At 76.2% G+C, this 57,671-nt stretch carries 50 protein-coding genes (2 of these 50 only partly in view); 26 read left to right on the forward strand and 24 right to left on the reverse strand.

Annotated elements, in window-relative coordinates:
* Positions 1-443 carry the 5' portion of an alpha/beta hydrolase gene (locus ACRYMN_RS01575; protein ID WP_432491265.1) on the reverse strand. 274 nt of this gene lie to the left of the window's left edge, so the window shows 443 of its 717 coding nt (coding positions 1-443); it begins with the start codon at positions 441-443; its stop codon lies off the left edge, out of view.
* 122 nt (positions 444-565) lie between these two features.
* On the opposite strand from ACRYMN_RS01575, the gene ACRYMN_RS01580 reads away from it, so the two are divergent.
* Positions 566-1,204 carry a dihydrofolate reductase family protein gene (locus tag ACRYMN_RS01580; protein WP_432491267.1) on the forward strand — a complete coding sequence of 213 codons (639 nt, stop codon included), beginning with the start codon at positions 566-568 and terminating at the stop codon, positions 1,202-1,204.
* 51 nt (positions 1,205-1,255) lie between these two features.
* Here ACRYMN_RS01580 and ACRYMN_RS01585 read toward each other — a convergent pair whose 3' ends face one another.
* Complete coding sequence (locus ACRYMN_RS01585; RefSeq protein ID WP_432491269.1) at positions 1,256-2,080, reverse strand: aldo/keto reductase; 825 nt, start codon at positions 2,078-2,080, stop codon at positions 1,256-1,258.
* Positions 2,081-2,229: 149 nt separating this feature from the next.
* Between ACRYMN_RS01585 and ACRYMN_RS01590 the strand changes: the two genes are divergently transcribed.
* Positions 2,230-3,405, forward strand: a complete 1,176-nt coding sequence (locus ACRYMN_RS01590) for a hypothetical protein (RefSeq protein WP_432491271.1) — start codon at positions 2,230-2,232, stop codon at positions 3,403-3,405.
* Here ACRYMN_RS01590 and ACRYMN_RS01595 read toward each other — a convergent pair.
* From ACRYMN_RS01595 to ACRYMN_RS01605, 3 genes are all read right to left on the reverse strand, one after another.
* Positions 3,330-4,286, reverse strand: coding sequence for a hypothetical protein (locus ACRYMN_RS01595; RefSeq protein ID WP_432491273.1), 957 nt, complete (start codon positions 4,284-4,286; stop codon positions 3,330-3,332). The genes ACRYMN_RS01590 and ACRYMN_RS01595 overlap by 76 nt on opposite strands.
* Positions 4,283-5,533, reverse strand: coding sequence for an RNase A-like domain-containing protein (locus tag ACRYMN_RS01600; RefSeq protein ID WP_432491275.1), 1,251 nt, complete (start codon positions 5,531-5,533; stop codon positions 4,283-4,285). Before ACRYMN_RS01600 ends, ACRYMN_RS01595 begins: the two co-directional genes overlap by 4 nt.
* 112 nt (positions 5,534-5,645) lie before the next feature.
* The gene (locus ACRYMN_RS01605; RefSeq protein WP_432491277.1) at positions 5,646-6,968 is read right to left on the reverse strand and encodes an MFS transporter; all 1,323 of its coding nucleotides are present in this window, start codon (positions 6,966-6,968) and stop codon (positions 5,646-5,648) included.
* Positions 6,969-7,083: 115 nt separating this feature from the next.
* Between ACRYMN_RS01605 and ACRYMN_RS01610 the strand changes: the two genes are divergently transcribed.
* Complete coding sequence (locus tag ACRYMN_RS01610) at positions 7,084-7,983, forward strand: LysR family transcriptional regulator (protein ID WP_432491279.1); 900 nt, start codon at positions 7,084-7,086, stop codon at positions 7,981-7,983.
* An 85-nt stretch (positions 7,984-8,068) separates the two neighbouring features.
* Positions 8,069-9,157, forward strand: a complete 1,089-nt coding sequence (locus tag ACRYMN_RS01615; protein ID WP_432491281.1) for a hypothetical protein — start codon at positions 8,069-8,071, stop codon at positions 9,155-9,157.
* Here the strand turns inward: ACRYMN_RS01615 and ACRYMN_RS01620 are convergent.
* A complete protein-coding gene (locus tag ACRYMN_RS01620) occupies positions 9,121-10,650 on the reverse strand; it encodes a hypothetical protein (RefSeq protein WP_432491283.1) in 1,530 nt (509 codons plus the stop codon). The two genes, ACRYMN_RS01615 and ACRYMN_RS01620, sit on opposite strands and share 37 nt — an antisense overlap.
* Positions 10,651-10,789: 139 nt before the next feature.
* Between ACRYMN_RS01620 and ACRYMN_RS01625 the strand changes: the two genes are divergently transcribed.
* Positions 10,790-12,532 (forward strand): amidase, encoded by a 1,743-nt coding sequence (locus tag ACRYMN_RS01625; RefSeq protein ID WP_432491285.1) that lies wholly within the window; start codon positions 10,790-10,792, stop codon positions 12,530-12,532.
* Positions 12,533-12,634: 102 nt separating this feature from the next.
* Here the strand turns inward: ACRYMN_RS01625 and ACRYMN_RS01630 are convergent, their stop codons facing one another.
* Positions 12,635-14,032, reverse strand: coding sequence for a GH1 family beta-glucosidase (locus tag ACRYMN_RS01630; RefSeq protein WP_432491287.1), 1,398 nt, complete (start codon positions 14,030-14,032; stop codon positions 12,635-12,637).
* Between the two features lie 122 nt (positions 14,033-14,154).
* On the opposite strand from ACRYMN_RS01630, the gene ACRYMN_RS01635 reads away from it, so the two are divergent.
* Positions 14,155-15,675: an aldehyde dehydrogenase (NADP(+)) gene (locus ACRYMN_RS01635; RefSeq protein ID WP_432491289.1), complete on the forward strand. Its 1,521-nt coding sequence runs from the start codon at positions 14,155-14,157 to the stop codon at positions 15,673-15,675.
* Between the two features lie 12 nt (positions 15,676-15,687).
* Here the strand turns inward: ACRYMN_RS01635 and ACRYMN_RS01640 are convergent, their stop codons facing one another.
* Complete coding sequence (locus ACRYMN_RS01640; protein ID WP_432491291.1) at positions 15,688-16,587, reverse strand: hypothetical protein; 900 nt, start codon at positions 16,585-16,587, stop codon at positions 15,688-15,690.
* Positions 16,588-16,629: 42 nt separating this feature from the next.
* Between ACRYMN_RS01640 and bla the strand changes: the two genes are divergently transcribed.
* Both bla and ACRYMN_RS01650 read left to right on the forward strand, forming a co-directional pair.
* On the forward strand, positions 16,630-17,586 hold the full coding sequence (gene bla, locus ACRYMN_RS01645; protein WP_432491293.1) for a class A beta-lactamase: 957 nt from the start codon (positions 16,630-16,632) through the stop codon (positions 17,584-17,586).
* A 197-nt stretch (positions 17,587-17,783) separates the two neighbouring features.
* Entirely contained in the window at positions 17,784-19,751 is a 1,968-nt protein-coding gene (locus ACRYMN_RS01650) for a putative bifunctional diguanylate cyclase/phosphodiesterase (protein ID WP_432491295.1), read from the forward strand.
* Here the strand turns inward: ACRYMN_RS01650 and ACRYMN_RS01655 are convergent.
* Both ACRYMN_RS01655 and ACRYMN_RS01660 read right to left on the reverse strand, forming a co-directional pair.
* Positions 19,715-20,896, reverse strand: a complete 1,182-nt coding sequence (locus tag ACRYMN_RS01655) for a glycosyltransferase (RefSeq protein ID WP_432491297.1) — start codon at positions 20,894-20,896, stop codon at positions 19,715-19,717. The genes ACRYMN_RS01650 and ACRYMN_RS01655 overlap by 37 nt on opposite strands.
* Complete coding sequence (locus ACRYMN_RS01660; RefSeq protein WP_432491299.1) at positions 20,896-21,990, reverse strand: glycosyltransferase family 4 protein; 1,095 nt, start codon at positions 21,988-21,990, stop codon at positions 20,896-20,898. The genes ACRYMN_RS01655 and ACRYMN_RS01660 overlap by 1 nt, the downstream gene beginning before the upstream one ends.
* A 199-nt stretch (positions 21,991-22,189) precedes the next feature.
* On the opposite strand from ACRYMN_RS01660, the gene ACRYMN_RS01665 reads away from it, so the two are divergent.
* A complete protein-coding gene (locus tag ACRYMN_RS01665; protein ID WP_432491301.1) occupies positions 22,190-22,690 on the forward strand; it encodes a hypothetical protein in 501 nt (166 codons plus the stop codon).
* Between the two features lie 99 nt (positions 22,691-22,789).
* On the opposite strand, the gene ACRYMN_RS01670 is transcribed toward ACRYMN_RS01665, so the two are convergent.
* Complete coding sequence (locus ACRYMN_RS01670) at positions 22,790-23,056, reverse strand: DUF8836 family protein (protein WP_432491303.1); 267 nt, start codon at positions 23,054-23,056, stop codon at positions 22,790-22,792.
* Between the two features lie 304 nt (positions 23,057-23,360).
* Between ACRYMN_RS01670 and ACRYMN_RS01675 the strand changes: the two genes are divergently transcribed.
* The 3 genes from ACRYMN_RS01675 to ACRYMN_RS01685 are packed head-to-tail and all read left to right on the forward strand — an operon-like array spanning position 23,361 to position 26,783.
* Positions 23,361-24,200 (forward strand): alpha/beta fold hydrolase, encoded by an 840-nt coding sequence (locus tag ACRYMN_RS01675; RefSeq protein ID WP_432491305.1) that lies wholly within the window; start codon positions 23,361-23,363, stop codon positions 24,198-24,200.
* Positions 24,197-25,930, forward strand: a complete 1,734-nt coding sequence (locus ACRYMN_RS01680; protein WP_432491307.1) for a putative bifunctional diguanylate cyclase/phosphodiesterase — start codon at positions 24,197-24,199, stop codon at positions 25,928-25,930. The genes ACRYMN_RS01675 and ACRYMN_RS01680 overlap by 4 nt, the downstream gene beginning before the upstream one ends.
* A gap of 40 nt (positions 25,931-25,970) precedes the next feature.
* The gene (locus ACRYMN_RS01685) at positions 25,971-26,783 is read left to right on the forward strand and encodes a YdcF family protein (protein WP_432491309.1); all 813 of its coding nucleotides are present in this window, start codon (positions 25,971-25,973) and stop codon (positions 26,781-26,783) included.
* 40 nt (positions 26,784-26,823) lie between these two features.
* On the opposite strand, the gene ACRYMN_RS01690 is transcribed toward ACRYMN_RS01685, so the two are convergent.
* The gene (locus ACRYMN_RS01690) at positions 26,824-28,014 is read right to left on the reverse strand and encodes a glycerophosphodiester phosphodiesterase family protein (RefSeq protein WP_432491311.1); all 1,191 of its coding nucleotides are present in this window, start codon (positions 28,012-28,014) and stop codon (positions 26,824-26,826) included.
* Between the two features lie 85 nt (positions 28,015-28,099).
* Positions 28,100-29,584, reverse strand: a complete 1,485-nt coding sequence (gene pdxR, locus ACRYMN_RS01695; RefSeq protein ID WP_432491313.1) for a MocR-like pyridoxine biosynthesis transcription factor PdxR — start codon at positions 29,582-29,584, stop codon at positions 28,100-28,102.
* Positions 29,585-29,770: 186 nt separating this feature from the next.
* Between pdxR and ACRYMN_RS01700 the strand changes: the two genes are divergently transcribed.
* Entirely contained in the window at positions 29,771-30,646 is an 876-nt protein-coding gene (locus tag ACRYMN_RS01700; RefSeq protein ID WP_432491403.1) for an EamA family transporter, read from the forward strand.
* Here the strand turns inward: ACRYMN_RS01700 and ACRYMN_RS01705 are convergent.
* A complete protein-coding gene (locus ACRYMN_RS01705) occupies positions 30,621-32,000 on the reverse strand; it encodes an ATP-binding protein (RefSeq protein WP_432491315.1) in 1,380 nt (459 codons plus the stop codon). The genes ACRYMN_RS01700 and ACRYMN_RS01705 overlap by 26 nt on opposite strands.
* Positions 32,001-32,130: 130 nt before the next feature.
* Between ACRYMN_RS01705 and ACRYMN_RS01710 the strand changes: the two genes are divergently transcribed.
* The 5 genes from ACRYMN_RS01710 to ACRYMN_RS01730 all read left to right on the forward strand — a co-directional run bounded on the left by ACRYMN_RS01710 (position 32,131) and on the right by ACRYMN_RS01730 (position 37,702).
* Positions 32,131-34,041 carry an ABC transporter ATP-binding protein gene (locus tag ACRYMN_RS01710; RefSeq protein ID WP_432491317.1) on the forward strand — a complete coding sequence of 637 codons (1,911 nt, stop codon included), beginning with the start codon at positions 32,131-32,133 and terminating at the stop codon, positions 34,039-34,041.
* Positions 34,038-35,876, forward strand: a complete 1,839-nt coding sequence (locus tag ACRYMN_RS01715; protein WP_432491319.1) for an ABC transporter ATP-binding protein — start codon at positions 34,038-34,040, stop codon at positions 35,874-35,876. Before ACRYMN_RS01710 ends, ACRYMN_RS01715 begins: the two co-directional genes overlap by 4 nt.
* Before the next feature lie 64 nt (positions 35,877-35,940).
* Positions 35,941-36,477: a DUF1440 domain-containing protein gene (locus tag ACRYMN_RS01720; RefSeq protein ID WP_432491321.1), complete on the forward strand. Its 537-nt coding sequence runs from the start codon at positions 35,941-35,943 to the stop codon at positions 36,475-36,477.
* A gap of 134 nt (positions 36,478-36,611) precedes the next feature.
* Positions 36,612-37,157: a helix-turn-helix domain-containing protein gene (locus tag ACRYMN_RS01725; protein ID WP_432491323.1), complete on the forward strand. Its 546-nt coding sequence runs from the start codon at positions 36,612-36,614 to the stop codon at positions 37,155-37,157.
* On the forward strand, positions 37,154-37,702 hold the full coding sequence (locus ACRYMN_RS01730) for a DUF6036 family nucleotidyltransferase (RefSeq protein ID WP_432491325.1): 549 nt from the start codon (positions 37,154-37,156) through the stop codon (positions 37,700-37,702). Before ACRYMN_RS01725 ends, ACRYMN_RS01730 begins: the two co-directional genes overlap by 4 nt.
* A 52-nt stretch (positions 37,703-37,754) precedes the next feature.
* On the opposite strand, the gene ACRYMN_RS01735 is transcribed toward ACRYMN_RS01730, so the two are convergent.
* Positions 37,755-39,635, reverse strand: coding sequence for a DNA/RNA helicase domain-containing protein (locus ACRYMN_RS01735; RefSeq protein WP_432491327.1), 1,881 nt, complete (start codon positions 39,633-39,635; stop codon positions 37,755-37,757).
* A gap of 280 nt (positions 39,636-39,915) precedes the next feature.
* On the opposite strand from ACRYMN_RS01735, the gene ACRYMN_RS01740 reads away from it, so the two are divergent.
* Positions 39,916-42,948 (forward strand): DEAD/DEAH box helicase, encoded by a 3,033-nt coding sequence (locus ACRYMN_RS01740; protein ID WP_432491405.1) that lies wholly within the window; start codon positions 39,916-39,918, stop codon positions 42,946-42,948.
* 87 nt (positions 42,949-43,035) lie between these two features.
* On the opposite strand, the gene ACRYMN_RS01745 is transcribed toward ACRYMN_RS01740, so the two are convergent.
* Both ACRYMN_RS01745 and ACRYMN_RS01750 read right to left on the reverse strand, forming a co-directional pair.
* The gene (locus tag ACRYMN_RS01745) at positions 43,036-45,213 is read right to left on the reverse strand and encodes a nuclease-related domain-containing DEAD/DEAH box helicase (RefSeq protein WP_432491329.1); all 2,178 of its coding nucleotides are present in this window, start codon (positions 45,211-45,213) and stop codon (positions 43,036-43,038) included.
* 132 nt (positions 45,214-45,345) lie between these two features.
* Positions 45,346-45,852 carry a Uma2 family endonuclease gene (locus ACRYMN_RS01750; RefSeq protein WP_432491331.1) on the reverse strand — a complete coding sequence of 169 codons (507 nt, stop codon included), beginning with the start codon at positions 45,850-45,852 and terminating at the stop codon, positions 45,346-45,348.
* 230 nt (positions 45,853-46,082) lie between these two features.
* Here ACRYMN_RS01750 and ACRYMN_RS01755 point away from each other — a divergent pair, with 230 nt between their 5' ends.
* Complete coding sequence (locus tag ACRYMN_RS01755) at positions 46,083-47,798, forward strand: amidase (RefSeq protein WP_432491333.1); 1,716 nt, start codon at positions 46,083-46,085, stop codon at positions 47,796-47,798.
* Between the two features lie 52 nt (positions 47,799-47,850).
* On the opposite strand, the gene ACRYMN_RS01760 is transcribed toward ACRYMN_RS01755, so the two are convergent.
* Together ACRYMN_RS01760 and ACRYMN_RS01765 are read right to left on the reverse strand one after the other, a co-directional pair.
* Positions 47,851-49,098, reverse strand: coding sequence for an ATP-binding protein (locus tag ACRYMN_RS01760; RefSeq protein ID WP_432491335.1), 1,248 nt, complete (start codon positions 49,096-49,098; stop codon positions 47,851-47,853).
* 125 nt (positions 49,099-49,223) lie between these two features.
* Positions 49,224-50,210, reverse strand: a complete 987-nt coding sequence (locus ACRYMN_RS01765) for an exonuclease domain-containing protein (RefSeq protein ID WP_432491337.1) — start codon at positions 50,208-50,210, stop codon at positions 49,224-49,226.
* Between the two features lie 143 nt (positions 50,211-50,353).
* Between ACRYMN_RS01765 and ACRYMN_RS01770 the strand changes: the two genes are divergently transcribed.
* Positions 50,354-50,986 (forward strand): nucleotidyltransferase family protein, encoded by a 633-nt coding sequence (locus ACRYMN_RS01770; RefSeq protein ID WP_432491339.1) that lies wholly within the window; start codon positions 50,354-50,356, stop codon positions 50,984-50,986.
* Between the two features lie 20 nt (positions 50,987-51,006).
* The gene (locus tag ACRYMN_RS01775; RefSeq protein ID WP_432491341.1) at positions 51,007-51,399 is read left to right on the forward strand and encodes a hypothetical protein; all 393 of its coding nucleotides are present in this window, start codon (positions 51,007-51,009) and stop codon (positions 51,397-51,399) included.
* Between the two features lie 34 nt (positions 51,400-51,433).
* Here ACRYMN_RS01775 and ACRYMN_RS01780 read toward each other — a convergent pair whose 3' ends face one another.
* Positions 51,434-51,967 carry a DinB family protein gene (locus ACRYMN_RS01780; RefSeq protein WP_432491343.1) on the reverse strand — a complete coding sequence of 178 codons (534 nt, stop codon included), beginning with the start codon at positions 51,965-51,967 and terminating at the stop codon, positions 51,434-51,436.
* A gap of 84 nt (positions 51,968-52,051) precedes the next feature.
* Here ACRYMN_RS01780 and ACRYMN_RS01785 point away from each other — a divergent pair, with 84 nt between their 5' ends.
* From ACRYMN_RS01785 to ACRYMN_RS01800, 4 genes are all read left to right on the forward strand, one after another.
* A complete protein-coding gene (locus ACRYMN_RS01785; protein WP_432491345.1) occupies positions 52,052-52,903 on the forward strand; it encodes a hypothetical protein in 852 nt (283 codons plus the stop codon).
* A gap of 188 nt (positions 52,904-53,091) precedes the next feature.
* Positions 53,092-53,904 carry a transglutaminase domain-containing protein gene (locus tag ACRYMN_RS01790; protein ID WP_432491347.1) on the forward strand — a complete coding sequence of 271 codons (813 nt, stop codon included), beginning with the start codon at positions 53,092-53,094 and terminating at the stop codon, positions 53,902-53,904.
* Positions 53,904-54,797 carry a transglutaminase family protein gene (locus ACRYMN_RS01795; protein WP_432491407.1) on the forward strand — a complete coding sequence of 298 codons (894 nt, stop codon included), beginning with the start codon at positions 53,904-53,906 and terminating at the stop codon, positions 54,795-54,797. The genes ACRYMN_RS01790 and ACRYMN_RS01795 overlap by 1 nt, the downstream gene beginning before the upstream one ends.
* 26 nt (positions 54,798-54,823) lie before the next feature.
* The gene (locus ACRYMN_RS01800) at positions 54,824-55,276 is read left to right on the forward strand and encodes a macro domain-containing protein (RefSeq protein ID WP_432491349.1); all 453 of its coding nucleotides are present in this window, start codon (positions 54,824-54,826) and stop codon (positions 55,274-55,276) included.
* Here ACRYMN_RS01800 and ACRYMN_RS01805 read toward each other — a convergent pair.
* The 4 genes from ACRYMN_RS01805 to ACRYMN_RS01820 form a co-directional block, all read right to left on the reverse strand.
* Positions 55,254-55,655, reverse strand: a complete 402-nt coding sequence (locus ACRYMN_RS01805) for a very short patch repair endonuclease (RefSeq protein WP_432491409.1) — start codon at positions 55,653-55,655, stop codon at positions 55,254-55,256. The genes ACRYMN_RS01800 and ACRYMN_RS01805 overlap by 23 nt on opposite strands.
* A 163-nt stretch (positions 55,656-55,818) precedes the next feature.
* Positions 55,819-57,429, reverse strand: coding sequence for an amidase family protein (locus tag ACRYMN_RS01810; RefSeq protein WP_432491351.1), 1,611 nt, complete (start codon positions 57,427-57,429; stop codon positions 55,819-55,821).
* A gap of 20 nt (positions 57,430-57,449) precedes the next feature.
* Positions 57,450-57,641 (reverse strand): hypothetical protein, encoded by a 192-nt coding sequence (locus ACRYMN_RS01815; RefSeq protein WP_432491353.1) that lies wholly within the window; start codon positions 57,639-57,641, stop codon positions 57,450-57,452.
* Positions 57,638-57,671 carry the 3' end of an amidase gene (locus tag ACRYMN_RS01820; protein ID WP_432491355.1) on the reverse strand. It continues 1,421 nt past the right edge of the window, so only the last 34 of its 1,455 coding nucleotides appear in the window; the start codon falls outside the window, past its right edge; it ends in the stop codon at positions 57,638-57,640. The genes ACRYMN_RS01815 and ACRYMN_RS01820 overlap by 4 nt, the downstream gene beginning before the upstream one ends.

Raw genomic sequence — 57,671 nt, forward strand, 5'->3', positions numbered from 1 at the left:
GCCTCGCGCGCCAGGTCCGCCGGGACGTCGTGGTGGAAGGTGACCAGGGGGTCCGGGTGGCCGGTGAGGCCGCCGTCGGCGCGGGCGGCCCCGGCCACCGCCGCGCGCCAGCCGACGGCGCCGAACCACTGCTCCGCGCTCTCCCCCGGCCGCGGCACCATCCCCGCCACGAACACCTGCAGCGCCGCGCCCAGCCGCTGCGCCACCAGCGGCACGAGGAAACCGCCGCTGGAGTGGCCGACCACCACCACCGCGCTCCCGCCGCCGGCGCCGTGGACCGCCTGCACGACCGCGTCGACGCACTCGTCCCACGTCGCGTCGTCGCGGTCGTTCGGCAGGTCCGGGGCGACGGCGTCGTGACCGCGCTCGCGCAGGGCTCGCTGCACGAGGTGCCACGCCCAGCCGCCGTCACCGGAGCCGTGCACCAGCGCGAAGGTCGTCACACCGGTCCGGACCCGCGCCGCGACGCGAACTCATCGCCGGGAACTCATCGCACCTCCGGTGAGTCCGCCGGCGCCGGCGGGTCCACCCCGCGACGGGCAGGACCGGCGCGCGGGAGGACGACGTGGGACTCATCGAGATCGAGCTGTTCGCGACCCTGGACCTCGTCGGGCAGGCGCCCGGCGGGCCCGGGGAGGACCCCGAGGGGTTCGCGTTCGGCGGGTGGCAGGCGCCCCTGCTCGACGAGGTCGCCGGGGCGCAGGTCGCCGCCGCGTACGAGGGCACCGACGCCCTGCTGCTCGGCCGGCGCACGTACGAGATCTTCGCCGCCCACTGGCCGCACCAGGAGGGCGGCGGGGACGGCGGGATCGCCGCGCTCTTCAACCGCGTTCCGAAGTACGTGGCCTCGCGCGGGCGCCCGCAGCTGCCGTGGGCCGGGTCCGTGCAGCTGAGCGCGGACCTGGCCACGGCGGTGCGCGGGGTGCGCGAGCGGCACGAGCACGTCAAGGTCGTCGGCAGCCTGGACCTGGTGCAGACCCTGCTGCGCGAGGGGCTCTTCGACCGGCTGGACCTGTGGGTGCACCCCGTGGTGCTCGGCGTGGGCAAGCGCGTGTTCGCCTCCGGGGCGGTGCCCACGGTGCTCACGCTGCTCGAACCGCCGGCGGCCGGTCCCAGCGGCACCGTGCTGCTGCGCTACGCCCGTGCCGGGGGGACGCCCGCCACCGGGGACATGGGCGCCCCCGACCGCGGCGTCCGCCGCTGACGCCGCGCGGCCGGGTCGTGGCCCGGCTGCGCGGGCGGCGCTCCCCGGGGCTCAGCCGAACGTGTCGGGGTCCGGGCCGGTGCGCTCGTCGCGGTTCAGCGCGCTGATCGCGGCGACCTGCTCGTCGGTGAGGGTGAAGCCGAGCACGTCGATGTTGCTGCGCACGCGCGCGGGCGTGACGGACTTGGGGATGACGACGTTGCCCAGCTGCAGGTGCCAGCGCAGCACGACCTGCGCGGGCTCCTTGCCGGTCTCGGCGGCGACGCGCGTGATCACCGGGTCGGAGAGCAGCTCGCCGCCCCTGGCCAGCGGGCTCCACGCCTCGGTGGCGATGCCGTGCTCGGCGTTGAAGGCGCGCAGGTCCTCCTGCACCAGGTACGGGTGCAGCTCCACCTGGTTCACGGTGGGGACGATGCCGGTCTCGTCGATGAGCTTGCGCAGGTGGGTCTTCTGGAAGTTCGAGACGCCGATGCTGCGGATGCGCCCCTCGCGCTGCAGCTCCGCGAACGCCTGCCACGTCTCGACGTAGTCGTCGCGCTGGGTGGGCCAGTGGATGAGGTACAGGTCCAGGTACTCCAGCTGGAGCTTGGCCGTGCTCTCGTCGAAGGTGCGCAGGGTGCGGTCGCGGCCGTGCTGCTCGTTGGGCAGCTTGGTGGTGACGAACACCTCCTGGCGGGGCACGTCGCTGGTGCGCAGGGCGTCGCCGACACCGGCCTCGTTGCCGTAGCCCGCGGCGGTGTCGACGTGCCGGTACCCGGCCTCGAGGGCGTCGAGGACCACCTCGGCGGTGCGCTCCTGGGGCACCTGCCACACGCCCAGGCCGATCTGCGGCATCTCGACGCCGTCGTGCAGGGTCACGCTCGGGACTGCGCTCACGCGGGTTCCTCCTCCTGGCCGCGGTCGTTCCACGGCTCGCGGCGAGGCTACGGCGGCGCCGGTCGCCCCGCGCGGGCTGCGGGTGCCGCGCGCGCCGGGGTGCTCGCCGGCTGCGGGGACGTGTCGGGGGCGGCGGTCACGATGCCGGGGTGCGCCCGCCCACCTCCGCCGGCAGCCGGTCCGGCAGCGGGCCGGTGGCGGTCGTGCACGCCCTGTGGGTGCGCCCGGGGCGGCTGCTGTGGTGGGTCGAGCGCGGCGGGCCGGCGGTGCCGCAGGCGGTGCACGTGCCCGCCGGGGCGGACGACCCCGCCCACCCCGGCGCCCTGCGCAGCGGCCAGCGCGCCGCACTGCTGCGCTCCGGCCTGGCCGGGGAGACCCTGCACGGGGTGCTGGCCGGGCCCACGCGCTGGGTGCCCGCCCTGCTGCCGGTGCGCGACGGGGTGCCGGTGCCCAGCCCGGACGCCTTCGCGCGGGTGCCGGGCCCGCGCCGCCACCCGGCGCCGGTGGAGCTGGGCGTGGTGCAGCTGCCGTGCACCGCTCCCCCGCTGGGCGTCAGCGTCGAGGCCGTGCGCGCGGCCGGCCCGCGCGGCTGGCCGGGCGGCGGGCTGCTCGTGCCGGGCCGGGAGGTGCTGCACCTGGCCGCGCTGGTGCGCGACCTCGCCGCGGCCGCGGCCGCCTCCCCCGGCGCGGCCGGCGTGCCCGGCGCGGCCTGGCGGCGCCGGCGGGCGCAGACGCTGCCGGTGGTGCTGCGCGCGGCCGTGCCCGGGGACGGCGGCCCCACGCCCAGCGCCCGCCAGGTCGTCGACGAGGTCGTGCGCGCCGCGCTGCCGCACCTGCGCCGCGCGCCGCTGCCCGCGCCGGCGGCGGCCACCGCGCGGGTGGTGCTGCTCGTGGGCGGCCCCGCCGCCGAGCCCGGCGCCGAGCGCGCCGGCGCGGCGCAGGAGCCGCGCTGGTCGGTGGACGTGACGCTGTCGGTGGGCGGGGCCGCCCCGCTGCGCCTGGGCGAGGTGACCGGCGACCCGCTCGCCCTGGAGGCGCTGCGCGCCGGCCTGGCCCGCGCCGTCGGGGTGTGCCCGGCGCTGCGCACGGCGCAGCGCGACCCCGGCGACGCCGGGCGCCTGTGGCTGCCGGCACCGGTGGCCGCCGAGCTCGTCGAGCGCGGGCTGGACCTGCTGCACGGCGCCGGGGTGGCGGTGCTCGTGCCGCGCGAGGTGGTCGCCGACCTCGCCGCGGCGGTGCGCCGCGCCCGTCAGGCCCAGTCGAAGCGCCGGATCCGCCAGGACGTCCACCCCAGCCAGCGGCGCAGGTGGGGCGGCTCGGCGTAGCAGCCCAGCGCGGCGACCGCGGCGCGCAGGTCGGCGTCGTCCAGGAGCAGCAGCCCGTCGAGCTCGTCCGCGACGCGGTCGAGGAAGGCGGGCGCCTCGGCGATCAGGGCCTCGTCCTCCTCGTAGCAGGGCGTGTCCGCCAGGTCGGCGGCGTTGAACCAGCCGCCGAGGAAGGAGACCAGCGCCGGCCAGCGCACGCGCCAGCCCGCCGCGCGCGGGTCCTCCGACGGGTCGGTGGCGTGCACGGCGTGCACCTCGGCGGCGGGGCCGGCGTCCCCGGCGTCCAGGCGGTGCAGCACCACGGCGGCGCGGGTGCTGTCCACCCCGTCCAGCACCGCCCTCCCGTCCCCCTCGGGGTCCAGCAGCACCAACTGCCCCACGACGGCGCCGACGTCGCCGGCCAGGTGCAGTCGGCTTCCCCCGGCGGGGTCGGCCAGCCACGCCCGCTCCCGCTCGCGGTGCCGCTCGCGCAGCACGCGCGCGGCGCGGTGCAGCGACTCGGCGGTGCCGGCGGCCGAGTCGTGCACCCGCCACGGGTACGGCCACGTCGGCAGCGCACCGCGCGGCAGGACCGTGGCGGGCTCCTCGAGGGCCTCGCGCAGCCGCTCGACGTACCAGGCCGTCCACACCAGCCACGAGCTGCCGTCCGGCGGGTCCCAGCTGTCGGCACCGAGGTTCAGCGCGACGGTGCACATCGCCTCCTCGGTGACCACCCCGGCGGTGGCGCGGCGCCACAGGTCCAGCGTGGCGACGATCGTCTCCGGGGCCGTGCGGGAGAGCTGCCGCTCGATGGCCTCGCGCGGCGAGGTGGTGGCGAGGACGTCCATGTCGTGGCCCACTGCCCACGAGAGGACGGGGTCGCGGTCGAGGCGGTCGGTCAAGGGTGCTTCTCCCGGTCGAGGAACGAGGTGACGATGAAGGGTGTGCCGCGCTCGTCGCGGCGCAGGCGGACCACGGCCTGCTCGGCGGGTACGCGCCGGAAACCGGTGCTGTCGCGGACGAGCACCGTGCCCGCCGACGCGTCGACCGGCACCCGCAGCTCGACGTCCTCCCCCGCGGCGAGGGCCCGCCGCACCCGTGCCTCGTTCTCGCGCAGCGCCGCGGTGATGGTGCGCTCGGCCGTCTCCAGGTCCACCCAGCGCGAGGCGGCCGGCGGCGGGGCGCCGCGCCCACCGCGCTTCCCGCCGAACCGGGTGCCGTTCACCAGCCGGTCCTGCAGGTAGGCGTCGTCCACGTCCACGTGCCGCTCCAGGGTGTGCCCGCGGCCGCGCCCCTCGCTGCGCGCGAGGTCGACGCCGGCGAGCATCTCGTCCAGCGTCTGCGGCAGCGGGTCCTCGTCGCGCCCGCGCGGGCGGTCGCCGCCGGGGCGGCCGGGCGCGCCCTCGACGGCCCGACCGAGGCCGCGCCCGGCCAGGCCGGCGCCGAGGCCGCCGGCGAGCGCGCCCCAGCGACCGGCGCGGGCGTCGTCCAGGTGCAGCGCCTCGGCGGCCGCCTCGCCGGGGTGCCGCAGGTCGTCGAGGACCTGCCCGGGCGCGGCGAGCAGGTCCTCGGCCCAGCCGTCGGCGTCCCAGGCCCAGCCCGCCACCGCGTACGCGGCCGCGGCGCCCTCGGCGACGAGGGCGCGGGCGGCGTCGGCGACGTGCTCACCGGCGGTGCGGGGGCGGTCGGCGACGTCGGCGACGAGGGCGAGCAGGCGCCGGGCCAGGCGCTCGGAGGAGTCGTCGTGGGCGGCGAGGACCTGCGCGCGGGTGGTGTGCCAGCGCTCCAGCTCCGCCCACGCGGTGTGGAAGCCCGCGGCGGTGGCCCCGGGGTCGCGGGTGCGCCGCTCGGCGTCGGCGATCGCGGCGTCGACGGTGCGCAGGCGCCCGGCGAGCATCCCCAGCTCGGCGGAGTGCTCCTCGATCGCGGTGGCACCGGCCGCGGCGGCGCGGGTGAGCAGGTCGACGTCGGCGAGGAGGTCGCGCACGCGGCCGTCGAAGCCGTCGCGCGCCGCCCCCCACCAGCCGCCCAGGCCGCCCAGGGCGGCGTCGACGTCGGCGCGGGCACCGGCCGCGGCGCCGGCGGCCTCCCGCGCCGCGCGCGCCGCGGCGTCGGCCGCCCACGGCGACAGCGTCGCCAGCTCGTCCACCCCCACCTCCCCGGTCGCGGGGACCGTAGGGAGGCGGGCGTCGGCTCAGCGGGCTCGATCCACAGCGCGAGCGCGGTGCCGGGCGGGGGTGGGCCTGTGGCTCCCGCGGCGCTCAGGCGGGCAGGGGCGCGCGGCGGCGCTGCACCGCCGGGCGCGCGGCGATCGCCGCTGCCACCGCGGCGGTGGCCACCAGCGGCACCAGCCCGCACAGCGCCAGCCCGGTGCGCGGCCCGGCGTGCTCGGTGACCCAGCCGACCAGCGGCCCGCCCAGGGGGGTGCCGCCCATGAACACCAGCACGTACAGGCCCATGACGCGCCCGCGGTAGGCCGGTTCGACCCACAGCTGCACCGAGGAGTTCGCGATGGCCTGGAACGCGAGGTTGCTCGCGCCCATGACGACGAGGACGACGAGGAAGGCGCCCAGCCCCGGCGCCAGCGCGGCGGCCGCCTGCGCCGCGCCGAACGCGGCGGCCAGCAGCAGGATCGTGCGCAGCCGCGTGCCGGTGCGCCCGCCGGCCAGCAGCGCCCCGGTCACGGAACCCACGGCGAGCACCACGTTGAACAACCCGTACAGGCTCGCGCCGCCGGAGAACGTCTCGTCGGCGGTGGCGGTGAGCACGACGGGGAAGTTCAGCCCGAACGTGCCGAACACCCCCACGAGCGCGATCGTCCACGCCACGTGCGGGCGCTCGGCCACGTGGCGCAGCGCCGAGCGCAGCTGGCCCTTGCGCTGCTGAGGCGGCGGGGTGCGCACCAGCTCGGAGGTGCGCAGGAAGAACCCCAGCGCGACCGTGGGGCCCACGCAGCACAGGGCGTTCGCGGCGAACGCCCACCCGGTGCCCACGGTGGCGATGAGCGCGCTGGCGACGGCGGGACCGACCAGGCGGGTCGTCTGGAACGTGGCGGCGTTCAGCGCGATGGCGTTGCGCACGCACCGCGCGGGCACCACCTCCCCGACGAACGCCTGCCGGGTGGGGTTGTCCAGCGCGACGACGAGGCCGCCGAGCACGGCGAGGACGTAGACGGCGGGCACGGTGATGCGCCCGCTGACGGTGAGCACCGCCAGGGCGCTCGCCACGACCGCGCTGCACAGCTGGGTGACGAGCAGGATGGTCCGCTTGGGGTAGCGGTCGGCGAGCATCCCGCCGTGCATCCCCAGCAGCAGGATCGGCAGGAACTGCAGCGCCATCGCGATCCCGACGGCGGCGGGCGAACCGGTCAGCTCCAGCACGAGCCAGTCCAGCGCGATGTTCTGCATCCACACGCCGGTGTTCGCGAACGCCTGCCCGGCCACGTAGACCCGGAAGTTGGGCACGCGCAGCGCGGCGAACGTGGCGCCGGTGCGGGGGCGGGAGCCGTCGAGGTGGCCGGGGGTCGAGGGGTTCGTCGTCGGGTTCGTCGCGCAGAGCGCTTCGGCGGAGGCCGGGGGTGTCACGATCAGCCCTTCGGGTGCTCGGTGTCCCCCCATCATCGGCGCGGCGCCGACGTGATCGCACGGTGATGGGCGGAGTATCAGTCATCACGTGTCGTGATGAGCGGGAGGAGGGGCCGTGGTGCTCCCGGGTCCGGGCGCGGGGTCGGCCTTCGACCCCGCGCAGCTGCGCTCGTTCCTGGCGGTGGCGCAGACGCTGTCGTTCACGCAGGCCGCCGCGCGCCTGGGGGTGCGCCAGTCCACCGTGAGCCAGCACGTGCGCAAGCTGGAGGAGGCCGCCGGCCGCGCGCTGGTGCACCGCGACACGCACACGGTGGCGCTGACCGCCGACGGTGAGGCGATGACCGGTTTCGCCCGCTCGATCCTGGCCGCGCACGAGCACGCCGCGGCGTACTTCCGCTCCGAGCGCCCGCGCGGGCGGCTGCGCATCGGCATGTCCGACGACCTGGCGCTGACGCGGCTGCCGCGCATCCTGCGCGAGTTCCGCACCGAGAACCCGCGCGTGGACCTGGAGCTGACCGTCGACCAGTCCGGCACCCTGCACCGGCGCCTGGAGAACGACCGGCTGGACATCTTCATCGGCAAGCGCCCGCGCGGCTCGGGCGAGGGCCAGCTCGTCAAGCGCGAGCGGCTGGTGTGGGTGGGCACCCCCTCCACCCGCCTGGACCTCTCCCAGCCGGTGCCGCTGGCGGTGTACCCCTCACCCTCCCTCAGCGGGGCGGCCATGCACGAGGCGCTCGAGCGCGCCGGGCTGGGCTACCGCAGCGCGTGCGTGTGCCGCGGCGTCAACGGCCTGATCGCCGCGGTCTCCGCCGGCATCGGCGTCTCGTGCCTGGCCGGCTCGCTGGTGCCGGTGCAGCTGAGCGCGCTGGGCCCGCAGCACCGCCTGCCGGAGCTGGGCTGGATCGACCTGGTGCTGCTGACCAACCCGCGCACGCGCGAGCGCCCGGCCTCGCGGGCGCTGGCGGCGGCGGTGCTCTCCAGCGGCCCCGGCGGGCTGAGCGCCTCGGCGGGCTGAGCGGGCACCGCACCCGCGCGCGCCCGGCCGCGCCGCTCGGTACGGTCGGGAGGGTGCCCGATGGACCCGCGACCCCCCGACCGCCGTGCCCCGCCTGAGCCGCGCGCTGCGCGTGGACCTCGTGCGCAGCGACGAGGGCGCCCGGCACCTGACGACGTTCGTGGTGGCGGCGGTGTGCACCGTGCTGCTGACGCGGCTGCTGCTGGCGCTGACCGGCTACCCGCGCATCGGCGGCGACAGCGGCCTGCACGTCGCGCACGTGCTGCCCGGCGGGCTGCTCATGGCGGTGGCCGCGGTGCTGCAGTTCGCGTACGTCGGCCGCGGCCCGCGCCCGGTGGCGGCCCTGCTCAGCGGGGTCGGCTTCGGGCTGTTCATCGACGAGGTCGGCAAGTTCGTCACCTCCAACAACGACTACTTCTACGAACCCGCCGCGGCGATCATGTACGTGGTGCTCGCCGGGCTGGTGGTGGGCGCCCGGCGCTGGCGCCGGCACCGCCCCCTGGACGCCGACGAGCGCGTCGCCAACGCCGCGCACGCCCTCGTCGACGGCATCGCCGGGCACCTGACGCCGCGCCAGCGCGAGGAGGCGCTGCGCGGCCTGGAGGGCCTGGACGGGCAGTTCGCCGCGCCCGAGCTGGGTGCGCTGCTGCGGCGGGTGGGACCGGCGCCGGTGCCGGTGCCGGCGCGCCTGGAGCAGGCGTGGGTCGGGGTCGGGCGCCTGTTCGACCGGCTGGCCACCTCCTGGTGGGCGCTGCCGCTGATGGGCGCCTGCCTGCTGGCGCAGGCGGCCGGTGCGGCGCTGGTGGCCGCGGGCGCGTGGGTCACCGGCCGCGGTCCCGGCACCGCCGGGCTGGGGGTGCTGGTGGGGGCCGGTGCGGCGCTGGTGTTCGCGCTGGCCGGGCTGGTGCAGGCCCGCCGGCGCGGGCGGCGCGCGGCGGTGGAGTCGTTCCAGCGCTCGGCGCTGACCTCGCTGCTGGTCACGCAGGTGTTCCTCTTCGCCGCCTCGCAGTTCGCCGCCACCGCCGGGCTGGTGGTGGACCTGGTGCTGCTCGGCCTGGTCAACGCCGACCTGGACCGGATGCGCACCCGCCGCGCCGCAGCCGCCGGTGCACCCGCGGGGGCGGGTGCCGGCGCGCCTCAGCGCGTCCACAGCTCCACGCGCACCGCGCCGTAGTCGCCCCCGAACTCCCGCTGCCGGCCCGCGCGCGCCGGCTGCACCCACCCGGCGAACACCTCCTCCCACGGGTCGTTGAGCACCAGCCCCACCAGCCACACGCGCCGGTGCCCGGCCAGCGCCGCGGCCCGCTCGCGCTCGGGCACGTCGTCACCGCCCACGGAGACGCTGACGTCGGTGTCGCGCAGCAGCAGCGCGTCGTCCAGGGGGGTGCCGGCGGGCAGGTAGTAGCGCACGTGCGGGCGGGTGGTGTTGCCCAGGAAGGCGACGGCGTCGCCCGGGCGGGCGCCGGCGGCCAGCACCGCCACGGCCGAGGTGATGTCGTCGGTGACGTAGGGGCGGGCGCGCTCGTGCAGCAGGTGCCCGCCCTGCCCGGCCACCAGCGCGCCGGCGGCCAGCACGGCGACGGCCGCGCGCGAGCGCGCCGTGCGCACCCGGGCGGCCAGGGCGCCGGCGCCCGTCCCGGCCAGCACGGCCAGCGCCGGGGCGCTCGCGGCGGCGTAGCGGGCGGAGAACAGCTGCCCTCCGGCGGCGGAGGCGGCCAGCGCGGCCACGGGGGCGACCGCCCAGGCCAGCAGGAGCAGCAGCACCGCCCGCTCGCCGCGCAGGTGTACCGCACCGGCCCCGACGAGCGCGAGCAGCACCAGGAGCACCGGCACCCCGGCCGCGTGCGCCGTCCACAGCCCGGCCGTGCGCGCCAGGACGGGGAAGTCCTCACCGATGCGGTTCGGCGCCTGGGAGAGGCCCGCGGCCACCAGCGCGGCGCTGACCGCCGCGGCCGGCAGCGCACCGAGCAGCACCCGCCGCCGGCCCGCGCGGCCGGGCAGGGCCAGGGCGACCGCCAGCAGCGCGGCCACCGCGGGCGCGCCGGTGAGCACGTGCAGCGCCGCGGCGAGCGTGGAGGAGACCACCCGCAGCACCAGCCAGCGCCGGCGCGGGCGTTCGCGCTCGTGCAGCAGCGCCAGCGCGGTGGCGCTCACGCACGCCAGCACCAGCGGGTACGGCCGCGCCTCCTGGCTGTGCTCGACGACCACGGGCGCCAGCGCGAACGCGGTGCCGGCCACGACGCCGGCGACCGCGCGCGCCCCGGGGGGGCTGCCCGGGCGCAGCAGCCGGCGGGCGATCAGGGCGACGAGCACCGCGGTGAGCACGGTGGCCAGCGCGCCGGGCAGGCGCAGCCACGCCTCCTCGCGCGAGAGCAGCACCCACGGGCGCACGAGCGCGTACCAGGGGCCCATGCCGGCGTCGGTGACCCGCAGCCCGCGCAGCATGACCGCGTAGGGGCGCTCGGCGGTGGCCAGCGTGTACACCTCGTCGCGCCACAGCGGCTTGGCGTCGTAGCGCCAGGCGGTGGCCGCCAGCGCCACCGCGGCCGGCACCAGCCAGGCCCACGGCCCGCCCAGCGCGCCGGGCCGCCACCACCTCCCGCGCGCACCGCGCTGCTCGCGCTCCGCGCGCTCGCCGGTCCCGCGCGCTCCCGTGCTGCCCGCCACCCGTCCTCCGCTCCCCCGCTCGCGCACCGGCCCACGTGTCACAGCGGAAACACAGGGGTAACCCCGGCGACTCACCGGCACCCTAGGTTCCAGCCGCCGGCGCCTCCGCCCGGTCCCCCTCGCACCGCTGGAGCCCCCCGTGCCCCGTACCCCCCGCACCACCCGCCGCGCCACCGCCGCCGCGGCCGCCGCCCTCGTCGGGCTGGCCGGCCTGGCCGCCGCGCCCGCCTCCGCCTCGAGCGGCGAGCGCGGGCGGGCGTGGCAGGAGCAGTCCTGGCAGGAGCAGTCCTGGCAGGAGGAGCTCGCGCCCGAGCTGCTGCACGCGCCGGTGGCCGAGCGCGCCGCCGCGACGGCCGGCGTGCGCGGGATCGACCTGGACGCGGCGACCATCCCGCAGCTGCAGGAGCGCATGGCCGCCGGCCGGCTGAGCGCCGTGCAGCTGACCCGCGCGTACCTGCGGCGCATCAGGGCGGTGGACCCGGAGCTGGGCGCGGTGCTGGCGGTGAACCCCGCCGCGCTGGCCGAGGCGCGCGCCAGCGACCGCCAGCGCCGCCGCGGCGGGCCGCGCGGGCCGCTGGAGGGCGTGCCGGTGCTGCTGAAGGACAACGTCGACGCGCAGGGCATGGCCACCACCGCCGGTTCGCGCGCGATGCTGGGCACGCGCCCCGACGACGCGACGCTGACCGCGAAGCTGCGCGCGGCCGGCGCGGTCGTGCTGGGCAAGGCGAACCTGTCGGAGTGGGCGAACTTCCGCGGCGACGGCTCCACCAGCGGCTGGAGCGGGGTGGGCGGGCAGACCGGCAACCCGTACGTGCTCGACCGCAACCCCTGCGGCTCCTCCTCCGGCTCCGGCGCGGCGGTGGCCGCCTCGCTGGCGCAGGTGGCCATCGGCACCGAGACCGACGGCTCGATCGTGTGCCCGGCCGGCGCCAACGGCGTCGTGGGCGTCAAGCCCACCCTGGGCCTGGTCAGCCGCGACGGCGTGGTGCCCATCTCCGCCGAGCAGGACACCGCCGGGCCGATGGCCCGCCACGCGGTCGACGCCGCCATCGTGCTGGACGTCATCGCCGGCGAGGACCCCGCCGACGCCGCCACGCTGGCCAACCCCGACACCGACGTGGACTACACCGACCTGGACGCCGACGCCCTGGAGGGCGCGCGCGTGGGCGTGTGGACGCTCACCGACGCCGAGCGCGAGGCCGTCGGCCCGGACACCGCCGAGGTCTTCGACCGCGCCGCCAAGGAGATCGAGGCCGCCGGCGCCACCACGGTGCCGGTGCAGCTGGACTACCTCGACCTCGTCGGGCAGAACGAGGGCCCCGCGCTGGTCTCGGAGTTCAAGCGCGACCTGAACGCCTACCTGGCCGCCACGCCCGGCGCACCCGCCGACCTCGCCGCGGTCATCGCCTTCAACGAGCAGGACCCGGTGGAGCTGGAGTACTTCGGGCAGGAGACGATGATCGCGGCCCAGGAGGGCGAGGTGCCCGCGGACGACGCGGCCGCGCGCGCCGCGCGCATCGTGGCCCGCTCCCTGGCGCGCGCCTCGATCGACGAGGCGCTGGCGCAGGGCCCCGGCGCCGAGGACGACCTCGACGCCGTCGTCGGCCTGACCGGCACCCCGGCGTGGAAGACGCGCTACCTGTCCGTGGACGGCGAGGCGGACCGCTTCGCGTTCGCCACCTCCACGCCCGCCGCGGTCGCCGGCTACCCGAACGTGGCGGTGCCCGCCGGGTTCGCCGGCCCGAGCGGGGCGCTGCCGGTGGGCGTGTCCTTCATCGGCGCGCAGTGGGACGACGCCGGCGTGCTGGAGCTGGCGTACTCCTTCGAGCAGGCCGTGCAGGCCCGGCGCGCGCCGGGCTACCTGCCCACGCTGGGCGAGTGAACCCGGGCTGAATCCCGGCGGGTGAGCAGCGCCCCGCACGGCGGCCGGTCCAGGTCGCCGTGCGGGGTCGCCGTGCGGGGGCCGCCCGCGGGGTTCCCGGGCTCAGCCCTGCGCGGTGCGCGAGGCGCGCTGGGCGGCGGTCAGCTGCTGGAACCAGCGGTAGCTGTCCTTGGGGGTGCGCTTCTGGTCCTCGTAGTCGACGTGGACGATGCCGAAGCGCTGGTCGTACCCGAAGGCCCACTCGAAGTTGTCCATGAGGGACCACACGTAGTACCCGCGCACGTCGGCGCCCTTCGCCACCTCCTCGGCCAGGCTGGCGAGGTTCTCGGCGAGGAAGTCCACGCGGTCGCCGTCGTGCACCTGCCCGTCGGCGTCGACCACGTCGGCCTCGGCGGAGCCGTTCTCGGTGATGTAGATGGGCGGGCAGTCCGGGTAGCGGGCGAAGGTGTCGGCCACGACGCGGCCCAGGCCCGGCGGGTCCACCGGCCAGCCCATCGTGGTGTGCCGCAGCTCGGGGCGCTCCACCTGGCGGGTGCCCACGTCCATCGCGGTGCGCTCGGCGGGGTCCGCCTCGGCGTGCGGGGCGTCGGCGATGACGACGGGGAAGTAGAAGTTGATGCCCAGGAAGTCGATCGGGGCGCCGATGACCTCCAGGTCGCCGTCGCGGCGGTAGGAGCCGTCGGCCAGCGGACCCCACGTCTCCTGCTCGGAGTCGGGGTAGCGCCCGGCCAGCAGCGGGTCCGTCCACACGAGGTTGTGCTGCGTCAGCGCGCGCAGCGCGGCGCGCTGGTCGGCCTCGGAGTCGCTGGCGGGGGTGACCTGGTCCAGGTTCAGGGTGATGCCGACCTCGCGGGCCCCGGCCTCGCGCAGCTGCGCCACGGCCAGGCCGTGCCCGAGCAGCAGGTGGTGCGCGGCGGCCAGCGCCGGGGTGCCCTCCTGCGCGCCGGGGGCGTGGTGGCCGTTGGCGTAGCCCAGGAACGCCGAGCACCACGGCTCGTTGAGGGTGATCCAACGCGCGACGCGGTCGCCCAGGGCGTCGACGACCATCCGAGAGTACTCCGCGAAGCGGTGCGCGGTGTCGCGGTTGCGCCACCCGCCGGCGTCCTCCAGCTCCTGCGGCAGGTCCCAGTGGTACAGCGTGATGGAGGGGTCGATGCCCTTGGAGAGCAGCTCGTCGACGAGGCGGTCGTAGAAGGCGATGCCCGCGGGGTTCACCGGCCCGCGCCCGCCCGGCTGCACCCGCGGCCACGCGGTGGAGAAGCGGTAGGAGTCCACGCCCAGGTCCGCCAGCAGCGCGACGTCCTCGCGGTAGCGGTGGTAGTGGTCGCACGCGACGTCGCCGGTGGCGCCGCCGGCGACCTTGCCGGGGGTGCGGCTGAAGGTGTCCCAGATGGACGGGGTGCGCCCGTCCTCGGCGACGGCGCCCTCGATCTGGTAGCTCGCCGTGGCGGCACCGAGCACGAAGCCGGGCGGGAAGGTGGGCAGCGCGGGGGTGGTCACGGGGCCATGCTGCCACCGACCGCGGCGGGGGCGGCTCGCGGCGCGGCGGCGGGCGCGAGCACCATGGGGCGCGACCGCGCGGGGCGACCGCGCGGCCGGGACCGCCTCGAGGAGGAGACAGCGTGACCGACGTCGTCAGCACCGATCCGCGCACCGGACGGGCCGTGGAGGTGGTCGCCGCCGAGACGTCCCCGCGAGAGGTCGCGGCGCTGTGCGAGGCCGCCCTGGCCGCCGCGCCCGCGCTGGAGGACATGGGCCGCGAGCGCCGCGCGGCGCTGCTGGAGACCCTCGCCGACGCCCTGGAGGCCCGCCGCGAGGACGTCGTGGCGATCGCCGACCGCGAGACGGCGCTGGGCGCGGGGCGCTTGAACGGGGAGCTGACGCGCACCGGCTACCAGCTGCGCCTGTTCGCGCAGGTGCTGCGCGAGGGCTCCTACCTGGAGGCCACGATCGACCACGCCGGGGAGACCCCGATGGGCCCGCGCCCGGACCTGCGCCGGCTGCTGGTGCCGATCGGCCCGGTGGCGGTGTTCGGGGCGAGCAACTTCCCGCTGGCGTTCTCCGTGCCCGGCGGGGACACCGCCTCCGCGCTGGCCGCCGGCTGCCCCGTCGTGGTCAAGGCGCACGGCGCGCACCCGGCGACCTCGCAGCTCGTCTTCGACGTCATGGTGGAGGCGGCGCGCGGGTCCGGCGCCCCCGAGGGCGCGCTGGGCCTCGTGCACGGGTTGCAGGCGGGCGCCGACCTCGTCTCGCACCCGGCGGTGCGCGCGGTGGGCTTCACCGGTTCCGTGGGCGGCGGCAAGGCGCTGCTGCGCCTGATCGAGCAGCGCCCGGACCCGGTGCCGTTCTTCGGGGAGCTGTCCAGCCTGAACCCGGTGGTGGTCACCCCCGCGGCCGCCGCCGAGCGCGGCGAGGAGATCGGCCGCGGCACGGTGGCCTCCTTCACCCTGGGCGCGGGGCAGTTCTGCACCAAGCCGGGCCTGGTGCTCGTGCCCTCCGGCGCGGCCGGCGACGTCGTGGTCGAGGCGATGGCGGCGGCCACCCGCGAGGCGCCGGCGCAGGTCCTGCTGACCGCCGGCATCGCGGAGAGCTTCGGGCGCACCAGTTCCGAGCTGGCGCAGCTGCCGGGCGTCAGCGAACTCGCGCGCGGCGCCGAGCCGGAGCAGCGGGGGGGTTTCACCGCCGTGCCGGTGCTGCTGTCCGCGCGGGCGTCCTCGATGCCGGTGGAGCTGACCGAGGAGTGCTTCGGCCCGGTCAGCGCGGTGGTGCGCTACGACGGCGAGGAGGAGCTGCTCGCCGCGCTGGCGCAGGCGCCGTCCTCGCTGACGGCCACCGTGCAGCGCGGCGCCGGGGAGACGGACCTGCCGGGCGCGGTGGTGCGGGCGCTGCGCCCGCTGGCCGGGCGGGTCCTCTTCGACGCCTACCCCACCGGTGTCGCGGTCTCCTGGGCGCAGCACCACGGCGGCCCGTGGCCCTCGACGAACTCCCAGCACACCTCGGTCGGCACCAGCGCGATCCGCCGGTTCCTGCGCCCGGTCGTCTTCCAGGGCGCGCCGCAGGAACTGCTGCCCGCGGAGCTGACCGACGGCTTCACCGGCATCCCGCGCCGCGTCGACGGGGTGCTGCGCACGCCCGGCGCCTGAGGGGCCCGCTCCTCAGCACGGCAGCACGGGCAGCGCCCGGGGCCCGGCGGGTTCGCTGAACAGGGTGCACACGACGGTGACGCGGTCCGGTCCGCGCTCGGCGAGCCACAGGTGGTCGCCGTTGCGCACGAACGCGGAGTCCCGCACGGTCCACGGCGCGCACCCGCCGGTGGTGATCGCCGCGCCGTTGCCGCCGAACGCGCTGCGCTGCACGTGCACGCGCGCGCCGCGGCACAGCAGCGCGGTGCCGTTGCGCACCAGCACGCTGCCGCGCAGCACGACGTCGCCCGCGGCGGCGCCGGGCCCGCCCGGCCCGCCGGGGCGGGCGGGTTCGGCGGAGACGCCGGTGAGGTTCTCCTGGACCGTGGAGCGGTCCAGGACCAGCGGCCCGCGGGCGCTGGCGCCGGTGGTGTTGCCGCGCAGCAGCGAGCCGCTGACGCGCAGGGCGCCCTCGACGACGGCGCCGGTGCCGTGCCGCTCCAGGCGCACCTCCCGCAGGTCCGCGCCGGCGCCCGCCTCCACGCGCACCCCCTCGTCCCAGCCGCTGACCCGGCCGTCGAGCACGCGCACGCCCCGGGCCCGCACGGTGATGCCGCGCGCACCCCCGGGGGTGCGGCCCGCCCCCGGCCCGGCGACCTCGTGGCCGTCGAGGTCCACCTCGACGCCGTCGGCGGCCACGACGAGCCCGGTGGGGCCGGCGCAGCGCAGGTCGGCGGCCAGGCGCACGTCGGCGGTGACGACCTCCCCGCAGGCCACCGGCCGCGCCGCCGGTCGCGGCAGCGCGTGGGCGCCGCCGCCCACCGCGAGCGCGAGCGCCGCCACGGGCAGGACCCACCGGCGGGCGCCGCCGTCCATCGCCACCTCCGGGTGCGCGTGCAGCGAGCGTACGCAGCCGGGCGCGGGCCGGGGCACCCGCACGACGGCGGCTCGGCGCCGCGCGGCAGGCTGGGTCCCGTGAGACGTCCCGCGACCCCGGCCGCGCTGGTCCTGCTGCTGGTGGCCTGCACCAGCCCCGGCGCGGGCACGGCGGGCAGCGGCGCGGGCAGCGGCCCGAGCAGGGGCCCGGGCGGTGCGAGCGCCCCCGCCGCGAGCGCGCCGGCGCCGGGCGGCCCGTCCGCCGAGGACGCGGCGGCGGCGGAGTTCGAGGAGCTGGAGCGGCGGTTCGACGCGCGCCTGGGGCTCTTCGCGGTCGACACCGGTTCCGGGCGCGCCCTGGCCCACCGCGCCGACGAGCGCTTCGGCTTCGCCTCCACGCTCAAGGCGCTGGCGGCCGGGGCGCTGCTGCAGCGCACCTCCGACGCCGAGCTCGACGAGGTCGTCACGTGGAGCGCGGGCGAGCTGGTCCCGCACTCCCCCGTCACCGAGCGGCACGCCGGCTCCGGCCTGCCGCTGCGGGAGGTGGCGCGCGCGGCGGTGACCGTCAGCGACAACACCGCCGCCAACGTCGTGCTGGAGCGCCTGGGCGGCCCGGCCCGGCTGGAGGCGGACCTGCGCGCCCTGGGCGACGCCACCACGGAGGTGGTCGACGCCGAGCCGGAGCTCAACGACGTGGCCCCCGGCGAGGTGGAGAACACCACCAGCCCGCGCGCGGTGGCCGCGAGCCTGCGCGCCTACGCGCTCGACGGCGCCCTGGCGGCCGGCGACCGCGAGCAGCTCGTGAAGTGGCTGCGGGGGAACACCACCGGCGACGAGCTGGTCCGCGCCGGGGTGCCGGCGGGCTGGGTGGTCGGGGACAAGACCGGGCGCGCCGGTGTGCACGGCAGCCTGAACGACGTCGCCGTCCTCTGGCCGCCCGGCGGTCGCGCGCCCTGGGTGCTGGCGGTGCTCAGCGACCGCGCCGACGTCGACGCCGAACCCGACCCCGCGCTGGTGGCGGCCGCGACGCGGGTGGTGGTGGGGCGACTGCGGTGAGCGCGGCGCGGACCCCGCGGGACGCCGAGCGTTCTGCTCCCCTCGCGCGGTGTTCACCCGGCGGTCACGCCGTCGCGGGTTCGTCGCGGGTTCTGGCGGGTCCGTCGCCGTTCACCGCCGCGGGACGCGTCGCGCACCGCCACCGGCCGCCACGGGCCGTGAGGCTCGCGCGGTCGGGTTCGTGTGAACATCGTCCCGTGAGGGTCGAGAACGCGGGTGGAGCCTCCGATGCACCCGGCGTGAGCCTGTGGATGAGCGAGCTGTCGACCGGGCACCCCTCCGCGCACGGCGTGGAGTCCCTGGCCCGGCCCGTGCACGTGGTCGACGCCGCCACGACGTGCGAGGAGGTCGACGCGCTGTTCCGCGCGTCCGAGGACGTCGAGTGCCTCGCGGTGCTCGGCACCGCGCCCGGGCAGGAGCTGGGGTTGCTGACGCGCACCGGTTTCCAGCAGCGGATGAGCGGGCGGCTGGGTTACGGGCGGGTGCTCAACGCCGGCAGGGCGGTGGCGGCGCTGACCGATTGGGAACCCCTGGTGGTGCCCGCCACCACCACGGTCGCCGACCTCGCCCAGCAGGTGCTGGGACGTGCGGACGCCCAGCGCACCACCGAGGTGCTGCTCGCCGACCCGGGGCGCCCGCCGCGGCGCGTCCAGGTGGCCGACGTCTTCCGCGCCCTGTCGGCGCAGCTGGCCCTGAAGGCCCTGACCGATCCGCTGACGGGGCTGGCCAACCGCGAGCACTTCATGCAGCACCTGGTGCACCGCTGCGCCGACCCGGACCCGCGGTGGCGCCCGGTGGTGCTCTACGTGGACCTCGACGGGTTCAAGGCCTTCAACGACGGCCACGGTCACGGGGTGGGCGACCGGGTGCTGCAGGCGGTCGCCGACCGCCTGCGCGGCTGCAGCGGCCTGCACGACCTGCACGACCTGCACAACCAGCACGACCAGCACGACCAGCACGACCAGCCCGGCGAGCGCGCCGGCAACGGCTGCGCCGGCGCCCCGCAGGACCTGGTGGCGCGCCTGGGTGGCGACGAGTTCGCGCTGATCACCCACCTGCCCGCCGGGCAGGCGCTCGGCACCGCGCTGCGGGAGCTGGGCGAGCGGGTGCGGGCGTGCCTGAGCGGCACCCTCTGCGTGGCGGGTCTGGTGCTGCCCGCCCGGGCCAGCATCGGCATCGCCGTCGCCGCCGGCACCGGCACCGACCCGGAGACGCTGCTGCGCGAAGCGGACCTGGCGATGTACCGCGCCAAGGCCGCCGGCGGGGCCCGGGTGGAGTCCGTCACCGGCGTCGGCGCCGCGCTGGCCGTCGAGACCTTCGCGCCCGACCGGCGCGAGCTGCAGCGGGCCGTCGACGAGCAGCAGTTCCGCGTCCACTACCAGCCCATCGTGGAGGTCACCTCCGGCCGGCTGGCCAGCGTGGAGGCGCTGGTGCGCTGGCAGCACCCCACCCGGGGGCTGCTGGCTCCCGGCGCCTTCCTGGAGGCCGCCGCCGCAGCCGGTTTCGCGCCCGACCTGGACCTGCACGTGCTGCGCACCGCGCTGGCCGACGTCCGCCGCTGGCGCCGGCGCCTGGGGCGGGCCGCGCCGGCGGCGGTCAACGTCAACGTCTCCGTGCACGGCCTGCTGCACCCGGACCTGGTGCCCGCCGTGCTGAGCGCCCTGGACGACGCGCGCCTGGAACCCGCGGTGCTGCGCGTGGAGCTGCCGGAGGCGGCGACGCTGACGCACCTGGAGGTGGCCCGGGGGGCGCTGGAGGCGCTGCGCGCGGCCGGGGTCCGCCTGACGCTGGACGACATGGGCGCCGGCGCCTCCACCTTGCACCACCTGACCGGCCTGGCCCTGGACGGCGTCAAGATCGACCGCCGCTTCGTCGCCGGCATGCTGCAGGACGAGCGCGACGGCGCGGTGGTGCGCATGCTGCTGGAACTGGCGCACGGCACCGGCCTGAGCGTGACCGCCGAGGGCGTCGAGACGCGCGAGCAGCTGCGCGCGCTGCAGGTCCAGGCCCGCGGCAGGCCCACGCACGCGCAGGGCTACCTGATCAGCCCCCCCGTCCCCGCGCAGGAGCTGGCCCTGCCCTGGCCGGAGGACCTGCACGGGCTGCTGCGCGACGGGCAGCGCGGTGCTCAGCGCCCGCCCGCACCGGCGCCGCTGCGCCCCTGAGGGACCGCGGGACCGCGCGCCGCCCCGTGGACTTCCGCCCCGCGCACCTCCGCCCCGCGCACCTCCGCCCCGTGCACCGCCAGGAAACCCTCCACCGTGCGCTCCCAGGAGAACCGCTCGGCGCGCGCGCGGGCGCGCACCCCGTCGGCGGCGCCGCCCAGGACGGCCTCGACGGCGTGCGCGAACCCCGCCCCGGTGCCCGGGGCGGTCGTGCCCGCGCCCGCGCCCAGCACCTCGCCCACCGCGGAGTCGGCGTGCGCCACGACGGGGGTCCCGCAGGCCAGGGCCTCCAGCGCGGCCAGGCCGAAGGTCTCCACCGGGCCGGGGGCGATCGCCACGTCGGCGGCGGCCAGCTGCGCGGCCAGCGCGGCGCGGTCGGGCAGGAACCCGGCGAAGCGCACCGGCAGGCCGCGAGCGCGTCGCTGCAGGCGGTGGCGGGCCGGCCCGTCGCCGGCGACGAGCAGGCGCACGGGGCGCCCGCTCGCGCGCAGGTGGGCCACCGCGTCGACGGCGAGCTCGACGTGCTTCTCGCGCGAGAGGCGGCTGGCCACCACCAGGCGGGCCACCGGGCCGCCCCCCGTGCCGGCGGCCGGGGTGAAGGTGCGCAGGTCCACGCCCAGCGGCACCCGCCGCACCTGCACGCCGAGGCGCTCGAACTCCGCCGCCGCCCACCGGGTGGTGCACACCACGGCGTCGAAGCCGGCCGCCAGCGCGGCGTTGGAGGCGTCGGCCAGCGCCGCACCGGCCGGGCGCCCGGCCGGTCCGGGCAGCCACTGCCCCGCGAGGCGGTCCAGCCGCTCGTGGCTGACGACCAGGCTGGGGACGCCGGCGCGGCGCGCCCAGGGGCCCAGCGCCCGCAGGGTGGAGCGGTCGTGCACCTCCAGGCGGTCCGGCCGCAGCTCCTCCAGCACCCGCGCCACCCGCCGCGGCCGGACCAGGACCCGGTAGCCGGTGCCGGGCACGCGCGGTGCGGCGAGCGTGACCAGCAGCCCCCACGGCTGGCGCCGGCGGCCGTCGCGGGCGCCCGGCACGACGAGCACCACCTCGTGCCCGTGGCGGGCGTAGCCGTCGGCCAGGGCCCGCAGCACGGTGCGGATGCCCCCCGAGGCCGGCGCGACGAAGTTGGCGACCAGCGCGATGCGCATCAGCCCAGCACCCCGCGGTAGGTCGCCAGCAGCTCGTCGCCGACGCTGCTCCAGTCGCGCCCGGCGGTGCCGGCGCGCGCGGCCCGGCCCATGCGCTCGCGGCGCTCGGGGTCCCGGGCCAGGGCGGCGACCAGGTGGCGCAGCTCACCGGCCGAGCCGGGGGTGAACAGCTCGCCGTTGACGCCGGGCTCGACCAGGTCCAGCAGCCCGCCCGCCGCGGGGGCGACCACCGGCACGCCGCTGGCCAGCGCCTCCTGCGCGGCCTGGCAGAACGTCTCGTGCCGGCCGGTGTGCACGAACAGGTCCAGCGAGGCGAACGTCGCCGACAGCTCGCTGCCGCTCAGCACGCCGGTGAAGCGCGCGGCGGGCAGCTGCCGGCGCAGCAGCGCGCGCTGCGGGCCGTCGCCGACGACCACCAGCCGCACCCCGGGCAGGTGCTGCACCGCGCGCAGCAGGCCCAGCTCCTTCTCCACGGCCAGGCGGCCGACGTAGCCGACCAGGACCTCCCCGCGCGGGGCCAGCCGGTGGTGCAGGCCCTCGTCGCGGTGGTCCGGGTGGAAGCGCCGCGCGTCCACCCCGCGCGGCCAGCGGCTGACCCGCTGCACGCCGTGCTCGAGCAGCTGCTGGCAGGTGTGCCGGCTGGGAGCCAGGGTGCGCGTGGCGGTGGCGTGCACGCGGCGCACCCAGCGCCACACCGCTCGCGTCAGCGCGGGCAGGCCGTAGCGGGCGGCGTACCCGGGCAGGTCGGTCTGGTAGACGGCCACCACGGGCAGGCCCAGGGCGCGGGCCAGCGGGGCGGCCCGCGCACCGAGCACCGCCGGTGCGGCCAGGTGGACCACGTCGGGGCGGAAGGCGCGCAGCGCGGCGGCCAGCTCCGGCGCGGGCCAGGCCAGGCGCTGCTCGGCGTACCCGGGCATCGGGCTGGAGGGCACCCGCACCACCGGCACCCCCTCGTGCCGGCGCGGGCCGGGACCGGGGGCGACCACCAGCGCCTGGTGGCCGGTGCGGTTCAGGTGCTCCAGGACCCGGAGCACCGAACCGGTGACGCCGTTGACCTGGGGGACGAAGGACTCGGTGACGATGGCCACGCGCACGCCACCAGCGTCGCGATCCGCGGGTGACGGGGCGGGGGGTCGCACCACCGCGTCGGCTGAACCGCTGCCGAACACTTCACCGCGCGGGGGTCCCGCCGGGCACCGGCGGCGGTACCGTTGGGCCCATCACCCCGCACGACGCGGTTCGGGGTGCGGCAGCCGGTCGAGGAGGACCGCGGTGGCGCGACGGTGCTTGATCGTGGCCAACCAGAGCCTGGACGCGCAGGAGCTGCAGCAGGCGGTGCTCGAGCGCCTCGGACGGCCGACGGACGCGGCGCGCGCGGGCGGCACCGCGCCCGGGGAGCCGGCGGGGCCCGGGGAACCCGCGGAGCCCACGGGACCCGGTGAGCTCCTGGTCCACGTGGTGGTCCCCGCCACGCCGCTGCGCGAGCAGGTCGTGGGTCCCGGGCTGGAGGAGGAGACCCCCCTCGCCCTGGCCGAGCGCAGCTACGCCCTGGCCCGGCAGCGCCTGGACCGGGCCGTGGAGCGCATCGGGGCGCTGGGGGTGCGGGTCAGCGGCGAGGTCGGCGACCCCGACGTGCTCGAGGCCACCAGGGCGGCCCTGACCCGCTTCGAGGCGGAGGAGATCGTCGTCTCCACCCTGCCGCGGGGGCTGTCGCGGTGGCTGCGCGCCGACGTGCCCTCCCGGCTCGCCCGCACGTTCCACCTGCCCGTCAGCCACGTCGCCGCCGGGCGGTGAGGCGGGGGGTGCGCCGCGGTGCGCACCCCCGGGCCGCGCGCCGCCCCGGGCCCGGGCCCGGGCCGGTGCCGGGTCGGGCGGTGGGGCGCGGGCGGCGGGTCAGGCGCTGACGCGCAGCGGCGTGACCGTCTCGTCGTCGTCCTCGGCGGCGTGCCGGGGCGCGGGGTGCTCGACGAGCGCGACGACGCGCGCGGCCATGAACCGCGCCGTGCGCACCGGGGTGCCGCCGCGGGTCACCTCGCTGACCTCGACGAGGCCGCGCCCGTGCGCGACCTCCACGCGCCGCCCGGCGCGCGTCGCCTCGACCTCGTAGGTGCGGGTGTCGCCGCTCGTGTCGACGACGACCTCCACGCGATCGCCCTTCACGGTGTGCCTCCTGGCTTCGGGTGGGTCCGGCCCGCGAGGGCCGGGGAGAGGGGTGCGGCGGTGCGCCGGGTGCGCCTGTCGGCGCGGTGGTCGCTCGCAGCGACGAGGGTGGAGCCCGGGGCACGTGCGGCGCCCGCCACCTCGTAGAACACCGCGCGGCGCCCGGTGCTTCCCCGCGACGGCCTCTCCCGGGCGTGCCGCGGGCGTTCCCCGGGAGCCGGCGCTCAAGGGCGCGCGCCGCCGTGCCGAGACCCCCGGGACGGCCGAACAGCGCGCCCGCACCCCTGCAGCGAAGGAGCTCCCCGTGAGCACCCCGACCACCGCGGCCGCTCGCGGCTCCGCGGTCGCGCGCCACCGCGCCACCGTGCTGGGCGACCCGCACGGCCGGACGGTGCTGTTCGTGCACGGCTTCGGCTCGGACCGGCAGGCGTGGAACGGGCTGCTGCCGTGGTTCCTGCGGGAGCACCGCGTGGTGCTGCTGGACCAGGCCGGCGCGGGCGCCTTCGACGCGGCGGCCTACGACCGCGAGCGCTACTCCACCCTCGACGGCTACGCCGCGGACCTGGTGGAGGTGTGCGAGGAGCTGGACCTGCGCGACGTCGTCGTCGTGGCGCACAGCGTCAGCTCGATGATCGCCGCGCGCGCCGCGCTGCTGGCCCCGGAGCGCTTCGCGCAGGTCGTCATGCTGGCGCCCTCGGCGCGCTACGTCGACGACCCCGCCGCCGGTTACGACGGGGGTTTCTCCGCCGGCGACGTCGAGGAGCTGCTGGAGTCCCTGGACCGCAACTACCTGTCGTGGACCGCGTCCGTCGCCCCGATGATCATGGGGAACCCGGAGCGGCCCGAGCTGGGCGAGGAGTTCACAGGCTCCTTCCGCCAGCTCGACCCCGCCACGGCGCGCTGCTTCGCGCGCGCGACGTTCCACACCGACTCGCGCGAGCTGCTGCAGCGGGTGCAGGTGCCCGTCGTGGTGCTGCAGTGCCGCGAGGACGCCCTGGCGCCGGAGTCGGCGGTGCGCGAGGTGGTCGCGCGGCTGCCGCGCGCCACCCTGGTGCCGCTGCGCGCCACCGGGCACTGCCCGCACGTCAGCGAGCCCGCCGAGACGGCCGCGGCGGTCCTGGCGCACCTGCCCGGGCGGCCGTGACGGCGCCGGGGGGTTTCGAGGAGCTGTTCGAGGACGCCCCCTGCGCCTACCTGACCACCGACGACGACGGGCGCATCACCCGCGTCAACCGCACGTTCCTCACCTGGTCCGGGCACCGGCGCGAGGACCTGATCGGCTCGGCGTTCGCGCGCCTGCTGCCGGTGGGCGACCGGATCCTGTGGTCCGCGCACGCCGCCCCGCAGCTGGGCACGTGCGGCGGGGTCAGCGAGGTGGTCGTCGAGGTCGTCGGCGCCGACCGGGTGCGCCGCCCGGCGCTGGTGACCGCCACCCGCGTGCCCGCCCGCGACGGCGCCGGCGCCGAGGTGCGCCTGGTGGTCTTCAGCGCCCCGGCGCGCCGCGCCCACGAGGACCAGCTCGTCGCGGCGCTGCGGCGCGCGGAGGAGTCCGAGGGCCGCCGCGCCGCCGTGGAGGCCGAGGCGCGCCGGCGCGCCGTGGAGGACCCGCTGACCTCGCTGCCCAACCGCGCCGGGCTGAGCGCGCTCCTGGAGGCGGAGCTGGCGCGCACCGACGCGCCCGCCGGGGTGCCGGCGGTGCTCTCGGTGGACCTGGACCACTTCACCGCCGTCAACGACAGCCTGGGCACCGCCGCCGGCGACGAGCTGCTGCGCACGGTGGCCGGCAGGCTGCGCGCCTCGGTGCGCGAGGGCGCCGTGGTGGCGCGGCTGTCGGCGGACGAGTTCGTCGTCGTCGAGCGCTGCGCGGACGCCGCGCGGGCGCGCGCGCTGGCCGAGCGGCTGCTGGAGGAGCTGGCCGAGCCGGTGGTCCTGGAGGGCCTGGAGGTCGTCGTCTCCGCCAGCATCGGCGTGGCGGTGGCCGCCCCCGGCGAGGGCGCCGTCGAGCGCGTGCTGCACGACGCGGGCGTGGCGGTGCAGCGCGCCAAGGCCCGCGGCCGGCACCGCGTGGAGGTGCACGACCCGGACCGCACCGGCGCGGCCGTGGACCACCTGCGCCTGCTCGGCGAGCTGCGCCGCGGCATCGCCGCCGGCGAGCTGCGCGTGCACTTCCAGCCGCGCGTGGACCTGCGCGACGGGCGCCTGGCGGGCGTGGAGGCGCTGGTGCGCTGGCAGCACCCGGTGCGCGGGCTGATGCCGCCGTCGGAGTTCATCGACCTGGCCGAGCGCTCGGGCCTGGTGCGCGAGCTGGGTGCGCGCGTGCTCGACGCGGCCGTGGAGCAGGGTGCCCGCTGGGCGCGCGACCCGCGGCACCCGACGGTGGAGGTGGCGGTGAACCTGTCCACCCGCCAGCTCACCGACCCCGGCGTGGTGGACGTGGTCACCGCCGCGCTGCAGCGCCACGGCCTGGAACCGCACCTGCTCGTGCTGGAGGTCACCGAGACGGCGCTGGTCACCGACCCCGAGGCGGCCGCCACCGCGCTGGCGGCGCTGAAGGCGCTGGGCATCGGCATCGCGGTGGACGACTTCGGCACCGGGTACGCGAGCCTGACGTACCTGCAGCGCTTCCCCGTCGACGAGCTGAAGATCGACCGCTCGTTCGTCACGGGCCTGGGCATCAGCGACGGTGACACCGCGATCGTGCGCACCTGCGTGGACCTCGCGCACGCCATGGGCATCCGCGCGGTCGCCGAGGGCGTGGAGACCGAGGAGCAGCGCCGCGCGCTGGCGGGGATGGGCTGCGACTTCGGGCAGGGGTACTTCTTCTCCCGGCCGCTGGAGCCGCAGGTGCTGGAGGAATGGGCCCGCACCCGCTGAGGGCCTCCCGCCCCGCGCCGCCGGCGCCTAGGCTCCCGGCGTGGCGAGCGGGGTGGACGACGTGGACGGGGCGGGCGCGCGGACCGCCGGGAGCGTCAACGCGCTGGTGCGGTTCTGCGCGCGCCGCGACGTCCCCGTGCTCACGCGCGAGGCGGTGGTGGGCGCGCTGGGCGGCGTGGCGGACGTGGCGGTCCTCTTCGGCGGCAGCGTCCTCGGCGGCGCCGACGTGTTCGCCGCCGGCGTGCGCGACGGCATCGCCCGGCACAGCCTGGTCGTGGGCGGTCAGGGCCACACCACCGACGTGCTGCGGCGCGAGGTGGCGGACCGGCTCGGGTGGCGCGACGTCGCGGAGGCGACGGAGGCGGACCTGTTCGAGCGCTACCTGCGCGAGCGGCACGGGATCGCGGTGGACCTGCTGGAGCGCACGTCCACGAACTGCGGCAGCAACGTCACCGCCGCGCTGGCGCTGCTGCGCGAGCGCGGCGTGCCGCACGAGCGGCTGGTGCTCGTGCAGGACGCCACGATGCAGCAGCGCATGGACGCCGGTCTCCGCCGGCACGCGCCGTCCACCCGGATCGTGAACCACGCCTCGCACCGCACGCTGGTCGAGCACGCCGACGGGGTGCTGCGGTACGTGGACCCGCCGGTGGGGATGTGGCCGCTGCAGCGGTACGTCTCGCTGCTGCTGGGCGAGGTGGACCGCCTGACGGACGACGCCCACGGGTACGGGCCCGCGGGTCGCGGTTTCGTCGCGCACGTCGACGTGCCGGCCGAGGTGCACCGGGCCGCCGCGCACCTGCGCGCGCACGGGGGTTTCACCGCCCGCGCCGCGGACCCCCGCTGGGCCGGCTGAGCGCCACGGCGCGCAGCCGGACCGGCGAGGTTCCCGGGCCTCAGCCGCGCACGGCCGGCGCCGGGTACGCCCGCGGCAGGCGGTAGCCGCGCTCGGCGAGGACCTCGCGCAGCACGTCGGGGCGGTCGGTGATGAGCCCGTCCACGCCCGCGTCGAGCAGGCTGCCCATCGTGGGGCGGTCGTCGACCGTCCACGGCACCACGCGGATCCCGCGCGCGTGCGCGGCCTCGACGAGCTGCGGCGTGGTGAACGGCACGTACCCGGGGGTGGTCACGCCCCCGCCCTGCGGGTCGCCGTGCACGGGCGAGACGGCGTCAGCGCCGAAGGAGTCGGCGGCCGCGACGAACGCCTCCTGCAGGGAGCGCGTCCCGCCGTCGGTGAAGTCGTCGACGTCGATCCCGCCCAGCCACGGCGAGGCGCCCGGCAGGCCGGCCTGCAGGAACTGCTGGCCGTTGGTCAGCGCCACCACGGGCAGTTCCGGCGCGACCTCGCGCATGCGCATCAGCGCGCCCCAGTCGAAGGACTGGATGCTCACCTGCCGCTGCTTGCGCGCGGCGCGGACCTCGGCGGCGACGACCTGCACGAACTGCTCGCGCGGGGCGGTCTCGGCCGGGGCACCGGCCTCCACCTTCGTCTCGACGTTCAGCCCGACGCGGTGGGCGCGGTGGCGGTCGACGAGGTCGAACACCTCGCGCAGGGTGGGCATGCGCTCCCCCGGCGCCAGGCGCTGACCGGGGAACGCGGCCAGGCGCTGCGAACCGCAGTCGAGGGTCTTCACCTGCGCCAGCGTGAGGGTGTTGACGTACTTGCCCACGTACGGGAACTCCGGGTCGCCCGGGGTGGCGGGGGCGGTGTCCAGGCACTTGGTGGCCGCCACGCGCCGGTCGTGGGTGACGACGGCCTGCCCGTCCTCGGTGATCTGCACGTCGAGCTCGAGCGTGGACACGCCGAGCTCCAGGGCGTTGGCGAACGCGGGCAGCGTGGACTCCACCACGAGCCCGAGGCCGCCGCGGTGCGCCTGCAGGTCGAACTGCCCGCCGGGACCGGGCCGGTCCGCGAGGTTTCCGGAGCTCCCTGCCTCCCCGTGGTTCCACGGGTTCCCTGAGTTCTCAGAGTTCCCGGGGTTCCCGGGGCGGTCCGGGTGGTGCGGCCCGGCGACGGCGGGCGCGGCGGCGGCGGTCAGGACGGCGGCGGCCGCGGCCAGCGCGGCGGTGGTGCGTCGGAGGCTCACGCCCCCCAGACCACCGCGCCCGACCGAGCACCGGGTTCCCGGCGGGCGACGCGGCGGCGGCGGGCAGGTGGACAGCCGGTGCGCCTCAGCGCGGGCCGGGCACCAGCGGCACCAGCGGCGCCAGGCGGCGCACCGCCTCGTCGAACCCGTCGGGCGCGGTGGCCGCGTACCCCAGCACCAGGCCGGGGACGCCGGGGCGCACCCGGTGCCAGGACAGCGGGTGCAGCACGACCCCGGCGGCCGCGGCGCGCACGGCCACCTCCACGTCCGCGCCGGGGTCCAGGTGCGGCAGCAGGACGAGCAGGTGCAGCCCGGCGGCCACGCCCTGCACGCGCGCGCCGGGCAGGTGCCGGCGCAGCGCGGCCAGCAGCGCGTCGCGGCGGGTGCGCTGGCGCGCGCGCACCCGCCGCACGTGGCGCTCCAGGTCGCCGGCGGCGATGAGCGCGGCGAGCACGAGCTGCGGCAGGGCGGGGTTGCCGAGGTCGGCGCTGTGCTTGGCGGCCACGAGGTCCTCGCGCAGCGCGCGCGGGGCGACCAGCCAGCCGGTGCGCGCGCCGGGCGCCAGGGTCTTCGACGTGCTGCTGGTGTGGGCGACGTGCCCGGGCGCGGAGGCGTGCAGCGCGGGCACCGGCGCGCGGTCGTAGCGGTGCTCGGCGTCGTAGTCGTCCTCGACGACCAGGCCGCCGCCCTCGCGCGCCCACGCCAGCAGCTCGCGGCGGCGCCGCGGGGCCAGGACCACCCCGGTGGGGAACTGGTGAGCCGGGGTGAGCAGCACCGCGCCCGCCCCGCCGGCGGCCAGCGCGTCGACGCGCACGCCGTCGGCGTCCACCGGCACCGGTTCGGGGTGCAACCCCCAGCGGGCCAGCTCGTCGCGCGCGCCGCGCGATCCGGGGTCCTCCACGCCGATGCGCGCCGTGCCGCGAGCGCGCAGCACCTGCGCCAGCAGCGCCAGGGACTGCGCCACGCCCGTGACGACGAGGACGTCGCCGGCGTCCACGCGCATCCCGCGGGTGCGGGCCAGCCACCCGGCCAGCTCCGCGCGCAGGCGCGGGTGCCCGCGCGGGTCGCCGTAGCCGAGGTCGGCGGCCGGGGCGTCGCGCAACACGGCGCGCTCGGCGCGCAGCCACGCCGCGCGCGGGAACGCCGACAGGTCCGGCGCGCCGGGCGAGAGGTCGAAGCGCGCGCCCGCGGCGCGCAGCGGCAGGAACGCCGGCTCGACCGGGAACGCCGGCACCGGGTTCGGGGAGTTCGGCGACTCCGGCGGACCCGCCGGTGCGGGTGCGGTGCGGGCGCCGGGCAGCACCCGGGTGCCGGAACCGGTGCGCGCGGCGACGAGCCCCTCGTCGGCCAGGCGCCGGTACACCTCCACCACCACCCCGCGCGAGACGCCGAGGTCGGCGGCGAGCACCCGCGTGGGCGGCAGCACGTCCCCCGGCACCAGGCGCTGCTCGGCCAGCGCCGCGCGCACGCGCCGCACCAGCTCCTCGGTCAGGCGCCCGCGCGGCACCCCGCGCACGTCCAGGGACAGGAAGTCGGTCCCCGCCGCCGCTGCCGCCGCCATCCCCGTCATCGCCACCACCCCCGCGATCGGTCCGCTCGACCCGGTGCGCAACGGACCTGTCGAGCGGTCCACCGCGCCACCAGCATCGCAGCCGTGACCGCCCCGCCCGCTCCCCCGCGCACCCGACGCCGCTCTCGCCCGCGCACCCGCCCTCGTCCCCGCGACGGGCTGGCCGTGCTCGCCGGTGCCGCCGCCATGGCCGCCGTCGGCGGCAGCGCCGCCGTCTCCGCCACGCTGGGCGCGGCGCCGCTGTGGACGGTGCAGGCGGTGCGCTACGCCGCCGCGTGCCTGCTGCTGCTGGGCGCCGCCCGCCTGGCCGGGCAGCGCCTGCACCGCCCGCGCGGGCGCGAGTGGGCCTGGCTGGTCGCGGTGTGCGCCGCCGGGCTGGTGCTCTTCAACGTCGCGCTCGTGCGCGGCGCCGCGCACGCCGAACCGGCGGTGCTGGCCGTCGCCGTGGCCGGGGTGCCGCTGCTGCTGGCGCTGCTCGGCCCGCTGCTGGAGCGCCGCCGCCCGAGCGCGCGCGCCGCGGCGGCCGCCGCGGTCGTCACCGCCGGCGCGGTGCTCGTGCAGGGTCTGGGGCGCAGCGACGCGGCCGGCCTGGCGTGGGCGCTGGTGCTCCTGGCGTGCGAGGCGGGGTTCACGCTGCTGGCCGTGCCGGTGCTGGGCCGCCACGGCGCCTGGGGCGTCTCGGTGCACACCACGGCGGTGGCGGCGCTGGCGTTCGGCGCGCTCGCCGTCCTCGTCGACGGCCCGTCCGCCGCGCTGACCCTCACGGGCGCGGACCTGCTGGCCGCCGCCTACCTGGCCGTGGGCGTGACCGCGCTGGCGTTCGTGCTCTGGTACTCCGCCGTGCGCCGCCTGGGCGCCGGGCGGGCCGGGCTGCTCGCCGGGGTGGCGCCGGTGGCGGCCGCGGCCGGGGGCGTCGCGCTGGGCGGGCCGGTGCCTGGGGCGGCGGTGTGGGCAGGGGTGGTGGTCGTGGCCGGTGGACTGGCGCTGGGTCTGGCGCCGCGTCCGAGGTCGAGCCAGCGGGTGGCCGGGCGCAGTGTCAGGCGAAGACGTCCGCCGCGGTGACGACGACCGCCTCCTCGGAGCGCAGTCGCACCGCCTCGCGGGCGGCGACGAGGTGCTGCAACCCCTCCACGTCGACGTCCAGACCGGCCGCCTTGGCTCGCAGGGTCCGCACGAGCCGGTCACCGTCCACCTCTCGCCGCCACTTCACCTCCCCCACGAGCACGGGACGGCGCTGGCGGCCGGCGAGGGCGACGACGTCGATCTCGTCGGTGCCGTCCCCGCGCCACCACGGGCCGACGGCCACGACCCCGTCGCCGAAGCGGCCGTCGGCGGCCAGCCGGCGGACGTGCTCGCGCACGGCCACCTCCCACGGCGGGCCGCTGGCGTCGTCGAGGCTCTCGAGGAGCACCGGCAGGATCGACTCCCCGAGGCCGCGCTCGATCTCCGGGCGGTAGCGGCCGAGCAGGCCGAGGTGGAAGGCGAGGAAGTTGTCGGCGATGCGGTAGCTGCGTCGCCGGGTGCGGCGGGGGTCCTCGGTGACGGGGACGATGCGCTCGACGAGGCGCAGCTCGACGAGGCGGTCGAGGGTGCGGCTGGGTTCGGCCCCGACCCACGCCTTGATCTCCTGGTGCTTCGTCTTCCCGGCGGCGATGGCCTGCAGCACCGCGGCCGGCTGCTCGCCGCGCTCGACCTCGGTGGCCAGCAGCAGGTCGCCCTCGGTGAGCAGCAGCCCGCCGGGCCGGGTCGCGAGCCGCCGCAGGTTCCCGGCGAGGTCGTCGCCGGTGTCCCACCACGACAGGTAGAGCGGCATGCCGCCGAGGAGGGCGTGGACCTGGGCCCGCTCCACTGGAGCCAGTTGCGGCAGCAGCGCGGACACCTCGTGGGGGGCGAAGGGGTGCAGCTGCAGGCGCAGCCCGAAGCGGCCGAACAGCGGCGAGCGCTCCTCCTGCAGCTCGGCCATGCTGCGCACCGCCGACCCGCACAGCAGCACCCGCACGCCACGAGCGGCGGGCCGGTCGAGGAAGGCGCGCAGGACGCCCGACAACTCGGGCACCGAGCGCAGCAGCTCGGGGTACTCGTCGAGGACGAGCAGGACGGGCTCCTCCTGGGCCTCGCGGGCGAGGTGGTCCAGGAGGTCGTCGACGTCGGTGAAGGGCCGGCTCGCCAGGTCCCGCACGCCGCGCAGCGCGGGCGGGACGGCCCGGGAGAGCTGCTGCAGCTCGGCAGGGGCGGGGCGACCGGCGCCGGTGTGGAAGATCGTGCGGGCCGGGCTGGCCGTCTCGGAGAAGCGCTGGAGCAAGGCGGTCTTGCCGACGCGGCGGCGACCCCACAGCAGCGCCGCGCCCGCTCCCGGCTCCTCCCACCAGCGGGTCAGCTCGGCGAGCTCGGCGGTGCGGTGCACGAAGGGGGCCACGGCACCCACATTAACTTACGCGCCATGTAAGTTACACGTCATGTCAGTGATATGCGACGTCACCGACGTCCGCTGGGGGCGGACGACCGCCGTCCGGCACGACGGCGCCGCTCGTGACAGGCTTCGTCCAGTGAGCGGCACCTTCGTCAGCGGCATGCGCACCCTCGCCCGCGGCGCCCGGGAGGAGCCCACGCTCTTCTGGACCGCCATCCTCGGCTCGGCGATCTACGGCGCCGGCACCGCCGCCAGCGGCTGGCTGGTCGGGCGGGTCACCGACCGGGTCGTCGTGCCGGCCGTGACCGGCTCCGGCGGCGTGAGCACGAGCGAGGTGTGGCTGGCCGGGGCCACGCTCATGGCGGTGACCGTGCTGACGGTGATCGGCATCCTGGTGCGGCGCATCTGGGCGGGCGCGGTGGCCTTCGCGCTGCAGGCGCGCTACCGCCGGGCGCTGGCGCGCCGCTACCTGGAGCTGCCGCTGTCGTGGCACCACGCCCACCCGGCGGGGCGGCTGCTGGCCACGGCCGGCTCGGACGTGGAGGCCACCTGGCAGGCGATGTTCGTGCTGCCCTTCGCCCTGGGCGTCGTGGTGCTCATCGCGGTGGCGGGCGTGGCGATGGCCGCGGCCGACCCGGTGCTGGCGGGGGTGGCGCTGCTGGTGCTGCCGGCGCTGCTGGGCGCCAACGTCGTCTACCAGCGGCGCATGTCCCCGCGCGTGACGCGCGTGCAGCAGCTGCGCGGGGAGGTCTCCACCACCGCGCACGAGAGCTTCGAGGGCGCGCTGGTGGTCAAGACCCTGGGCCTGGCCGACGAGGAGGTCGAGCGCTTCGCCGCCGACTCCGACCGGCTGCGCGCGGCGAACGTGGACGCCGGGCGCACCCGCGGCACGTTCGACCCGGTCATCGACGCCCTGCCCGCCCTGGGCACCCTGGCGGTGCTCGTGGTCGGCACCGCTCGCGCGGCCAGCGGCGCGGTCGGGGTGGGCGACCTCGTGCAGATCGCCTACCTGCTGGGCCTGCTGGGCTTCCCGGTGCGCTCCTTCGGGTGGGTGCTGGCGGAGCTGCCGCGCACCGTGGCCGGCGACGCGCGCGTGCAGGCGGTGCTGCGCGAGAGCGCCACGACGCCGTGGGGCGAGCGCTCCCTGCCCGAGAACGGCACCGATCCGCTGGCCGTGAGCGCGACCGGCCTGGGCTACCGCCACCCGCTGCCGGCGGTGGACCCGCTGGACGTGCGCGCCGACGTGCCCGGCCAGCCCGCGCGCCGGCAGCAGCCGCGCGCGCCGCGCCGGGAGGCGGCCCCCGCCCTGGCCGACGTCACCCTGGAGGTGAGGGCCGGTTCCACGGTCGCGGTCGTCGGCGGCACCGGCTCGGGCAAGTCGACGCTGGCCGGTCTGCTGGTGCGCCTGGTGGACCCCACCTCCGGCGCGGTGCTGCTCGACGGGGTGGACGTGCGCGAGCTCGCCGAGGGCAAGGTGGCGGGGGCGGCGGCGCTGGTGCCGCAGTCCACGTTCGTCTTCGACGACACGGTGCGCGGCAACATCGCCCTGGGGCTGGATGCCGACGACGTGCCGGCCGGGCGGCGCGTGGACGACGACGACGTGTGGGAGGCGCTGCGCCTGGCGCGCGCCGACGGTTTCGTCGCCGCCCTGCCGAACGGGCTGGACGAGCTGGTCGGTGAGCGCGGCTCGACCCTGTCGGGCGGGCAGCGCCAGCGCCTGGCGCTGGCGCGGGCGCTGGTGCGCAAGCCGCGCCTGCTGGTCCTGGACGACGCGACGAGCGCGCTGGACCCGGCGGTGGAGCGGGCGGTGCTCGACGGGCTGGAGGCCTCCGGGGTGGGCACGACGGTCGTGGTGGTCGCCTACCGGCCGGCGACGATCGCGCTGGCCGACGAGGTGGTGCACCTGGAGCGCGGGCGGGTGGTGGACCGCGGCCCGGCCGCGGAGGTCGCCGCGCGCGACGCGGGCTACCGGGAGCTGGTGACCGCGTACGCGCGAGCGGCGCGCGACCGCGCGGACGAGGCGGCGAACAAGGCGGGGATGGCGTGAGCACGACGACGACCAAGGGGACCGGCACGACCGGCACCACCGGTGCGACCCGCGCCCGCAGGGGCGGCGCGGGCGGTCCGTCGGCGCCGCGCGGGGTGCTGCGCCAGGCGAGGGAGCTGACCCCGGAGTTCGCCGAGGGCCTGGGGCTGACGCTGGCCATCGCCGCGGCCACCACGATCGGCAAGCTCGCGGTGCCGGTGGCGGTGCAGCAGACCGTCGACACCGGGGTGCTCGGCCCGGGCGGGCCGGACGTGGGGCGCGTGGCGCTGCTGTGCTCCATCGCCGCCGCCCTGGTGCTGCTCACCGTGTTCACCGCGTGGGTGGTCAACGCGCGCCTGTTCCGCGCCACCGAGGCGGGGCTGGCGTCGCTGCGGGTGCGCGCGTTCCGGCACGTGCACGACCTGGCGGTGCTCACCCAGTCCGGCGAGCGGCGCGGCGCGCTCGTCAGCCGCGTGACCAGCGACGTGGACACCATCTCCACGTTCCTGCAGACCGGCATGCTCGTGCTGGTCCTCTCGCTGGGCCAGGTGGTCCTGGCGACGGCGGTGATGTTCGCCTACTCCTGGCAGCTCGCGCTCGTGGTGATCGGCTGCTTCGTGCCGCTGGTGCTGGTCCGCAACAAGCTCCAGCGGCCGGTGGCGCAGGCCTACGCCGGGGTGCGGGTGCGCATGGGCGAACTGCTCGCGGCGATCTCCGAGACCGTCGTGGGCGCCGACGTCATCCGCGCCCACGCCGCCTCGGCGCGCTCGCGCCGCACCGTCGACGCCGCCGTCGAGGCGCACCGCAAGCAGGCCCTGAAGGCGCAGGTCGCCACCGCCGCGACGTTCTCCACCGGCGTGCTCGTCTCCGGCCTCGTCGTCGCCCTCGTCATCGTGGTGGGCACGCTGCTCGGCGTCGCCGGCGACATCACCCTCGGGCGGCTGCTGGCGTTCCTGTTCCTGGCGCAGCTGTGGGTGGGCCCGGTGCAGGCGGCCACCGAGGTGCTGAACGAGCTGCAGAACGCGCTCGCCGGCTGGCGCCGCGTCGTCGAGCTCATCGAGACCCCCGTCGTCGTGCCCGAACCGCGCCGGGAGCGCGTGCAGGCGCTGCCCGCCGGTCCGGTGGACGTGCGCGTGGAGGACGTCGCCTACACCTACCCCGGCACCGACAAGACGGTCCTGAGCGGCGTGAGCCTGCACCTGCCCGCCGGCTCGCGCACCGCCGTCGTCGGCGAGACCGGCTCGGGCAAGACGACGCTGGCGCGCCTGGTGACCCGCCTGGTCGACCCGGTCGAGGGCCGGGTGCTCCTGAACGGCGTGGACGCGCGCGACCTGCCCGGCCGCGAGCTGCACCGCCGCGTCGTCGCCGTCCCGCAGGAGGGGTTCCTCTTCGACGCCACCGTCGGTGAGAACGTGCGCCGCGGCAGGCCCGGCGCCACCGAGGCCGACGCGCGCGCCGCCTTCGCCGAGCTGGGCCTGGCCGAGTGGCTCGACGGGCTGCCCGACGGCCTGGACACCCCCGTCGGCCAGCGCGGTGAGCGCCTCTCCGCCGGCGAGCGCCAGCTCGTCGCGCTGGCGCGCGCGCACCTGGCCGACCCGGACCTGCTCGTGCTCGACGAGGCCACCTCCTCCGTCGACCCGGCCACCGAGGTGCGCCTGCAGCGCGCGCTGGAGGGCGTGCTCAGCGGGCGCACCTCGGTCGCCATCGCCCACCGCCTCTCGACCGCCGAGGCCGCCGACACGGTGGTGGTCGTCGACTCCGGGCGGGTCGTGGAGGTCGGGCCGGCCGTGGAGCTCGCGCACGCCGGGGGGCCGTACTCACGCCTGCACGCCGCCTGGACCGCGCAGCACGCCTGACGGTCGTCCGTCACGCACCGGCGCAGGTCTTGCAGCGGCGGCGAGGGTGCGGTAGCCAGTGGCGGTGATCAGCACGAGGTTCGTGGTCGACGTCGCGACAGGGCTCCTGGCCGGCTGGGTGGGCGTGCAGGCCAAGGCGAAGGCCGAGTCCACCCTCCAGGAGTGGGGCGAGAAGGCGCTGCCGCCCGCCCCCGGCCAGAAGGAGCTCCTCGGCGCCGACCCCGCCGGGCACGGCGACCGGATGCCCCCCTCGGTCATCTACCGTCGCCTGATCGACCTGCGCGGCGGCGACGGCGACGCCCTCGAGGGCGACGAGCTCGAAGCGGGCGCCGTCTGGTTCCACCGCGCCATCGCCTACGGCTACCCCGTGGCGTACGCGGTGATCTCCCGCCGTCTGCCCTTCGTGCGCGCCGGGTCGGGGGTGCTCGGCGGGGTGGCGCTGTTCGGCGCCTTCCACGGCACGCTCCTGCCCGCGACGGGCATCCAGGCCCCGGTGGGCGAGCTGCCCCGGGCGTGGTGGGTGTGGGAGGGCGGGTCGCACGTGGTGTTCGGCGTGGCCGTCGACCTGGTGGTCGGTGGCGTGCGGCGCATCACCGGCTGACGAGCCGTCGCACCTGCTCAAGGCTGGCAGCCGTTGGACGCGGACGGTCACGCGGTAGCCAGAAATTAGCACAACAGACACAACAGCGACGGTGTGCGTTGCGTCTGTTGCGTTCCGGTCGGTACCCTCGAGGTGTGCGCACCGCCGTCTTCGACGACACCCGGTCCTCCGTCAGCGAGGAGTGGCTGACCACCGGTGAGGCTGCGCGCATTCTCGGCGTCTCGCGCCAGCACGTCGTCAACCTGTGCGAGCGCGGCGACCTGCCCTTCGTGACGACGAGTGTGCACCGCCGGGTGCGCCGCGCCGACCTGGAGGCGCTGCGCGCCACGGGCGCCCGCCTGAGCCGGGACCAGCGCCGCAGCCTGTGGCTGGGGCACGCCGTCGCCGGCCACCTGGTCACCGACCCGGAGACCACGATCGCGCGAGCGCGCGCCAACCTGGCCCTCCTGCGCGAGCGCCACCCGCGTGGGCAGGTGGCGAAGTGGCTGGCGGAGTGGGCCGACCTGCTCGACGGACCGGTCGAGGGCATCCTCACGGCCCTGACCTCCCCGTCCCCGCGCGCTCGGGAGCTGCGCCAGAACTCGCCCTTCGCCGCGGTGCTGTCCGAGGAGGAGCGCCGGCGCGTGCGTGACGCCTTCGCGCAGCACTCCTCGGCGTCCTCGCCGTGGGGCGCGGAGTGAAGCGCGCGCACCTGGCGCACATCCTGCGGGCGGCCAGCCGGATCGCCGACGACCCCGACGTGGTGGTGATCGGTTCGCAGTCGATCCTGGGGAGTTTCGACGAGGACGTCCTGCCCGACCCGGTGATCGGCTCGGTGGAGGCGGACGTCACCTTTTGGGACGACCCGCACGACGTGAAGTCCGATGCGGTGGACGGCGCGATCGGTGAGGACAGCGGCTTCCACCAGATGTACGGCTACTACGCCCAGGGCGTGTCCGTGAGCACCGCCGTCCTGCCCGACGGGTGGCGCGAGCGGCTCGTGGTGTGGCAGAGCCGGTCCAGCGAGCCGGGGCGGGCGCACTGCCTCGAGGTGCACGACCTGGCGATCGCCAAGCTCGTCGCGGCACGCATGAAGGACTACGAGTTCGTCTCGGCGCTCATCGGGGCCGGGCTCGTCTCGTGCGAGACGTTGCGTGAGCGAGCCTCGCTGCTGCCGTCGCCACGCTCACGCACTACCCGTGTACTGCGCTGGATCGACGGTCACGACGGGCGCGGCCAGGACTGAGGGCACTGCCCTCGCACGGCTGGGCAGTGCACGCGAGGGTGAGGAGGAGCACTCAGCCCCGCTCGACGAGCCGCCGGAGCTGCCGCCGCGTCTCCTCGTCCGTGGAGTACAGCACCGTCCCGATCATGCCGCGGGTGAGCAGCACCTTGTAGACGTTGCGCACGAGCCGGTCGAAGTCGCTGTCGGTGACCCGGGTGCGGTTGCGGAAGTCCGGATCCTTGTTGGCGGAGCGGTCGCTGACGAAGCGACCGTCCCGCCACACGAGGTCCGGCCCGATGATCACACCGCTCCAGTCGTACTCGAACCCTTGGGCGGTGTAGATGCACCCCACCTGGCCGAAGCCGCCGGGCTCGGTCGCCCAGAGCGCAGCCGGCGGGGCGTCGCCGACGGCGCGGTCACCGGGCACGTTCCACGACCGTGCCCAGTCGCCGATGCGCACGTCCGGCACCAGACCGCCGTCCGGGGCGGGTGTCTTGCTCCACGGCCAGCAGTACCCGGCGGACATGCGCGCGGAGTAGCCCTCCTCCCGCTTGGCCGCGAGCAGCTGCTCCATCTCTTCGGGAGTGTCCGCGATGACCACCTCGAAGGTGTCGTCGCCGGCCCAGTCCTCGACACCGGCGTCGTCGAGGCCGAGCAGCCGCTGCACCCAACGCACGTACTCAGCACTGCCCTCGCAGCGGAACTGTGCGTCCAGCTCCACGGTGAGCACGTCGAGACCGAGGCGCTGCGCGTGCCGCGTGATCTCCTCGAGAGAGCCCATCTCGCCCGGGCGGACCACCTGGTGCTGGTCGAGCAGGAAGACCGGCACCCGCGCGGCCGCGATGAGCTCGTCCACCTGCGGGCGACTGGTGCGCAGCTCCGCGCGGGTGTAGCGGTCGACGGACGTCTCCCGGATGCGGTGAGCCTCGTCGAGGATGAGCACGTCGAGGTCGTTGGGTTCGGCGGTCATGAACTGGTTGAAGTACTTGAACATGGACTGCACGCGCGGGGAGCGGCGTCCGGCGACCTTGCGCAGCGTCTGCGTGAAGGAGCGCGAGCCGGTGGCGTGCAGGACACTGTGGCCAGCGCGGGACAGCTCCCCCAGCAGGGAGAGCGCGATGACGCTCTTGCCGCTGCCCGGACCACCGGTGACGACGACGATGCGCTTGCTGTTGCCGGCCTTCGCCCGCCGCACCTGGTGCAGCACGAGGTCGACGGCCTCCTGCTGCTCGCCGACGAGGCGGAACTGCTCGCGCTCACGGATCTCGTCGGCGGCGACCTTGAGCAGCTGCCGCGAAGGCGCCACCTTGGACCCGAGCAGCTCGTCGGCCGCATGCACCCCGGACACGCTCGGCGCGAGCCGGCTGCGCAGGTGCTCGCGCAGCGCGCCGCGCTCGGCACCGGTGAACAGCCGCCCCGTGCGGTCCATGGTGTAGTCGGCGAGCTCCGCCACGGCACCGGGCGCGGCGGCGTTGTGCAAGTACGCGACGCCGGCGACGGCGTCCTTCGCGAACTCCAACGAGCGGGTGAAGTCGAGGAGGTACTCGACGTACCCGCGCACCTGCCGGACCGGGTGCAGCTTCGGCGGCCCGGCCATGCCGGGCACGACGACGAGGTCCGGATTGCCCTCGAAGCGGTGCGCGGAGCTCCACTGCTTCAGCTCCACGACGACGTAGGAGGGTGCGCCCGTCGTCGGGTGGACACCGGCGAGCACGACGTCGGCGCGCTTCGACGTCAGCGGGAGCTGGTGCTCGAGCAGCACCTCGACGTCGCCGAGGCCAGCCTCGACGAGGTCGGTGGCGAGCACCGGCAGGCTCGCCGTCCACGAGGCGACCTCGCTCGGGCTGGGTCCATAGCCCGCCGTGTGGAGCATCTGCTCCATGAGCGCCTCCACGACGGAGCCGGTGGACAGCTCGGCCTGGAGCTGAGCGGCGGAACGACGGACCAACGACACAGGACATCCCCAAGGCAGCACGAAGTCTCGTGCGGGTGGGGGCGTGTCCTGTGCTCAGCGACGGCTGAAGCGTTGGAAGCCTGTCGGGCCGCAGTCACAAGCTACCTTCACCGGTCCTCCCGAGTTCACTGCTTCTTGCACGCCGACACGCGGTGCGCTGATCGGGGAGGTCATCACCTGAGAAGGTGATGACGTGAGCGCGCAGCACAGATCGCCGAACAGCGATCTCACGGAGGGTCTGCACGAGACGCTTGTCGCAGCCGACCTTGAAGCAACCCTCATGCGTGCGACGGACTGGACGACCGTGGCGCGAAGCGTCGACGATGCTGACGTCCCACATGTGCTCACTCGTCACATCAGCGCCATCGTCCAACGCGCTCTGGAGGCGACGGGCGACCCGGCGCGGCGGTTGGCCCTGGTGCGTGACTTGCTCGGTGTCCTCGGGGAGCACGGTGCCGTGCCCGTCCCGGACGAGAGGGGTGCGCCGCGGCAGCTCTTGGCGGCGCACCGGCGGCGGGCTCTGGCGCAGCCGTCGACGGTCCGACCAGCGACACCACTGTCGGAGGCGGCGCTGCTGACGAACAGCTCCGCCGACCCGAGCCTCGCGGCGGAGCTGCGGGCGGAGCTGGCCAGCGCGGACCGCGTCGACCTGCTGTGCGCTTTCGTGAAGTGGTCCGGGCTGCGGCTGATGGAGAGCGCGTTGGCCGACCTCAGGGACCGGGGCGTACCGTTCCGCGTCATCACGACGACCTACATGGGCGCCACCGAGCGCCGTGCGCTGGACCGGCTGGTCGAGGAGTTCGACGCCGAGGTCAAGGTCATCTACGAAACGACGCGCACCCGCCTCCACGCGAAGGCGTGGGTCGTGCACCGCGACACCGGCTTCAGCACCGCGTACGTGGGCTCGTCCAACCTGTCGCGCTCCGCGCTGCTCGACGGGCTGGAGTGGAACGTGCGGCTCTCCGCGGTGGCGAACCGACCGCTGCTGGAGAAGTTCGACGCGACCTTCGCCAGCTACTGGGAGAGCAGCGGCTTCGAGACCTACCTGCCGGACCGCGACGGCGACCGGTTGGACGCCGCCCTCGCTGAGGCGGGTGGGCAGCGCGGCCCGGGCACGCCGGTGGACCTGTCGGGCCTGGAGGTCACCCCGCGCGCGCACCAACAGGAGATGCTCGATCAGCTCGCCGGGGAACGGCAGCTGCACGACCGGCACCGCAACCTCGTCGTCGCGGCCACCGGCACCGGCAAGACGGTCCTTGCGGCCTTCGACTACCGGCGGCTGTGTGAGCAGCACGGTCGTGATTTGACGCTGCTGTTCGTCGCCCACCGGCGCGAGCTGCTGGAGCAGGCGTTGCGTACGTACCGGGAGGTGCTGGGCGACGGAGCGTTCGGGGAGCTGCTCGTCGGGGCTGAACGGCCCCGCCGCGGCCGGCACGTCTTCGCCGGCGTGCAGTCGCTGGGCGCTGAGGTCCTCAGCCAGCTGGACCCGCAGCGCTACGACGTCGTCGTGCTCGACGAGTGCCACCACGCCAGCGCGAGCAGCTACCAGCGGATCCTGGACCGGTTGGAGCCGATCGAGCTGCTGGGCTTGACGGCGACACCGGAACGCGCTGACGGGCAGGACATCCTGGCGCTCTTCGACGGCCGCACCGCGGCGGAGCTGCGCCTGTGGGACGCCCTCGCCGACGACCTGCTCGTGCCGTTCCACTACTTCGCCGTCGACGACGGGACGGACCTGCGCGACTTGACGTGGAGACGCGGCGGCTACGACGTCGACGGGCTCACGGACCTGTACACCGGTGACGACGCGCGGGTGCGCATCGTGCTGCGGGAGTTGCGCCGGCGGGTCGGTGACGTCGCCAGCATGCGAGCGATCGGCTTCTGCGTCAGCGTCGAGCACGCCCGCTACATGGCCCGCGCCTTCCGCGAGGCCGGGATCGACGCGCTGGCCGTCAGCGGCGACAGCGCACCCGAGGAGCGCGCGGCAGCACTGCGGCGGCTCAAGGACGGCGACGTGCGGATCCTCTTCGCGGTCGACCTGTACAACGAGGGCGTCGACGTGCCGCAGGTGGACACCGTCCTCTTCCTGCGTCCGACGGAGTCGGCGACCGTCTTCCTGCAGCAGCTGGGACGGGGCCTGCGCACTGCACCGGGCAAGGCAGTGCTGACGGCCCTGGACTTCGTCGGCCACCAGAACGCCGACTTCCGCTTCGACGCGCGCTTCCGCGCCCTCACCGGCGTCAGCCGCGGTGCGCTGCAGGATCAGGCGGAAAAGGGTTTCCCCTTCCTGCCGGCCGGCTGCTCCATCGTCCTCGACGAGGTCGTGCAGCAGCGCGTCGTCGCCAGCATCCAGAGACAGCTCAGCCCCCGCGCTCCCGCCCTCGTCAACGAGGTGCGGGCGCAGCGCTCGGACAGCATCGCCGACTTCCTGACCACCAGCGGTCTCACTGTCCGGGAACTGCTCGGCACCAACCGGTCGTGGACCGCTCTGCGACGCAGAGCCGGTATCGAGGTGCGACCGAGCGGTCCGGTGGAGACCACCCTGTTGAAGCGGGTGCGCGCCGTGACCCAGGTCGACGACCGGATCCGCCGCGACGCCTACCGCCGGCTGCTCAGCGACGATGTGAGGCTCGATGACCTCTCCCCCACCGAGCGCCACCTCGCCGGGATGCTCGCAGCGAGCCTGTGGCCCTCCGGCGCCCCGGAGGACGTGAGCGCTGTCCTCGAGACGTTGCGCACAGAGCCAGCGGTGCGCGACGAGCTGAGCCAGCTCGTCGACATCGCCTTCGACGCAGCGCGGCACCCCACGACGCCCTTGACCGGCGACCTCGCTGGTCTGCCGCTGAGCGTGCACGCCCGATACTCGCGCGACGAAATCGTCAGCGCCCTGGGCGTCACCACGCCGACGCGAGCGCCGATGTCCTTCCGCGAGGGCGTGGTGTGGTCGGCGCAGTGGCGCACCGACGCCCTCCTCATCACCTTGGCGAAGTCTGAGGCCGACTACTCACCGACGACGATGTACCGGGACTACCCGCTGACCCGCGAGCTGTTCCACTGGGAGTCGCAGTCACGCACGACGATCGCCTCACCGACGGGGCAGCGGTACCTGAACCACCGGGCGATGGGCACGCACGTGCTGCTCTTCGCCCGGCAGCGCAAGCAGGGTGACCTGGGTGCCGAACCGTACCTGTTCCTCGGGCCGGCCGAGTACGTCTCGCACCGCGGTGAGCGGCCCATCGGCATCACCTGGCGGCTGGAGCATGCGATGCCGATGGAATTCTTCAGCGAGGCGGCGCTCGTCAACGCCAGCTGATCGGTCCAGCAGTACAGGGACCACCGGGTTCATGCATCCTCGGTCGACCTCGTGTAGTGCTGGTTGGAGCACCGAAGTCAGCACGGGTCAGCCGAGAAAACCTAGCCACAGGCTGTCGCGCGCCCGCGTCATCCCCACGTACAGCTCCCGCCGCTCCACCTCCAGCCGCTCGCGCCAGGCGGTCTCCGACTCCCCCGCCCTGGCCGCCGACCCGCCCTCGCGCAGGCCCGGCAGGAAGACGTGCTTGAACTCCAGCCCCTTGGCTCGCTTGATGGTGCCCACCTTCAGGCGCCCGCACGTCTGCCCGGCGTACTGCTCCAGCGGCACGATCGGCAGGCCGGCGCGGTGCAGGACACCGGCGTACCGGGAGGCGTCCGCGGTGGTGGCGGTGAGCAGGACGCAGTCCCCGAGGCCGGCTCCGGACGAGGCGAGGTCCTGGACGGCCTCGACGAGCGCGGCCTCGAGGCTGCGGGCGTCCGGGGCGTCGACGCGTGCGGTCATCCCGCCCTGACGGGCGACCTCCACGCGGCGCGCGCCGGCTTCGAGGGAGTCGTCGAGGTCGCCGAAGGCGTCGGAGGCGACGACGGCCACGGCGGTCTCGAGGATGCGTGAGGCGTTGCGGTAGTTCGTCTCCAGCACGGTGGAGCGGCCGCGGACGTTGATGCCGGCCTCGGAGAGGGTGAAGCCGCCGGGGTAGACGGCCTGCTGGCCGTCGCCGATGAGCAGCAGCCCGTCGGGCCCGTCCCCGCCCAGGGCGTGCAGGAGCTGCACACCCGTGCGGCTGAGGTCCTGCACCTCGTCGACGATCACAGACGCGTACGGCTCGGCCGGCGGCTGCCGACGCACCTCGGCCAGGGCCAGGACGAGCAGGTCGGCCGCGTCGTGCAGACCGCGATCGCGCAGCAGGACGTCGTAGGCGGTGTGCAGCTGCCAGACCGCCTCGCGCTGGGTGCGGCTCAGCGGCGTGGAACGCCCGACCCGGGTCAGCTCGGCGTACTCGGAGAAGTCCGTCAGCCCGCGGCCCTTGATGACCGAGGCGATCTCCTCCTGCCAGTACCGCGGCGGCACCGGCACCTCGGCGAGCGCCGAGTACCGGCCGACGCTCGCCCAAGAGCGCCAGAAGCACGTGTCGGCGGCGGCGAGGTCGACGCGGTGGCGCACCCCGCGCTGGGTGAGGAACCCCCGCGCCCACGAGTGCAGCCCACGGAACTCCACCCGGTCCACGTGCTGGGGCGCGAGCCGGGCGAAGGTGGCGGCCAGCACGGTGGGCAGGGTGCGCACGAAGGAGACGTACAGCAGCCGCCCGGGGCGGGTGCCGGCGAGGTAGGCGGCGCGGTGCAGACCGATGACCGTCTTGCCGGTGCCGGCGGGCCCGCGCACGCGCGCCGGGCCGTTGCGCGCCTGGCGGACGAGCCGGGCCTGACCAGGGTGCAGGAACGCCATCCAGTCCTCGATGGGGGCGGCGAGCGCACCGTCGAGGAGCGACGCCTCGAGCTCCTGCGCGCTGAAGAGGGCCTGCTGCTCCGGCTGCTCCGGCTCCTGATCGGTCCCCTGGTCCGCCTCGTGCTCCGCCTCGTGGTCCGCCTCGTGGTCCGCCTGCGGGCCCGCGACGTGCAGCGGCAGGACGGGTGGGACCACGACGGGGCTGAGCACGACGGGGCCGGCGTCCTCGTGGGGCGGGAAGTCGCGTTCGAGGACGGCCAGCACGTCGGGCAGCTTCTCGGTGCTCAGGCGCTCGCCGCGGCGGTGGACCCACGGCACGAGCTGCTTCTCGCCCAGGAGGGTGACGCGGCCGAGCGCCATGGGGCCCATCGACCGGCCGGCGAGGACGAGGAGCGGTACCACCTCCAACGGTGCGAGCCCCACCTCGGCCACCGACTGCTCGGCGAGCTCGGCGATGCGCAGGACTTTCTCCACGTCCTCGTGCGCGTCCTCCTGCCCGCGGTGCAGGCGGCCGTCCTCGACGTGCACCTCGCGCCAGTTCTTCACGTCCACCACGAGGACCCCGCCGGGGCCGACGTGCAGCAGGTCGACGTTGGCCGCGCGGGTGCCGGGCCAGCGCCGGTCGGCGAGCAGCGTCCAGCCGTAGCTCGACATGGGCTGCAGCTGCGCAGCGATGCGCCGCTCCCCGGCGCTGCCTGCCTGGTGGCGGCGGACGACCTCCTGCTCCTGCGCCAGCAGCTCGCGGTACTGCGCGACACGGGCGCGCGCCCGACGCACCAGGACGTCCTGCGAGGTCCCCGCGCCGGAGGCCACGGCGCTCACAGGTCGCACACCCCGGCTCGCCGGATGCGCCCGGTCGAGGCGTGGCGCTCCAGGTGGCTGCTCACCCTGGCAGCGTCGGTCCGTCCCGACGAGCACCTTGAGGGGATCACCTCGTTCGGAGCAGCGCCGCACTCACCAGCCGAGGTGCGTGCGGATCTCCTCGACCGACACGCCCAGGGCGGCGCTGTCGGTGACGCGCTCGGTCCCCGGCCGGGTGATCGTCACGCTCCGCTCGACCGGGTCGATCAACCACACCTCCTCCACCTCGCGCGCCAGGTAGAACGGCACCTTGTCGCGGCTGGCGTCACCCGGTGAGAGGACCTCCCCCACGACCACCGCGGTGGGCACGTACAGCGGCAGCTCGACACCTTCGCGCACCCAGGCGAGGTCGGGGACTCGGTAGTCGCCCTCCTGGCCGAGGTTGAACTCAGCCAACCCCTCCAGGCCACGGCTCACGGCGCGCTCGTGCAGCGCGACCAGCAACCGCACGACGAGCCGGGCGTGCTCCGCGGGTGCGTGCGGCGCCACGTGGTAGACCCCCTCCCACACCTCGTCGTGCGTGTCCTGACCGAGGGCACGACGACGCTCGAACCAGTCGTCGAGCGCGCCCCCGTGAGCGACGACGGTCTGCGCAGCCACGGCGCCATCCTCTCAGCGGGGCCCCGGTCGCGCAGCCCTTCGACGGCGACCGCGTCGACGCGGGTGCACGGGCGCTGACCACCGGTGCCGGCACGCCGCTCGGCGCCCGCCCACCACGCCCGCCCGTCGCACTGGTCTCAGCAGTAACACAGTCGTCACCTCGGTGAATCACCGACGACTCCGGGCGTCCCTACCGTCCGGCGCGACACCCCGTCGTCCTCGGAGGTCCTGTGCCCGTCCCGTCCCGCGCCCGTCGCCGCTCCGCAGCGCTGCTGGCGGCCACCGCGCTCTGCCTCGTCCCGGCCCTCGCCCCCGCGAGCGCCTCCCCCGGCTCGCACCGCGGTCCGCACGGCGGCCACCACCCGGGGCCGCGCCACGGGCTGCCGGAGGTCGTCGACCTCAGCGTCACCGACCAATTGGACCTGCTCGGTGCGGGCCGGACCACCTCGGTGGACCTGGTGCGCGCCTACCTGGCGCGCATCGACGCCTACGACGACGCCTACGCCGACCAGCCCGGCCTGCAGTCGGTGGTCACCGTCAGCCCCACCGCGCTGGAGAACGCCCGCCTGCTCGACGCCGAGCGCGCCGCCGGCATCTCCCGCGGCCCGCTGCACGGGGTGCCGGTCCTGGTGAAGGACAACTACGCCACCTACGACATGCCGACCTCCGCGGGCAGCGTCGCGCTCGCCGACTACCAGACCCTCGAGGACTCCACCGCGGTGCAGCGGCTGCGCGACGCCGGGGCGATCGTCCTGGGCAAGACGAACATGGCCGAGTTCGCCTGGCACGGCACCTTCACCCTCAGCTCCGTGCGGGGGGAGACCCATAACCCCTACGACCAGCGCGTCAGCGCCTCCGGCTCCAGCGGCGGCACGGGCGCGGCGATCGCGGCGAGCTTCGCCGCCGCCGGCCTGGGCACCGACTCCTGCGGGTCGATCATCGGACCGAGCGCGCACCAGAGCCTGGTGGGGTACCGCCCGACGATGGGCCTGACGAGCGTGGCCGGGATCGTGCCGCTGTCGGTGCGCCAGGACGTGTCCGGTCCGATGACCACCACGGTGGAGGACGCCGCCCTGCTCGGCAGCGTGCTCGCCGGGGTGGACCCGGCCGACCCGCAGACCGCGATCGCCGCCGAGCAGGACCCCTCCACGTTCGTGCCCGGCCTCAGCGACACCGCTCTGCAGGGTAAGCGGATCGGCTACTTCCACTGGGACTACTCGGAGTCCACCCCCGAGGGCGCCCGGCCGGGCACCGAGGAGGTCACCGCGATCGTCGACGACGCCGTCGAGGACCTCGCCGAGCAGGGCGCGCAGATCGTCGACGTGCCCTTCACGCGCGAGTTCGTCCGCGAGCAGCTCGCCAGCGGCGGCTGGATCGACATGCGCCCCAGCATCGACGCGTTCTTCGCCGCCACGAAGGCCGAGTGGCCCGAGGGCCTGGCCGAGCTGACCGCGCCGTACGACCAGCTGACGTTCTCCGACGTGGCCGCCGACGGCCGCTCCTCCCTGGAGCCGGAGACCATCGAGTCGTGGCTGGCGCTGGAGGACGTTCCCAACGCCGAGTTCGACGCCGCCGTGGCCGCGCAGGAAGCCGGGAAGGACGCGATGGACGCGTTCTTCGAGGAGCACGACCTCGACGCGCTGGCCATGCCGACGTCCGAGGCGCCGGCGAACGAGGAGTGGGCCGGCACGACGTTCTGCGACGTGGGCGCCAACACCGGCGTGCCGTCGATCTCGCTGCCCGCCGGGTTCACCGCCGCGGGCCTGCCCGTGGGGCTGGAGCTGGCCGCACCGCGCTCCACGGACGCGACCCTGCTGGCCATGGCCTACGACTACGAGCAGGCCACCCAGCACCGCCTGCCGCCCGCCAGCACCCCGGAGCTGCCGCGCAAGGGCGGGGTCCCGAAGCAGGTCGTCGCCACCGGACCGGTGCGCGAGGAGGGCTGAGCTGAGCGCCGGGCGGGCCGTCCCGCCCGGCGCTCGACGCGGCGCCGCCCCCTCACGGCCCCAGCAGCGCAGCCGGTACGACCGCGACCCCGTCCCGCCGCCGGTACGCGTGCGAGCCGGCGGTGACGACCACGGCGTCCAGCAGGTCCTCACCGAGCTCACCGCGCAACCACGTCAGGTGCTTCACGTCGGCGTCGCTCACCGTCCCGGCGAGCTTGACCTCGACGGCGACGACCCGGCCGTCACCGCGCTCGACGACCAGGTCCACCTCGTGCTCGCCGCCACGCACCCGCAGGTGCCCGACCCGCGCCTCCGCGGCCTGCGCGTACACGCGGACGTCCAGGGTGACGAGCGACTCGAAGAGCTGACCGAGCAGGGTCGCCTCCCGTCCCGTGGCGGTGGCGGGTGCGGCACCGACCAGGGCACCGGTGTCGACGCCGAGCAGGCGCGCGGCGAACGCGGGGTCCGCCAGGTGGTGCTTCGGTGCGGCGGCCAGGCGGGCGAGGTGGTTGTGCGACGGCGTCCAGGCCGGCACCGGGTCGAGGAACCAGAGCCGTTCGAGGATGTCGCGGTAGGCGGTGGTGGTCGTCTTGGCGGGTTTGTCGGCGTCGCCGGGGGTGGCCGCGTCGCGCAGGCGGTCGTAGGCGGTGACCGTGGACTCGGCCGCCGCGTACGCGGCCATCCACCGCCGCAACGGGACGGGGTTGCGCACCGCCCGGCCGAGGTCGGGGAAGTCGCGGTCGACGATGCTGTCGACGTAGCCGTCCAGCTGCGCCCGGCGCAGCCGCGGGCTCAGCGGCCGGATCGCCGGCAGGCCCGAGGCGCAGATCTCCTCGGCGTAGTCCTCGACCCCCACCTCGGTCGTGCCGTCGACGGCCGGGCGACTCCCGCTCAACAGCTCCGCGAGGGACACGGCCGACGCAGCCACCCCGCGCTCGGTGAGCGTCATGGGGCGCATCCGCAGCCGCACGATGCGTCCCGCACCGCTGTGCACCCCGGCGTCGCGGGGCACCGCCGAGCCGGCGAGCAGGAAGGAGCCGGGTTCCGCACCGTCGTCCACGGCCCGACGCACCGCGTCCCAGGTGAGCGGCAGGTGCTGCCACTCGTCGAGGAGCACCGGGGCGGGTCCTGCCAGGAGGCGACGCGGATCGGCCGCGGCGACGTCGCGTTCGGCCGGGTCGTCCAGCCGCACGACCGTGCGGGCCCGCTGGAGCGCGGTGCGCGTCTTGCCCACCCCCTTGGCGCCTTCCAGCGCCACGGCGGCCAACCCGGGCAGGAGCTCGTCGAGTTCCCGGTCCACGACGCGAGAGGCGTACGGTACAGGCGCAACCACAAGATCACGCTACCTTCTGCGGCCTCGCTGCGCTACCTTCTGCGCCCTTCCTGCGCTACCGAGTGCGACCTCTCAGGGCTGTCGAGCGCCGCTCACGCCTCCTTCGGCGTGCCCGGCGCGATGCCCACCAGCAGCGCCTCGAACCGCTCCTCGTCCACGACCGGCACCCCGTGCTTGCGCGCGTCGAGGACCTTGCGCACCCCGGCGTCCGGCTCGTTGGTCACCAGCAGCCCGGTGGTGCGGCTGACGCCGTTCATCACGTCCAGGCCGGCGGCGATGGCGCGCGCGATGAGGTCCTCGCGCGGGGTGGTGGTGTCGCCGCTGAAGACGACCTTGGTGCCCTGCACGAGCGCCTCGCCGGGCACCCAGCGCCCCGGGTCGGTCCACGGGCACGGGGTGCGCGGGGCGGCGGCGGGGCGACGCCAGCGCCGCTCGGGAGCGGGGGCCGGGGCGGTGGAGCGCAGCGCCACCAGCGGCAGGGCGAGGTCCTGCTCGGCGGCGGCGCGCAGGGAGGCGCGCAGCACCTCGGTGAGCACGCGGGTGTCGTCCACGGCGTCGTGGGCGCGCTCCTGCTGCACGCCCCAGTGCGCGGCGACGCGGGCGAGGGTCAAGTCGGGCAGCGGCAGGCGCAGGCGGCGGCTGAACGTCACCGTGCACAGGAAGTGCGGCACGCGGTGCGCGGTGCCGGCGCGCTTGAACTCCTCGGTGAGGAAGCCCCAGTCGAAGGGGGCGTTGTGGGCGACGAGCACGCGGCCGGCGAGCAGGTCGGCCAGGTGCCCGGCGACGTCCGCGAAGGCGGGGGCCTCGTGCAGCATCTCGGCGCTGATGCCGTGCACGTGGGTGGGCCCGGGGTCGCGGCCGGGGTCGACCAGGGAGTCCCAGCGGCCCTCCACGCGCCCGTCGGCGCTCACCTGCACCACCGCGACCTGCACGATGCGGTCGCCGGCGGCGTCCATGCCGGTGGTCTCGACGTCCACGACGGCGTAGGGGTGCGGGTAGCGCTCGGCGACGGCCTGCGGCAGCGCGTCCCCGGGCGGGGTGTCGGGGGTGAAGAGGTCAGGCTGCGCGTGGGGGAGCACCTGCCCATGATGCGCGCGCCCGTGGAGGTGCGCCGCACGTCTCCGCGGTGGCTCATCACAGACGTCCTAGAGTGCACTTCACCGCTGATGGGTGCACTAAAGTGCACCTACTGGCGATGGGTGTGCGTCCAGGAGGAGGAGTCGTGGACTGGTACCGACCCCTCGGCGTGCTCTTCCCCCCCGTGCAGGGCGCTGTGCTGCAGGCGCTCTGGCGCCGCACCACTCCCCTCACCGGCAGGGAGGTGCACCGCTCCAGCGCCTCCGGCTCCTACCGCGGCACGCTCGCCGCTCTCGACCGCCTCGTCGAGCAGGGTCTCGTGGACGCCCGCAGGGTCGGTCAGGCGCGCGAGTACGTCCTCAACGAGGAGCACGTCGCCTACCCGGCGCTGGCCGCGGCGATGGCGGTGTTCACCCCGCGGCACGACCTCGACGACCGGCTGCGCTCCCTCGTGCGGGAGCGCTTCCCGGACCGGACGGGGACCTCGCTGGCCTACTTCGGGTCCTTCGCCCGCGGTGAGGCGCGCGTCAGCAGCGACATCGACCTCCTCCTGGTCCTCCCGGACGACGCGCCGGAGGACGCAGTGGACGAGCTCGTCGGTGAGCTGGAGACCCGCGGCCGGCGCTGGACGGGCAACGAGGTCCAGGTGTACGCGACTCGCCGGACCGACCTGCACCGGGCAGCGGCATCGGCGGACCCCGTCGTGGACGAGTGGCGGCGGGACGCCGTGACCGTCCTCGGACCCACCGTCCAGCACCTCCTGGAGGCGACGTCGTGACCCCCCGCTCCGGTCCACGGATGCAGTCCATGACAGCGGCGGAGGTGCAGGTCCGGTCCGAGGCGGCCCGCAAGTTCCTCGAGGTCGCGCACATGGTCGAGGACGACACCTCCGACCCCGCACTGCCGCGGGTCACCAGTGCGCTGGCCGTCCTGGCCGGGATCGCGGCCAGCGACGCCATCTGCGGTCACGTCCTCAAGGAACGACCTCAGGGACAGGACCACCAGGAAGCCGTGCGCGTGCTCGCCGGCATCCGCGGCGCCGGTGAACTCGCCACGTCGCTGCGGCGGCTCCTCGCCGACAAGACGACGTCGCAGTACGGCACCACGTACATGACCGCGCAGAAGGCCTCTGCCATGGTGCGGTACGCCGAGAAGCTGGTCGAGGGGATGGACCGACAGCTGCGCGAGTAGGCGCTCCTCGCGCGCAGGACCGGCGCACCTCCCCTCAGGCGGGTTCCTCGCCGGTGCTGCCGTCGGCCTGCTCGCGCAGCAGGTCCAGGTGGCCCAGGTGGCGGGCGGTCTCCTCCACCAGGTGCAGCAGGATCCAGCGCAGGGAGAGGTCGCGGTGCCGGGCGGTGACGTCGAGGGACGAGGCGGTGGTGACCACGGCGTCGCAGCGGCGGGTCTCGGCGGCGTAGTCCTCGAGCAGCCGGTCCATGCCCACGTCCGCCGGCACGCGCCACTCCCCGTCGGGGTCCTCCTCGCTCCAGTCGTAGACGAGGCCCTCCTCGCCGGCGAACACCCCGCGCAGCCAGGAGCGCTCGACGTTGGTCAGGTGCCGTACCAGGCCGTGCGGGCCCATCCCGCTGGGGGTGCTCGCCGCGCGCAGCGCCTCCTCGGGCGCACCGCGCAGCTTCCAGGCGACCAGGTCGCGCTGGCGCTGCAGCACGCCGAGCACGGTGGTGCGCTCGTCGCCGTGGTGGGCGGCCTCGGTGATCCCCGCGACCGTGCCGTTGACCGCCCCGCTGCCGTCGTCCACGGCGCCACCGTAGCCGCGCGCACCCCCGCCGGGGCTGGCGCGCCCGTCCGTGACGGGGCCGGACCCCTCCCCTACGGTGAAGCCGTGGTCCCGGCCGACGTCCCCCCTGCCGCTGCCGAGCACGAGCCCGGGTCGCCGCCCGCGCTGCTGACGGCCGCCCTGCACCCCGGCGGCCTGCACCTGCGGCTGGCCGCCCCGGCCGTCGAGGACCTGCTGGTGGCCCTTTCGCGCGGCGACGGGGCGTGGGAGGACGTCGACGTCCTGCCCGCCGGCTCGGCCGAGGAGGTCCTCGAGGTGCCCGCGAGCGCCGGGGACCGGGTGCGGGTCGGCTCCGAGGACGGCGCGCGCACGTCGGAGCCGGTGCGGGTCGTCGACCCGGCCGCTGCCCCGCCGCAGCCCGAGGTGGCGCCCGAGGTGGCGGCGGTGCCCGAGCAGCCCGCTACGGACGACTCCCCCGCGCAGCCCGAGGAGGCGTCCGAGGACGAGGTCCCCGAGGAGGACCGCGAGGCGCTGTGGCAGCTCGCCAACGCCCTCCAGGAGCGCCACGGCGACTGGGACGCGCACCCCGAGGGGCGGGTGCTGCACGTGCACGGCCGCTTCGGCAACACCTTCCGGGTGGCGGCCGAGGGCATCAGCCTCGCGGCCGGGGGTGCCGCGGCGGTGTGCGCGATCTCCTCGCGCGGCGACTACACGCTGCTGGTCGCCTCGGGACGGGAGCTGCTGCGCGCCGAGGAGCGCGCGGGGGTGCCCACGCAGTGGCGCCACTACGACCTGCCCGCGCACCTCGACGCCGCGGCGCTGGCGCAGAACCCGGACGTGGAGCGGCGCTGCCGGCGCCCGCAGCGCTCGCCGCTGGTGCCGCCGGACGGGGCGCTGGCGCTGCTGCGCGAGGCGGGCATCGACGTCTCCGCGCCGCTGGACCGCTGCTCGGCCTGAGCGCCGGGCACCCCGTCAGGCCGCCCCGGGTGCGTGCGGACCCCCGGGGATCCTGGCAGTGCGCCCGCTCGTCCTCGTCGCCCCCACCCGCTACGGTCCTCGGCACAGCTCGACGAGGGTGCGGCGACGCACCTCGCGACGCCCACCGCGCGGGCGCCGGACGAGCGGGCACGGCGGGAGGAGCGCGGATGACGACGCGTCGGCTGCACATCGGGTGCGAGTTCGTGCACCGGGCCACGATGGACACCCCCTCGGTGGTGCAGGTGCGCCCACGCTCCGACCAGCCGGTGACCCTGATCGAGGAGCGCTGGTCCACCGAGCCGGAGCAGTCGCGGCGCTCCTACACCGACCTGTACGGCAACGACTGCCAGCGCCTGGTGATCCCCGAGGGCCGCTCCGCCTTCCGCTACGACGCGGTCGCCGAGGTGCCCGACGCGGTCGAGGACGCCGACGAGGACGCCCCGGAGCTGTTCGCGCAGGACCTGCCCGACGACGTGCTCGTCTACACCCTGCCCAGCCGCTACGTCGTGCCCGACGTGCTCGCCGCCGAGGCGTGGGTGCTCTTCTCGAAGCTGCCGCGCGGCTACACGCGGGTGCGGGCGATCTGCGACCACGTCCACCAGCACCTGCGGTTCCAGTACGGCTCCACGACGTCGTTGTCCACCGCCGCCGACGTGTACGCCAGCGGCTACGGCGTCTGCCGCGACTTCACCCACCTGGCCATCACGTTCTGCCGGGCGCTGAGCATCCCCGCCCGCTACGTCTTCGGCTACCTGCCGGAGATCGAGGTGGACGGCCCGCCGGTCGTGCCGGACTTCGCGGCGTGGATGGAGGTGTGGCTGGGCGACCGGTGGTGGACCTTCGACCCGCGCAACAACGCCCGGCGCAAGGGCCGCGTCCTCATCGGCCGCGGGCGCGACGCCTCCGACGTGGCGATGCTCACCACCTTCGGCGCGCCCGTGCTGGAGTCGATGACCGTGCGGGCGGAGGAAGTCCGGTGATGCTCGCCGCGGCGGTGGCCGCCCCGCTGCTGGACCACCGCGGGCTCGACCTCGAGGGCGCCGAGCGCATCACGTACCGGCTGGAGCAGACGTTCCGCTACGACTACGACGAACCGGTGCAGTCGCTGCGCCAGCGCCTCGTCGTGGTGCCGCCCGAACGGCACGGCGACCTGCACCGGCGCCACCACGCCCTGACCGTGCACGGGGTGGACGCCGCGCCGGTGGAGCGGGTGGAGGCGGGCGGCAACACCGTCGTCGACGTGCACGTCGGCCGGGTCGAGCGGCACGTGGAGTTCCGGCTGACCGCCGTGCTCGAGCGCGTCACCGGCACCGGTACGGCGCAGGTGCCCGCCGACGCCCTGGACGACCCGCGCTGGCGCACCCCGACCGCGCTGACCACCCCGGACGCGGAACTGACCGCGTGGGCGCAGCGGTTGCACCGCACCGGGGAAGCGCCCGCCGGCACCGCGGCCCGGGTGTGCGCGGCGGTGCACGAACGCATGACGTACCGCTTCGGCGTCACCGGCACCCGCACCACCGCCGCGCAGGCGCTGGCCGGCGGGGTCGGCGTGTGCCAGGACTACGCGCACGTCGTGCTCGCGCTGCTGCACGAGCTCGGCGTGCCCGCCCGCTACGTCTCCGGGCACCTGCTCGGCCAGGGCGGCACCCACGCGTGGGTGGAGGCCCTCGTCGCCGACGGGGACGGCGCGGCGGCGCTGCCCTTCGACGCGTGCAACGGCCGCAGCGCCGGGCGCACCTACGTCACCGTCGCCACCGGCCGCGACTACGCCGACGTCGCGCCCACCTCCGGCAGCTACGTCGGCCCGCCCACGGGGCGCCTGCGCAGCACCCGCCGCCTCGGCGTCGTCGACGTGGTCGCCGCCGCGGCCTGAGCGGGACCCGCACCCGAGGAGGAGCCGTGCCCGTCACCCGCACCGTCGGCGACCTGTTCGACCTCGCCCTGCCCGCGCTGGCGCACGGGTGCAACTGCCGCGGCTCGATGGCCGGCGGCATCGCCCTGCAGTTCGAGGCCCGCTGGCCCGAGATGGCGCAGGCGTACCGGCGCCGGTGCCTGGCCGGGAACTTCCGGCTCGGCGACGTGATGCCGTGGCAGGCGCCCGAGGGCGTCGTGGTCTACAACCTCGCCACCCAGGTGGAGACCGGCGCGGACGCCCGGCTGGAGGCGATCGACACGACCGTGCGGGCCGCGCTGGCCGACGCCGAGCACCGCGGGCTGCAGCGGCTGGGCGTGCCGCGCATCGGCGCGGGCATCGGCGGGCTGGCGTGGCCGGACGTGCGCGAGGTGCTGCAGCGCGCCGGGGAGGAGTCCGCGGTGGAGCTCGTCGTGGTCACCCGACCGCGCGGCGCCTGACCCGTCGGGTGCGCGCGTGCACGACCCCGTGCACGCGGTCCGCGGCGGCGCGCACGTCCTCGTGCTCCCACACCCGCAGCACGTGCCAGCCGGCCGCGGTCAACGTGGCGTCGGTGTCGCGGTCGCGGGCGGTGATGCTGCCCAGCTTCACCCGCCACCACTGCGCGTTCGCCTTCGGCGGGGCCGAGTGCACGGGGCAGGAGTGCCAGAAGCAGCCGTCGACGAAGACCGCCACCCGCGCGCCGCGGAAGACGAGGTCCGCGCGGCGGCGGTTCGTACCCGGCGGGGTGGCGTCGGTGAGGTAGCGCAGGCCCCGGCGGTGCAGCTCGCGGCGCAGCGCCAGCTCCGGGGCGGTGTCGCGACGGCCGGTGCGGCGCATGATCGACGCGACGGCGGGGCTGGAGGCGGGCGGCGCGGGACCGGGTTCCTGCCACGCGCTCACCGCAGCACGCTACGGCCACCGCCCGCGCACCGGGCGGGCCGTCCACAGGGGCGACCCGCCGGGGCGCGGTGGTGCGCACCGCGCCCCGGCGGTCGGGAGCTCAGCTGAGCTCGAGGTCCACGTCCACGTCGAGCACCTCGGCCGAGCCCACGGGCAGCCCCGGCGGGGTCAGGGTGCCGATGGCGTCCTCGACGACGGCTCCGGCCGCGAAGGTGGTCGCGTCCTGGAACAGCCCGCCGACGAGCTGGATGGACGTCGGCATGCCGTCGCGGTCGCGCCCCGTCGGCACCGCCAGCGACGGGTGACCGGTGAGGTTGGTGGGGGCCGTGTTCGTGACCATGGTGGTGCCGCGGCCGAGGATGACGTCCTCGGGCTCGGGACGCTCCAGCAGCACGGGCGCGACCTGCGGGGTGGTGGGCATCGCCAGGAGCGTCGCCTCCCCCAGTGCCGCCTCGACCTGCTTCGTCAGGGCGTACCGCAGGTTCTGCGCCTTGGCGTGCATGGTGCCGTGGTACTCGTCCTGCAGGTAGCGACCGGTGAGCAGCCACACCTTGTAGAAGGGGGCGAACTCGTCCGCCTCCAGCTTGCGGGTGAGCGCGAAGGCGTGGGCGCGGTTCTCGTCGACGACGCCGCGGTGGCCGAAGCCGATGCCGTTGGACTGGTTCATCCCCCACGCCAGCGTGCACAGCAGCGCGGTCTCGATGGACCAGGCGTCCTTCCACAACGGGATCGAGACCCGGGTGACCGTGGCGCCGGCCTCCTCGAGGGCGTTCAGAGCGCGCTCGAAGTTCGTCAGCACGTCCGGGTCGCAGGTGCTCGGGTCGACGGCCTCCTCCACCACGGCGATCCTCATCCCCGCCACGCCCCGGTCGAGGGCCTCCACGCAACGCGTCGGCTCGTTGGCGCCGCGCACCCACTGAGGGTCGCGGTCGTCGTGGCCGGTGAGGACGTCGGTGGCGATCGCGGTCGTCCGCACGGTGCGGGCGATGGGGCACACGTAGTCGATGGAGTGGTCCATGTGCGTCACACCGGCCGACGGGATCGCCCCGTGGGTGGCCTTCAGGCTCACCACCCCGTTGAAGGAGGCGGGGATGCGGGCCGAGCCTCCCTGGTCGACGCCCAGGGACAGGTCGACGTGGCCGGAGGCGACCGCTGAACCGGAACCCCCGGAGGACCCGCCGGCCGAGCGGGTGCGGTCGTGCGGGTTGCGGGCCGGGGCGAAGAACGCCGACTCCCCCGTGCCGGAGGAGGAGAAGTCGTCGAGGTTCAGCTTGCCGACGAGGGTGGCGCCGGCGTCCAGCAGCCTCTCCACCGCCACCGCGTCCGAGGTCGGGGTGTAGGGCGCGACGCGGGAGCCGTTGGTCAGGGGCACCCCCGCCACCGCCAGGTTGTCCTTGGCGCCGAAGCGCACGCCGGCGAGCGGGCCGTCCGGTGCGCCGGGCACCAGGCAGCGGCGCACGAACGCGTTGAACGGGTCTTCCTCCGGCGTGGGCCGGCGTCCCGGGTCGCGGCTGGTCCACTTCAGCGGGGCGTGGTCGAAGGGCAGCTCGTCGATGCGGTCGATGGACGACAGCACCCCTTCGAGGACACCGGCGTACATCTCCGCCTCGGCGTCGGTCAGGTGCAGGAACTCGGCGGCGCCGGCGTCCTTGACCTGCTGGGCGGTCGGCCTGCGGAGGAATCCGCGCAGCCGCGTGCTCGTGGGTCCCACGGTGGTCTCCTCTGCTGCGGTCAGGCGAACGGGGTGAAGACGAGCTGCGGCCCCTCCTCCTTGGCCATGGGGACGGCGTACATGGCGTCGATCTGCGCGCGCACGTCCGGGTAGGAGCGCACGATCGCGTCCAGCTCGGCGGGGGTCACGCTCACCCCGGCGGCGGCCAGCAGGACCTCGACGGACGTCCTCGGGTCGGTGGTGGTGCTCACGCGGCGACCTCCAGGGTCATGGCGGGGACG

This window comes from Kineococcus gypseus (assembly GCF_050871305.1).
In the GTDB taxonomy this organism is placed as follows: domain Bacteria; phylum Actinomycetota; class Actinomycetes; order Actinomycetales; family Kineococcaceae; genus Kineococcus; species Kineococcus gypseus.

Excerpts from the sequence above, each read along its gene's own strand:
- ACRYMN_RS01655 (WP_432491297.1), bottom strand. The coding sequence starts at position 20,896 with ATGCGCATCGCGCTGGTCGCCAACTTCGTCGCGCCGGCCTCGGGGGGC.
- pdxR (WP_432491313.1), bottom strand. The coding sequence starts at position 29,584 with ATGACGGGGATGGCGGCGGCAGCGGCGGCGGGGACCGACTTCCTGTCC.
- ACRYMN_RS01700 (WP_432491403.1), top strand. The coding sequence starts at position 29,771 with ATGGCCGCCGTCGGCGGCAGCGCCGCCGTCTCCGCCACGCTGGGCGCG.
- ACRYMN_RS01740 (WP_432491405.1), top strand. The coding sequence starts at position 39,916 with ATGCGTGCGACGGACTGGACGACCGTGGCGCGAAGCGTCGACGATGCT.
- ACRYMN_RS01775 (WP_432491341.1), top strand. The coding sequence starts at position 51,007 with ATGCAGTCCATGACAGCGGCGGAGGTGCAGGTCCGGTCCGAGGCGGCC.
- ACRYMN_RS01790 (WP_432491347.1), top strand. The coding sequence starts at position 53,092 with ATGACGACGCGTCGGCTGCACATCGGGTGCGAGTTCGTGCACCGGGCC.
- ACRYMN_RS01795 (WP_432491407.1), top strand. The coding sequence starts at position 53,904 with ATGCTCGCCGCGGCGGTGGCCGCCCCGCTGCTGGACCACCGCGGGCTC.
- ACRYMN_RS01805 (WP_432491409.1), bottom strand. The coding sequence starts at position 55,655 with ATGCGCCGCACCGGCCGTCGCGACACCGCCCCGGAGCTGGCGCTGCGC.